Below are 57,302 nucleotides of genomic sequence, written 5' to 3'. Positions count from 1 at the left end.
CCTGACGGCGCATCAGAGCGACCGCCGCCGGATCATGCCCGGGATCGCCCGGCTTGACGCCCCCCGGCCCGTCACCGCAACCGCCGTCGGTACACGTCACGAGCACCGTGCGGACGCCTTCCGCCGCGTACCGCGCGAGGACCCCTCCGGTTCCGGTGGCCTCGTCGTCGGGGTGGGCGTGTACTGCCATGAGCGTCAAGGGCCGGTCAGTCATCAAGCAGTCCTCCTGCGGAAACACGTCTTGGTCCGAGTGCGCGGCGGGCGTACCGCGACCCGGGGCCCGGATCCTGACGGCGCGGACGACCTCGTGGTCTCCGTGTTCCCCGCCCATGCGGCGCCGGTCCCCCGGTCGATGCAACCGCGCCGACCGGACCGGCTGTTCCCGGCGCGGCAGACAGGACCGGCCGGCCCGCAGGGAGACCCCGGCCCGCGCGGCGAGCAGGAACCGGCGGGACCGAACTGGCCGACCGGCTACAGCCGTACTGGATCGACGAGCCGGAGGCTGAGCGGCGCCGCCAGGTCCTCGACGAAAAGTACGCGTCCATCGGGATCACCGAGCGCGGGATGGCTACTTACCCTCCTGACCTGCGGTTGGTTCTGTGCCCCAGCAGGATTCGAACATGCGACACCTGCTTAAGGAGTTCGGTACCCCCGCCCCTGGTGCCGTCGTCGGCTGGTCCGGCGGCCGCCCAGGGGTGCTGTCGCACGCCGCCGTTCGGCCTCGTTGATGTCAGCCGTGGATGTCAGACAGAGCGGGGAACGATGCTCACCGCCCGGTAGTCGTATCCGTCCTGCTTGAAGCCGGGCGCTTCCCAGGTGAGAACGACCTGCTGCCCTGGCGACAGCGTGCGGAAGCCGGGCGCCTGAATGTCGGAGAAGTGGCCGAAGCACCCTCCGGGAGTCTCGGGCGAGTCGAGGACACCCCAGCCCTCCTCGTCGCTCCACTCACGCACCGTCGCGGTCACGGCTGCGGTGTCCCCACGGTTTCCTCTGCGGCGCCCCATCGGCTTCTCCCTTCGCGCTGTCCCCGGTTGACCGGGAACTCGTAGACGATCTCGCAGTGTGCCGCGGGCATCACGATGTCCGCTGTCCCGGCGCGGGTCGACCGCCGTCGCTGTAGTACGTCCGCCGGATGTGCGTGACCAGGCATCTTTCCCAGCTCGTCGACAACTGCACCGGCCTGCCGTCCGCCAGGAACTCGTACGTCGTCCGCATGCACAGCTCGCCCTCGACGATCCCGACTCGCGCGGCGATGTCTGCGGGGGCCGGCACCTTGGCGCCTGTCAGGCTCTCCCAGTCTCCTTGCCTGCCGACGGCCTTCATGTCGGCCCGGAAGGGTGACCGTTCGGCTGCTCGCACGCTGATCACCGCACCACGCGTGCCCGCTGTCGGGGCTCGGCGACATAGGCACCCGACCCGGCGCGGCCCTCCCACACACCTTGGGATCCGCAGCTCCTGAACTCTGCGGACCACGTTCTCGCCCACTCCGCACTCCTGGGTGATCTGAGCGCGGGAGGGCAGGCGGTCTTCCGGCCCCCACACATGCTCCGCGATCCGCCGCTGGAGTTCATCGGCGATGCGGAGACAGGACGGCTGCTCAGGCATATGGAAAATCTAGTCCCCTAGCCCTAAGCGAGTCGCGCCTCGCGTCGTGACGGGGTTCCCCGGACACTCACAGATCAGCATCACCATGGACGTCCACACGCACGTCGTGCGGGACACGCAGCGTGAAGCCATGGGCCACATGGACCGGCTGCTCAGGAAGCGGTGCCCTGATCGTGGGTGACCGCCCGCGTTGATGTCAGAAGTGGATGTCAAAGGCCACATAGGAACGTTCCTAGGTGGCCTTCTCCCTTGTGCCCCCGGCAGGATTCGAACCTGCGACACCCGCTTTAGGATTCTGCATATTGCACTCGTCTGACCACTGTGGACGGTCAGAACCTCTTCCTCATCCGTGCGGTGCGGCGCGTGGAAACGGGAGACGATGTCCACGATGTGCCTCGCGCGGAGGCGCCGGCGGACATCGAGAACCGATCACCTGTACAACCCCGACTGCGGGGCGCGTACTTGCCTGTCACCGACATCGGCCGCGTGAACGAAGCCCTCACAGCTCTGGGGATGACCACGTCCCGCCGCGGCAAGGACTGGGTCTCCTACGAGAACCTGGTCATCAGGCAGTGGTACCGCAAGGAGCGGGCCACGGATGTTCCAGGAGCCCAACTCCGCGTCGCGATCACCGACGTCCTTGCGGCATGGAAGCGGCTGCGCGGTATGGGATTCGACGGAGCGGTCCAACGGGACGGCGGTGCCTTCTGGTTGCAGATCGACCCGTATCTGATCGTCTCCGTCAATAATGCTGAGCCGCCTGCGGGGTGACGGCGCGACCGACCGTCCACGATCATCGGTGAGGCCGGTGACGGTTGGTTCTGGGCCGATGTCCTCGTACCTCCGCAACTTGTAGAGCGCGCTTGGGCTTTTCCGTCCCGGCGGTCGGCTTGACACCCGTAACGGAGGGTGCCTGTCGGTGTACGGCCAGCGGGCAGTCGGGGGAGCCGGCGAGTCGTCGGAGTGAAGTGTGGGCGGCGTCTCGTCAGACCTTCTCGACTCGCACGGAGTGTCCGGCGAGGAGCTGATTCATGTCGTCGGTGTCGGAGGTGAAGACGGTTGCCTCAGCTCCCTGCGCGGCTTCCTGCCCGGCCACGGCCGCCAGAATTGCGTCGATGGCGTACTTGTGCCCATGCAGGCGGGCTGTCTTCAGCATGTCGCGCGCCATGGCGATCACCTGGTCGTCCGTGTGCACGACGCGGATCCGGGACAGCGTCCAGTTCCACAGCGCCTGCCTCGACGCTTCGCGAGGGTCCCATGCCTCCAAGGTCGTGAGCGCCGAGGTGACGATCGGGATGTCGAGCCGTGGAGCCGTCTTGATCAGCGCTGCCATCTCCCGATCGCCCTGAACCGCCTTGGAGAGAGCCTCGGAGTCGAACACGAAGACGCGCTGTCGCGGCCGATGCAGCCTCGCCCGGGCGGTGCGGCTCACGCGGCCTCGTCCGAATGTGATCGCTGCTCGTCATGCCAGCCGTCAATGGCGGCGATGCGGTCCAGCGCTGCCTGCTGCTCGTCGTCCGTCACGGCGCCGTGCTCTTCCTCGAGGCGCCCGGCCAGCTCGCGCAGTCGGTCCATGGCGTCCTGATGAGCGGCGGCGGCCGCGATATAGCCGGACACTCCGCGTGCGTCGACGCGCTCCTTGATCGATTCCACCAGCTCTTCCGGCACGGTGATGGTGATCTTCCGGGTTGCCATACTTCAAGTATGCCACGTTCGCCCACTCTCCGTCCGCTCACGCAAAACGGCCCCGGACGAGGAGCTTGGGTTCTGACGGTCCTCGCAACACCCGCGATCTGTGGGAGTTGCGAGGACCGTGGTCGTTGGACGAGGCCGAGTAGGGGCCCTCCCTGGGGAAGAAACCCCCAGGTCAGAGCGGTAACGCGTTGTGCCCCCGGCAGGATTCGAACCTGCGACACCCGCTTTAGGAGAGCGGTGCTCTATCCCCTGAGCTACGAAGGCCGGTCGTGGTGCGGTGGCGGTGGTGCTGGGTGTGGGTGTGCCACCGCCGACAGTGTAGCGGGTGGGCCGGTGGGCGTCGGTCGGTCAGGTGAGGGGGACGCTGCGGAAGCGGCCCGCCACTCGTAGGTCCGCCTCGATGCGTCCCGCTGTTTCCTTGAGCTCCGGCAGGAGGTCCGTCACGCAGGCCGCCGCCGTTCGGCGGGCGGCGTGCATGGCCACGTTCACCGCCGCCACCGCCCGGCCCGTGCGGTCGCGTACCGGGACCGCGAGGGAGCGCAGGCCGGCCTCCAGTTCCTGGTCGACCAGGGCGTAGCCCTGGGTCCGGACCTCGGAGCGGGAGTCGGCGGTCGGGAGGTCGGCCAGCAGGACGCGGCCCAGTGACGTCGCGTGCGCCGGGAGGCGGGTGCCGACCGCGACGTGGGCGCTCATCACCCGGCTCGTGGCCGCCCGGGCCGTGTACTGGATCTCTTCGCCCGAGTCCGCCAGGACGGCCAGCGAGGCCGACTCGTGGACGCGGTCGGCGAGGGCGGTCAGGTGGGGTTGGGCGATCTGGGGGAGGGAGGTGCGGGAGAGGGGTGGGAAGCCGAGGGAGAGGACGCGGGGGGTGAGGGTGAAGGCGTGGCGGTCGGGGGTCGGGGTCACCAGGCCCGCGTGTTCGTGGGTGATCAGGGCGCGGCGTGCCGTGGCGCGGGCCAGGCCCGTCGCCTTCGCGACCTCCGTGAGGGTCAGTGGTGAACGGCCCTCGCCGAAGGCGGTCAGTACCGTCAGGCCGCGGGCCAGGGACTCGATGAACTCCCGGCCGAGTTCCTGCTTCGACGCGCCCGTCCACGTGGCCAGGCCGGCGGGGGGTGCGCCCGGTTCCGGGGGCGGGGCGGTGCGCAGGTCGTCCTCCATCGACCGCACCGCCGAGCGGAGGCGGGGGAGCAGGGTCGTGCACAGGTCCTCGGCCGTGTGGCGGCTGGTGTGGCTCACCACGCTCGCCACGCAGGCCACGCGGCCGGTGCGGGGATCCCGTACGGGAGCCGAGATCGCGATCAGGCCCGGTTCGATCAGCTGGTCGTCCAGCGCCCAGCCGTCCGCCGCGGCTCGGGCCGTGCGGAGTTCGAAGTCCGTGTCCGGGGCGGCGTGTTCGCGTGGGGGCACGGCGGGGAAGGCCCGGTCCTGCGGGTCCGACGCCCTGCGGTCGTGCCAGCGCTGCCAGTCGGTCTCCGTCCACTCCGTGGCGAACAGCGGGCCCGGCGCCGTGCGTTCGGCGGGGAGCAGGTCGCCGATGCGGAAGCTCAGGGACATCGCGCGGCGGCGGGTGGCCTGGTGGATGAAGCGGATGCCGTCGCGGTCGCCGACCGCGAGGGAGACCGACTCGTCCAGTTCGTCGGCCAGGGCGTCGGCTCGGGCGGACAGCAGCGCGGGGAGGCGGAGGGCGGCGAGGTAGGCGTTGCCCAGTTCCATCAGTCGGGGGGCGAGGGTCACGTCGCGGCCGTCCAGGCGGACGTAGTCCATGCGGGCGAGGGTCGCCGTGACGCGGTCGACCGTGGAGCGGGCCAGGCCGGTGGCCTTCTCCAGCGCGCTGAGGCTGAGGGTGCCGCCGTCCGCCTCGGTCAGCCGCCGCAGTACGGCGATTCCGCGCAGTAGCGGTGCGACCGCCTCGGCCGGGGCGGTCGCCTCCGCCGGTGCGGGCGGGGTGGTCGGGGCTGCCGGCTGTGGTGTGTTTCCGGCCTGTGTGCCCGGTACGGCGGCGGCCTCGTCGCGGGCGGCGTCGTTCGTGGTGTTGGCGGGCATCGGCTCTCCGGTACGGCGGTCGCGGCAGGCCTACCGTAATGCCGGTTGAGCCCTTGGAGCCTGTGGAGCCTGTGGAGCCTGTGGAGGCGGCCTGGTGGCCAGTAGTACCAGTGGGACCGGTGGAGCGGTGGAGCGGTGGGGCCGTGGAGGGTGGAGTGGCTGGAGCGGCCCGCGTCGTTCCCCGTACGCGTCTCAGCCGCGCGTGATCCGCACCCGGTGGTCGCCCTTCCGGTTGGCCCCCGACACCGCGATCGTGATGCGCCGGCGCGGGTCCTTGAAGGTCTCGCCCGGTGTGAAGGCGGCGTCCGACAGTTCGGCGTGGACGTTGGGGCTGCGGGTGCAGCCTCCGCTGTCGCGGTGGGAGTCGTAGACCCTCACCGGGCCCATTCCCGTGTCCACGTCCGCGTCGATCTTGTAGATCAGCACGCCCGGTTGGCACACGACCTCGTCGTTGCCCTCGCGGGTGCGCAGTTCGACGGCGTACCCGGACCTGGCGTCCAGCGGGACGACCACGAGCTTGTCACCGCCCTTGCGGGCCAGCGGTGTCAGCGTGTACTCCGTCGTCCCGGACGCCGACGCGCAGTGCACCTGGGTGCGGTCCAGCCAGCCCAGTTTCCACTTGTGCCAACCGAGCAGGTCGTTGTTGGCTCCCCAGTCCTCGCTCATGATGTCCCAGTGGCCGACCGCGCCCCCGCCCTCCTGGGTGTAGAGGTCGGGCAGGCCGAAGACGTGGCCGTTCTCGTGGGGGAGGACGCGGTAGCCGGTCTTGTCGTAGGAGCCGGAGCCGTCGTCCTGGCGGGAGTAGACGAAGGAGGCGTTCGCCACCGGGACGCCGTCGGCGACCGGGGCCTCGGCGTTGCCGGCGAAGGTCACGGACAGGACCGTGTCCAGGGCGGACGGGCCGGCGTTCGGGGTGACCAGGACGTTCAGGAGGTCGTAGGACCGGAAGTCCACCTTCTCGTCGGCCTCCGCCACCAGGTCCTGGACCAGTTGCCGGTAGCCGGGGTCGAAGGGGGCGCCGCGCTCTATGCCGTACTCGGCGAGGGACTTCGGCATCCGCAGCCAGTCGCGGATCGGGGTCGCGGGGCGGTAGTCGAGGCGGCCGTAGGAGCTGGTCCGGAACCACTTCTGGGTCTGCGGGAAGAACTCGGCGAAACGGTCGAGCGCCTTGCCCTCTCCGGGCGCGTCGGAGAAGTCGATCATCAGGGTGAGGGCGCGGACGGTGCCGGTGGAGCGGGCGTAGCCGGTGGTGGTGGGGACGCCCTCGGACATCTGGATCTCGGGGCCTGCGCTGATCAAGCAGGGGCCGTGCGCGGAGGAGTGGGAGAGGGTGGCCGGGCCCGGGCCCGCCGCGGTCGTGTCCGGCGTGAGGTGCCCGTTGACCGCCGAGGTGCTGACCGCGAGGGTCAGGACGGTGACGGTGGCGAGCGCGGCCAGCCGGCGCGGGCGTATCCGACAGCTCGGCGCCTGCGCCTGCGGCTGCGGCTGCATGCAGACCTCCCGGACCCCGGCAGCCGCCGGACACCGGCTGCACCCTTGACATCACCCTGTGTCGAGGGGTGCGCGGGCGCGCGCTGGAGCGGCCGATCGTGGGTTTCTCGTCGGTAGCCGCCGATCGGCAACCGCCGACCGGGGGCCGCCGATCGGTGAGGGACCGGCGGGAGGCCGACGAGAGATCCGCGGAAGACCCGCGGAAGACCCACATAAGACCCACGAAAGACCAGCGGAAGACCAGCGGAACACCGGGGCACCCCCGAGGCGGTCGATGCGGCTGGAGGCACCTTCCGGCATGTGACGCAGGTCACGACGAATGGGTGCGGGTGCGGGAAATAACCGGGGATCGTTTCCCCGTTTAGACCTGTGTCCGCGCGAAACGGGGATTCCCTCCCCGGATCGCTCGCCGTGGTCGTGACCGCGGTCATGACCCAGACATCATTCCGTCATCATCCAGTCATCACCCCCGTCATCGAGGAGTACGCCGTGCAGACCGCAGCCCCCGAGCAGCGCAAGGTGACCCGGCCCCGCGCCGACGCCCTGCGCAATCGGGAGCGGATCGTCACCGCCGCCCGCGAGATGTTCGTCGAGCACGGCCCCGACGTGCCGCTCGACGACGTCGCCCGCCGGGCCGGTGTCGGCAACGCCACGGTGTACCGCAACTTCCCCGACCGTGACGCCCTCGTCCGCGAGGTCGTCTGCTCGGTCATGGACCGTACGGCACGGGCGGCCGAACTCGCGCTCGCGGAGAGCGGCGACGCCTTCGAGGCGCTGGAGCGCTTCGTGCACGTCTCCGTCGACGAGCGGATCAGCGCCCTGTGTCCCATGGTGTCCAGCACCTTCGACCAGTACCACCCCGACCTGGTAGCGGCGCGCGAACGGGTCGAGCGGCTCGTCGCCGAGGTCATGGACCGGGCGAAGGCGGCCGGTCAGCTCCGTGCGGACGTGGGCGTGGGCGACGTGATGATCGTCGCGGCCCAGCTGAGCCGGCCCCCGGCCGGTACCGGGTGTCTGAGCGCCGACCGGTTCGTCCACCGCCACCTGCAGTTGTTCCTGGACGGGTTGCGGGCTCCGGCCCCCTCCGAGCTGCCGGGGACCCCCGTGACCATGGAGGACCTGCGCCGGCCCTGCGACTAGTCACGCAACGCCCCGCCGTCCGCGTCCCGACGCGTGACACTGCTCCGACCTCTGCCGACCACCGCCCCGACCTCTGCTGACACCGGCCGTCGCCGTGGACGAGCCGTTCCTTTGCTCACGTTTTTTCCGTCACGAAGTCCCGAAGTGGGTACCCCCATGTCTGAAACAGCCGTCAAGGCTCCCGGCGTCCCGGACGCCGGCCGCTGGAAAGCGCTCGTGTTCATCGCGCTCGCCCAGCTGATGGTCGTCCTCGACGCCACCATCGTGAACATCGCCCTTCCCTCCGCCCAGCAGGACCTCGGCATCTCCGACGGCAACCGGCAGTGGGTCGTCACGGCATACGCCCTCGCCTTCGGTGGTCTGCTGCTGTTCGGCGGCCGCATAGCCGACCTGTGGGGACGCAAGCGCACCTTCGTCCTCGGTCTGGCCGGCTTCGCCGTCGCCTCGGCGCTCGGCGGCGCGGCCACCAACGAGGCGATGATGTTCGGCTCCCGCGCCCTCCAGGGCGTCTTCGGCGCGCTGCTCGCGCCCGCCGCGCTCTCCCTGCTGGCCGTGATGTTCACGGACGCCAAGGAGCGCGCCAAGGCGTTCGGCATCTACGGTGCGATCGCCGGTGGCGGTGGCGCCGTCGGTCTGATCCTCGGCGGCTTCCTCACCGAGTACCTGAACTGGCGCTGGACGTTCTTCGTCAACATCCCGTTCGCGGTCGTCGCCGCGGCCGGTGCCTACTTCGTCATCCGTGAGCCGCAGGGCGGCCGCAACCGTTCGCCGCTCGACATCCCCGGTGTGTTCCTGTCCACCCTCGGCCTGGTCGCGCTCGTCTACGGCTTCACCCGCGCCGAGTCCGAGGGCTGGAGCGACGCGACGACGGTCGGCATGTTCGTCGGTGCCGCCGTGCTGCTCCTCTCCTTCGTGCTCGTCGAGGCGAAGGTCAAGGCGCCGCTGCTGCCGCTGCGCGTGATCACCGAGCGCAACCGGGGCGGGGTCTACCTCTCCCTGGGCCTGGCGATCATCGCCATGTTCGGCCTGTTCCTCTTCCTGACCTACTACCTGCAGATCGTGAAGGGCTACACGCCGGTGAAGACCGGCTTCGCCTTCCTGCCGATGATCGCGGGCATGATCACGGGTTCGACGCAGATCGGCACCCGGCTGATGACCCGGGTCGCGCCCCGGCTGCTGATGGGCCCCGGCTTCCTGGTCGCCGCCGTGGGCATGCTGTTCCTGACCCAGCTGGAGGTCGACACCTCCTACGCCGCCGTGCTGCTGCCCGGCATGCTGCTGCTCGGTCTCGGCATGGGTACGGCGTTCATGCCGGCCATGTCCATGGCCACGCAGGGTGTGGAGCCGCGGGACTCCGGTGTCGCCTCCGCGATGGTCAACACCTCGCAGCAGGTGGGCGGCGCGATCGGTACGGCGCTGCTGAACACGATCGCCGCCTCGGCCACCACGTCCTACATCGCCGACCACATCGGCGGCGCGACCTCCCGGTCCCAGCAGCAGCTGGTCCAGCTGGAGGGCCAGGTGCAGGGCTACACCAGCGCGATCTGGCTCGCCGTCGGCATCCTGGCCGTGGCGGCCGTGATCGCCCTGACCTTCGTCAACGCCGGCCGCCCGGGCGGCACCGCCGTCACGGGCTCCGGCTCGGCCGACGGGGTCGAGGACGAGCTGCCGGTGCCGGTCATCGCCCACTGACCCACGCACCCGCCGGTTCCATCCGCGCGTACGGGGAGGGGACGCCCCGTACGCGCGGTTCCCCGGACCTGCCCCCTACCGCGCGCCCGGCGCCGGTGGGGCCGCGGGTCCCCGGACCTGCCCCGGCCGCGCTCAGCGCAGCCAGGGCAGGTCCGCACCCGCTTCGCTCGGCTGGAGTCCCTCGGCGACGATCCGCATGATCTCGCCGAGGGACTTCTGCTGTTCGGGGGTGAGCCGGTCGAAGACGGCCTGGCGTACGGCGTTCACGTGGCCCGGAGCGGTCCGGCGCAGTACCTCGTACCCCTCGTCCGTGAGGATGGCGAACTGGCCGCGCTTGTCGGAGGGGCAGTCCTCGCGGCGCACCCAGCCGTTCTTCTCCAGGCGGGCGACCGCGTGCGAGAGCCGGGAGCGCGTGATCTTCGCGTACCGGGCCAGCTCCGTCATGCGCATCCGCCGTCGCGGGGACTCGGCGAGCTTGACCAGCAGGCCGTAGTAGACGTGCGGCATGCCCGCGTCGCGCTGGAGCTGTCGGTCGAGGTGGTCCTCGAGGAGGGTGGCGGCCTCGATGTAGGAGCGCCAGACGAGCTGTTCGTCGGCGCTGAGCCAGCGAGGTCCGTCGGCGGGTGCGGGGGTGGATGCCGTGTTCATGTATCCCACTGTACGAAACGACTTCTTGAACATTAAACAAAATCCGGGTACATTTCGCGTGGATACGTGAGGTTGATACTTCAAGTAATGCTTGGAATGACTTCGCGTGACACTTCGAGCAGATCGGGAGCCGCCCCATGTCCGCCGCCACCCAGGAGCGCATGCCCGCCCTCTACCTCAGCCACGGCGCCCCGCCGCTCGCGGACGACCCGGTCTGGCCCGGCGAACTCGCCGCGTGGGCCGCCGCCCTGCCGCGCCCCAGGGCCGTCCTCGTCGTCTCCGCCCACTGGGAGGAGGCGCCGCTCGCCCTCGGTGCCACCCGGACCGTCCCCCTCGTCCACGACTTCTGGGGCTTCCCGGAGCACTACTACCGGGTGCGCTACGAGGCTCCCGGCGCCCCCGAGCTCGCCGAGTCCGTACGCAAGCTGCTGCGCGCCCCCGGTACGCCGGTGCAGGACGTCCCCGACCGAGGCCTCGACCACGGTGCGTACGTGCCGCTGGTCGAGATGTACCCCGACGCCGACATCCCGGTCCTCCAGGTCTCCATGCCGACCCTCGACCCGGCGCGGCTCATGGAGGTCGGCCGTCGGCTCGCGCCGCTGCGCGACGAGGGTGTGCTGATCGTCGGCTCCGGGTTCTTCACCCACAACCTGGCCGCCCTGCGGCAGGCGGGCGTCCCCTCCTGGTCCGCGGAGTTCGACGACTGGGGCCGGCGCGCGCTGGAGGCCGGTGACGTGGACGGGCTGCTGGACTTCGCCCGCAAGTCCCCGGCGGGGCTGCTCGCCCACCCGCGCACCGAGCACTTCGCGCCCCTGTTCGTGACGATGGGGGCGGCGGACGCGGCCGGTGAACTGGACCTGCGGAAGTCGGTGATCGACGGGTTCTGGATGGGGTTGGCGAAGCGGTCGGTGCAGTTCGGCTGAGCTCGCGCCGGGCCACCGCGGGCCTACGGCGTGGCCGCGGGCGTGACCGCGGCAGGGCTACAGCGGTTTCTCGTACCAGGCCACGTCCCAGTACCGGCCGAACTTGCGGCCCACCTCCCGGTAGGTGCCGACGTACCGGAAGCCCAAGCGCTCGTGCAGCCGGGTGGACGCCTCGTTGGGCTGCGCGATGCCCGCGTAGGCGCGGTGGAGGTCCTCGCCGGCCAGGGCCTCGAACAGGGACGTGTAGAGCAGCGTGCCGATGCCGCGGCCGCCGGCGTGCGGGGCGACGTAGACGGTGGTCTCCACCGAGGTCCCGTAGGCGGGCTTCGCGCGGTACGGGCCGGATGTGGCGTAGCCCAGAATCTCCTGTGAGTCCGCGTCCGTGGCAACCCTCAGCCGGTGCGGGCCGTCTTCAGGGTGGGAGAGCAGCCAACGACGGCGCTCTTGCGGGGTGAAGGGTTCGGTGTCGAACGTGATGGGCGTCTCACGTACGTAGTGGTTGTAGAGGTCGGTGAGGGCCTCGAGGTCCTCCTCGGTTCCCGGCCTGACCTGGACCTCTGTACGTGCCGACGGCATCGCGCCTCCTCGTGTGGCGGCACAGGGTACTGCATGATCAGAAAAATCGGGGGGCGGGTTGGGAATTCTGTCCGGATTCCAGTCGTTGTTTCCATCGGATGCAGGGCACCCGAGGAGAGTCCGGAGAGACCGGAGAGAGTCCGGAGGCGGGACCCGAGCCCCGAGACGGGGGAGCGGTGACCGGAGACCGAGGACAACCCACACGGTGGCCGTACGCGTCCGCAGGACCGCCCGCTGAACCACTCATCGCAAGGGAGCACGCATGGCAACCCGTGCCGTCGCCCGTCGTAAGTCCGCCACCGGCGAGACGGCCGACGCGGCAACCAGCGTCCGCGCCAGCGGCGGCGAGCTCGCCGACCGTGATCTGGTCGGCATGTACCTCGACGAGATCGCGCGGACTCCGCTGCTCGACGCCGCCAAGGAGGTCGAGCTGTCCCAGACCATCGAGGCGGGTGTCTTCGCGCGGCAGGTCCTCGAAGGCTACGAGGAGACCGGCGCCGACGCCACTCGTGAGGAGCTGCAGGCCCTGATCGACGAGGGTGAGCGGGCCAAGGACGTCTTCATCCGTTCCAACCTCCGCCTGGTCGTGGCGGTCGCCCGCCGCTACCCCCGCAGCGGGCTGCCGCTCCTCGACCTGATCCAGGAGGGCAACGCCGGCCTGGTCCGCGCGGTCGAGAAGTTCGACTACCGCAAGGGCTTCAAGTTCTCGACGTACGCGACCTGGTGGATCCGTCAGGCGATCACCCGGTCGATCGCCGACCAGTCGCGCACCATCCGCCTGCCCGTCCACCTCGTGGAGGAGCTGGGCCGGATCCGGCGCGTGCAGCGCGAGTTCAACCGCGAGCACGGCCGCGAGCCGGAGCCCGCCGAGATCGCCGCCGAGCTGGGTTCGACGCCGGAGCGCGTGGTCGACGTGCTCGACTGGGCCCGCGACCCGGTTTCGCTGAACATGTCGGTGGACGACGAGGGCGAGACCCAGTTCGGCGACCTGCTGGAGGACACCTCCGCCGTGTCGCCCGAGCAGTCGGTGATGACGCTGCTGCGCAGCGAGGAGCTGGACGACCTCATCGGCCGCCTCGACCCGCGCACGGCCTCCATCATCAAGATGCGGTACGGCATCGACGACGGCCGCGAGCGTACGCTGACCGAGGTCGGCAAGGAGCACGGGCTCACCCGTGAGCGCATCCGGCAGATCGAGAAGCACGCGCTGCTGGAGCTGAAGAAGCTGGCGCGTGACACCGGCTTCGAGGCGGCGGCGTAGGCGGTCGTGAGGTGGGGGGCGTGAGGTGACGCGTGGGGCGTACGCCGGTGGCCGAACCCCGCGCAAACATGGCCGTGTAACGCTGCTTCAACTGGCGGGGGCCCGGGAACAAGAACTCCGGGCCCAGCAGTCGGCGCCCGGGGCCACGGGCCTCGGACCGCCGCTTTGAACCACGTCCCGTCGCACTTCCCCCCGGCGCCGGGACCTTCCCGAGCCGGGCTTGGCGCCTCTCCCCCCGGGGCGCCGGCCCGGCTCCTTCCGTACGCGGAGGGCGGGGCGGCTGCACGTGGCCGTGCGCCGGCGGATCGGAGAGGCGGGGCACCCCGAACCTGAACCCCGGGGTGGCCCGCCGAATGGCAGATTCTGCCACAGCGGCATAGCCTGCCGAAGTGAGCAGCACCATCCCAGCATCCTCCGCCCAGGGTCCGTCTCTTGCCCAGGGTCCGTCTCCCGCACAGGGTCCGTCTCCTGCTCAAGGTCAGGGTCCGTCTCCGGCACAGGGTCCGTCTCCGGCACAGGGTCCGTGTCCTGCCCAAGGTCCGTCTCCCACGCAGGGCTTGTCTCCCGCGCAGGGGCCGTCCCCGGCCAACGGGCCGTCCCGTGTCTCCGGTCGCGGTGCGGGGTCGGCGTCCCTGACCGAGCGGCGCAAGGCCGAGACCCGGATGGAGATCGCCCGTGCGGCGGCCCGTCTCTTCGTGCGGCAGGGACTGCGGGCCACCCGGGCCGAGGACATCGCCCGGGCCGCCGGTATCGCCCCGCGCACCTTCTACCGCTACTTCGCGACCAAGGAAGAGGCCGTCGCCCCGCTCTACGCCCTGGGCGCCGAGCGCTGGACGGAGGCCGTCCGCGAGGCCCCGGCCGAGCTGTCCCCGCCCGAGGCGCTGGAACACGCCGTACGGCGCACGCTGACGCCGGGTGCCGGAGTCTCGGCCGCCTCCTGGGAATGGGCCCGCTCCCTCATCCGCCTGGCCGAGACCAGTCCGGCCCTGCGGAAGGTGTGGGCGGAGGTCTGCCACACGACGGAGCGGGCGCTCACGGAGGTTCTGGCCACTCGGCTGGCCCGCGGGAACGACAACGTCGCCGCGCGGCTCGCGGCCTCCTCCGACCTCCACTTCGCGGCCGCCGTGGCGAGTACGGCCGTCCGCGTGGCGGTGGAGCACTGGGCGTCGTCCTCCCCGGAGGGCCCGCCGTCGGGGGAGGGGCGGAGTCCCTTGGAGTCGGCGTTGCGGAACCTCGAGGTGGTGCGGGGATTCGCTTGGGAGGGCGGTCCCGGTCTCATGCAGTTGGGGCAGTAGAGGCAGTAGAGGCAGCAGTAGGGGCAGTAGAGGCAGTAGGGGCAGCAGGGGCGTCCGTGGGGCGGAGGACGTGGGCCGGGTCCTCACGTCCGCCTGCGCGCCCCAGCCTCGCTCCCAGTTCCCGTACGCACTCCACCAGTTCCGCCGGTTCCCGCACCCGGAACTCCACCCCCAGCGTCGCGAGCCGCACCGCCAACCACTCCACCGATTCCGACACGGTCGCCCGCAGGACACACGACGAACCGCCGGCCGGCGCCTCCGGCACTCCCATCCACTGCGGTACCCGTGCCGCGACGGCCTCGGCAGGCGCGTCGAACTCGACCACGATCCCGTAGGAGTCGCCCCGCCGCTGCATCGAGCGCCGTAGGTACTCCGCGGCGCTCCCGGTCGGCAGCTCCCGCGGAGCGAACCGCGCCCCGGTCGCGAACGGCTCGCTCACCCGGTCCACCCGGAAGGTCCGCCAGTCGTCCCGGTCGAGGTCGTAGGCGACCAGGTACCAGCGGCGCCCCGTCGACACCAGCCGGTACGGCTCCGTCACGCGTCGCGTCTCGGCGCCGTCGCCCGCGCGGTAGGCGAACCGCAGCCGCTCCCGTCCGGCCACCGTCGAGGCCATGACGGTCAGCGTCTCGGGGGCGATGCTCGCACCGTCCCCGCTGGTCAGCGGCGTCGTGGCGGCCTGGAGCGTGGCCACCCGGTGCCGCAGCCGCGCCGGCAGCACCTGTTCCAGCTTGGCCAGCGCCCGTACCGACGCCTCGTCCACGCCCTCGAGGGCGTGCCCGGCCCCGGCGCGCAGTCCGACCGCGATGGCCACCGCCTCCTCGTCGTCCAGCACGAGCGGCGGCATCGCCTTGCCGGCCACCAGCCGGTAGCCGCCGTCGGCACCCATGGACGCCTGCACGGGATAGCCCAGCTCGCGCAGCCGGTCGATGTCCCGCCGGACCGTGCGGCGGGAGACCCCGAGCCGGTCGGCGAGCTCGCCGCCCGGCCATTCGCGGGGCGTCTGGAGGAGGGAGAGGAGCGTCAGGAGCCGGGCCGGAGTGTCCGTCGTCATGCCTCCGAGGATGCCGCATATCTAGGACGCCATCTGACCTACTGGTCCCCTAGCTTCCTCCCATGACCTTCACGCACACCCCGGACCAACCCTCACCAGCCCGGCCCGACGCGAGCGATCGCCGTCGGTGGTTCGCCCTCGCGATCGTGATGACCGCGGCGTTCATGGACCTGGTCGACGTCACCATCGTGAACATCGCCATCCCCTCGATCCGGCGGGACGAGGGCGCCTCCTTCAGCCAGATCCAGTGGATCACCGCCGGTTACGCCCTCGCCTTCGCCGCCGGCCTGATCACCGGCGGACGGCTCGGCGACATCCACGGCCGCAAACGGGTCTTCCTCGTCGGCATCGGCGGCTTCACCGTCGCGTCCGCGTTCTGCGGCCTCGCCGTGAACCCGGAGATGCTGGTCGCCTCCCGCATCCTCCAGGGGGCCATGGCGGCGCTGATGGTGCCGCAGGTGCTGTCGATCGTGCACGCCACCTTCCCGGCGCACGAACGCGGCAAGGTGTTCGGACTGTTCGGTGCGATCGTCGGACTGGGGGCCGTCTCCGGGCCGCTGCTGGGCGCCCTGCTGACCGAGTGGAACCTCTTCGGGCTCGAGTGGCGGCCCATCTTCCTCATCAACCTGCCGGTCGGCATCGCCGGCCTGATCCTCGGCAGCCGCTTCATCAGCGAGTCCAGGGCACCGCGCGCCCTGAAGCTGGACCTGGTGGGCGTCGCACTCGTCACCCTCGGCCTGCTGATGCTGATCTACCCGCTCACCCGGGGCCGTGAGCTGGGCTGGCCGCTGTGGGGGTACCTCTCGATGGCCGGGGCGTTCGTCGTGCTCGCGGTGCTGGTGGCGTACGAGCGGCGCAAGAGCGCGCGAGACGGTTCGCCGCTGGTCGAGCTGTCGCTGTTCAGGGTGAAGAGCTTCGCCGCGGGCATCGCCGTGCAGACGGTCTTCGGGGTCGCGCTCGGCATCTTCTTCCTGGTGTGGACGCTGTACATGCAGGAGGGGCTGGGCTGGACCCCGCTGCGGGCCGGTCTGACCGGCGTACCGTTCTCGATCGCAGTCTCCGTGGCGGCCGGCGTGTCGGTGCAGAAGCTGGTGCCGCGCTTCGGGCGCAAGGTGCTTCAGGCGGGCGCGCTGGTGATGGCGGCCGGAGTGCTGCTCTACATCTGGGAGTCCGAGCGGTACGGGCTCGGCATCACGTCCTGGCAGATGGCGCTCCCGCTCCTCGTCATGGGCGTCGGCATGGGCCTGATCGTCGCCCCGCTGACGGACGCGGTGCTGTCCCAGGTGCCGCGCGAGCACGCCGGGGCGGCGTCCGGGCTCATCAACACCGTGCAGCAGATGGGCAACGCGCTGGGGCTGGGGCTGGTGTCCGTGGTCTTCTTCGGGACGATGAGCGACCGACTGACCCCCGCCCGCATCGGCCCGGCCTACGCGGACGCCTTCCAGAACGCGCTGGGCTGGGTGGCCGCGGTGTTGGCCGCCATCTTCCTGCTGATGTTCGCGCTGCCCAAGCGGCCGGCCCAGCACGTGGAAGGGGCCCAGGAGGAGGACCGCGTGGAGGAGAAGGAGTCCGCGCTGGTCTAGCGGGTCCAGGGGGACCGCGCCGCGTGAGGCAGGGCGGGGTGGGTCCGGTACTTCGGTGCCGGACCCACCCCGCTCCCTTGCGTCCGCGTCCACGCCCCGCCCGGAGCTCTCCGGTACCCCGGTCATGCCCGGTCGTGCCCGTTTGGGTCCGGTCGTTTCTGCTTCTCGGTTTACTTTCCGGAAAACCGGGCGTAGCCTCCGGCTGAAACCACAGGTTCGGGCACGAAGCGGAGATGAACGGTCATGTACGCACCGGAGCGGCAGCAGGAGATCCTCCGGCTCGCCCGGGACGGCGGGCGGGTGGACGTGGTGTCGCTGGCCGAGGAGTTCCAGGTGACGGCGGAGACCATCCGCCGCGACCTCAAGGCCCTCGACCGTGCCGGCCTGCTCCGCCGGGTGCACGGGGGCGCGATCCCGGCCGGGCGGCTCGACTTCGAGCCGGACCTCGCCGAGCGCGAGTCCACGGCGGCCGACGAGAAGGACCGGATCGCCAAGGCCGCCCTGGCGGAACTGCCGACCGAGGGCACCCTGATCCTCGACGCCGGATCGACGGTGGCCCGCATGGCCGCCGCCCTCCCGCCGGAGACGTCCCTCACCGTCGTCACCCACAGCCTGCCCGTCGCGGCCCGCCTCGCCGACCACCCCGGCATCCAGCTCCACCTGGTCGGCGGGCGCGTGCGCCACCGTACGCGTGCCGCGGTGGACGCCTGGGCGCTGCGCGCGTACGGGGAGATCCGCGCCGACGTGCTGATGGTGGCGGCCAACGGCTTCTCCGTCGAGCACGGCCTGACCACCCCCGACCTCGCCGAGGCCGCGGTCAAGCGGGCCGCCGTCGCCGCCGCCCGCCGCGTGGTGCTGCTCGCCGACTCCTCCAAGCACGGCCAGGAGCACTTCGCCCGCTTCGGCGCCCTGAGCGACGTGGACCTGCTGATCACCGACAGCGGGCTGAGCCCCGAAGACGCCACCGCCATCGAGCGCGACGGCACGGAAGTAGTACGCGCATGATCCTCACCGTCACCCCCAACCCGTCGCTGGACCGCACCTACGAGGTTCCACGCCTCGACCGCGGCGAGGTCGTCCGCGCCGACGGCGAGCGCGTGGACCCGGGCGGCAAGGGAGTGAACGTCTCGCGCGCGGTGACGGCGGCCGGACGGCGCACGGTCGCGGTACTGCCGCTCGGCGGCGCGCCGGGCGCACTCGTCGCCGATCTGCTGGACGCACAGGGCATCGAGGTCGCCTCGGTGCCGATCGCCGGGGCGACCCGCTCCAACATCGCGCTGGCCGAGGCCGACGGGGTCCTGACCAAGATCAACGCGCCCGGCCCCGAACTGTCGGCGGCCGAGCGGGAACTGCTCCTGGAGACCGTACGGCGGCAGTCGCGCGGCGCGGACTGGATCGCCTGCGGCGGCAGCCTGCCCCGCGGACTCGCGCCCTCCTGGTACGCCGACCTGGTCGTCCGGGCGCACGCGGCCGGCGTCCGCATCGCCCTGGACACCTCCGGGCCCGCGCTGCTCCAGGCGCTGCGCGAGGGACCGGACGTGGTCAAACCGAACGCGGAGGAGCTCGCCGAAGCCGTCGGCCGCCCCCTGGCCACGGTCGGTGACGCCGTGAAGGCCGCCGAGGAACTGCGCGAGCTGGGCGCCCGGTCCGTGCTCGCCAGCCTGGGCGCCGACGGCCAGCTGCTCGTGGACGACGCGGGCACCTGGTACGGCAGCGCCCGCGTGGACGCCGTACGCAGCAACGTCGGCGCCGGCGACTCCTCGCTCGCCGGGTTCCTCGTCGCCGGGGGAGCGGGGCCCGGGGCCCTGGCTTCCGCCGTCGCGCACGGTGCCGCCGCCGTCCAGCTGCCCGGCAGTGTGATGCCGACACCGGCCGACCTGCACCCGGCGGCGGTGACGGTCACGGCGCAGGTGCCGGTGGACCGGGCGCTGACGGAGCCGACGTCGTGACCCCCGACCGCGTCCTGGGGCGTCTTCCCGGCTGCGCCTTCCGGTCCCGTCCTGGCTGCGCCCCCGGCCTGGCCCCTGCCATGCCGCCGGTCCTCGTCCCGGAGCTCGCTCCGTCCCCGGACCCGGCTCCGTCCCCGGACCCGACGCCGGCCGCGGTGTGTCCGTCCCCGGCCGCGTCCACAGTGCCTCCGCCGCCCCCGCGGTAACCCCCGTCCCCGACCGCAGTACCCCAGTCCCCGTCCCCGTCCCTGTCCCGTCCCCGCCTGTCACCCCACGTACCGGGCGATACGCGAGCTAAGGAGCCCGCGATGAGCGACATGATCACCGCGGATCTGGTCGACCTCGACCTGTCCGCCGACACCAAGGAAGCGGCGGCGCGCGCCCTCGCCGAGCGGTTGGTGGCCCACGGCCGGGTGACCGACCTGGAGGGCTTCCTCGCCGACGTGGCCGCCCGAGAGGCGCAGATGCCGACCGGTCTCGACGGCGGCATCGGCATCCCGCACTGCCGCAGTGAGCACGTCACCGAGCCGTCGCTCGCGTTCGGGCGCAGTGCGCTCGGCGTCGACTTCGGCGCGGCGGACGGCCCGGCCGATCTGATCTTCCTGATCGCCGCTCCGGCGGGCGCCGACGACGCCCACCTGACGATCCTCTCGTCCCTGGCCCGGCAGTTGATGAACGCCGAGTTCACCGCCGCGCTGCGGTCGGTGGACGACGCTACGGCCGCCGCGGCGCTGATCCACGGGGAGGACCCGGCAGGTTCCGGAGCCGGTTCCGGAGCCGGCTCCGGAGCAGATCCCGAAGCCGGCTCCGCAGGTGACGAGGACTCCGTGGCGGTCCCGGCGGCGGCCTCCGCCGGGGCCGCCACGGGCAGCACCGACGAGCGGGAAAAGGCGGCGGGGCCCGCGCAACCCGCACAACCCGCGCGTCCCTTCCGTATCGTCGCGGTCACCTCCTGCCCCACCGGCATCGCGCACACCTACATGGCGGCCGAGTCACTGGAGAACGCAGGCCGTGAGCAGGGCGTCGAAGTCGTCGTCGAGACCCAGGGATCGGCCGGTTTCACCCGGCTCGACCCGGCGGTGATCGAGGCGGCGGACGGCGTGATCTTCGCCCACGACGTGCCCGTACGCGACAAGGACCGCTTCGCCGGCAAGCCCACCGTCGACACCGGCGTGAAGGCGGCCATCAACCGGCCCGGCGAACTGATCGGCGAGGTCCGCGGGAAGGCGGCCCGCGGTGAGGTCACGGCGGCCGGCCCCGCCGGTGCGACGCCCGTCGAGCGCGGCGGCGAGTCCGGCGAGGGGTACGGCACCAAGCTCCGCACCTGGCTGATGTCCGGCGTCAGTTACATGGTCCCGTTCGTCGCCGCGGGCGGTCTGCTCATCGCCCTGGGCTTCGCGATCGGCGGCTACGAGATCAACAAGGCGCCGTCGGTGATGGACCACTTCGTGTGGTCCCAGGCGGACAGCTGGGCGGCGCTGCTGTTCCAGATCGGCGGCGTGGCCTTCGCCTTCCTCGTCCCGGTGCTGGCCGGCTACATCGCCTACGGTATGGCCGACCGTCCCGGCCTGGTCCCCGGCTTCGTCGGCGGCTCGATCGCGCTGAGCATCAATGCCGGCTTCCTCGGTGGTCTGGCGGCCGGGCTCATCTCCGGTGCCGTGGTGATGGCGATCCAGCGGATACCCATCCCGGCGGCCCTGCGCGGCATCATGCCCGTGGTGGTGATCCCGCTGATCTCCGCGGCGATCATCGGCTTCCTGATGTTCGTGGTGATCGGCAAGCCCATCGCGTCCGCACAGGAGGCGATGACCGACTGGCTCAACGGCCTGTCCGGCGCCAACGCGGTCCTGCTCGGCGCGCTGCTCGGCCTGATGATGTGCGCCGACCTCGGCGGCCCGGTCAACAAGGTCGCCTACACCTTCGCCACCGCCGGCATCGCGGTCTCGGACCCCAGTGACTCGGCGATGAAGATCATGGCGGCGGTCATGGCGGCCGGCATGGTCCCGCCGCTGGCGATGGCCCTGGCCACCACCGTGCGCGGCAGGCTCTTCAACGCCGCCGAGCGCGAGAACGGCAAGGCCGCCTGGGTACTGGGCGCCTCCTTCATCTCCGAGGGCGCCATCCCGTTCGCCGCGGCCGACCCGCTCCGGGTGATCCCGTCCTCGATCGTGGGCGGCGCGATCACCGGCGCCCTGTCGATGGCCTTCGGCGCGACGCTGCGCGCCCCGCACGGAGGCGTCTTCGTGGTCCCGCTGATCGGCAACCCGCTGCTCTACCTGGTCGCCATCGCGGCGGGTGTCTGCGTCACCACGGCCCTGGTGCTCCTCCTCAAGAGCCTGCGCAAGCGGGCGCCGGGCGCGGCGGCACAGGGACCCGACGGCGCCGACCCGTCGTCCTCCACGCCCGGGGCGAAGCAGCCGGTGGCCGCGTAAGGGGGCGTCGGGCGTCCGCGGTCTCCGGGCCGGGTTCCGTCGGGGACCCGGCCCGGAGCCGTACCCCGGCCCGCCCGCTCAGGTGACCTGCGCGGCGCGCCGCTCCATCGCCCGGCGGGCCGCGGCCTCGCTCTCGTAGACCTCGCACATGTGCCGCCCGTCGGGTGTGGCCGTGTGCTCGACCTCCCAGAGGGAGATCTCCACCCCGTCACCCGCCAGGAACGCGTGTTCGTAGAGCGAGAAGCCGACTCCGGTGCGGCCCGCGCGGCCCGGGCCGCCGAAGGCCTGGGTGATCTGGTGCGCGGACGCCGTCGTCAGCAGGGCGGCGACGTCGGCACCGGGCCGGTCCGTGTTCTCCGCGCGGCGCAGCAGCCGTCGGGCGTGGTCCGCCGAACCGTCGACGACGTAGGTGTGCCGCGGCGCGGGGACCGAGGACAAGTGCACCTGCACCGGCAGTTCGAACTCCGGCGTCTCCGGCGGCAGGGCCAGCCGGCCGGTGGCGGTACGCACCTCCTCCTCGTCGACGTACACCTCGTGCTGCGGTTCACTGCCCGGGGCCGTGTTGTGGACGAGCTCCCAGAGCGTGAGCGCCGTGCCGTCGGCGAGCAGCCAGGTGTGCCGGTACGTCTCGCGGTGCAGCCCCGCGCTGTGGTGCGCGGAGTGCAGTGAACCGTCGTGCGCCAGCGCGCAGTCCAGTTGCCGTATCGTCTCGTCGGGCAGCTCGAACGAGTTCAGGGCGCGACCGAGCAGTCGCATGAGGTGCTCCTCCGGAGACTCGGGCGACTCGGGTGGTTCGTACGCTGCCGTCTCGTACGGAACGCTCAAGGTTTCTCCCGGCGTTGCTGCATGTCACCTTGTGGGTGCATACCGTAGCCCCTCGGTCGGACATCATGTCCGGGAACCGAGAAAACGTACGCACGAAAAACGCGCGGGCCGCGCGGAAGGTTCCCGCGCTACCCGACGGCTCGTCAAAAGCCGCTGTTCAGAGGCGGCTTCACCCCCCCCACGGACCGTACGAATCCCTGCCCGGCCCGGGTGCGCCCCTGCTCGTCCGCTGCTGGTCCCCTTCGCGTCCCTCTTCTCGTCTCCGTTCGCGTCCTGCCTCGCGCTACTCCTGGTGCCGCTCCCCGTACGACTGCTCACGCGCCTCCCCGTACAACTCCCCGTACGACGGCCACGCCCCGCCCGGTCCGTCCACCGGGTCGGCGGCCCGTACGGCGCGCACGATCGCGCGCGTCACCACGTCCGCGCCCGCCGCCAGCACCTCGTTCAGCGCGAGCGGCTGCGCCGCGTCGAGCGGGCGCCGTCCGGTCGCCAGGGCGAACACCGTGTCCCCGTCGCTGAGCAGGTGCACCGGCCGTACCGCACGCGCGATGCCGTCGTGCGCCGTGCCGGCCAGCTTCTGCGCCTGCGCCCTGGACAGGTCGGCGTCGGCGGCGACCACGGCGAGCGTGGTGTTGAGCGGGGGCGGCGCGTTCCTCGCCGCGACCTCGGCGAGGCGCAGTCCCGCGGCCTCGTGGACACCCGCCTTCGGATACTCCACCCGCCCGCCCCGGAACAACTCCCCGTACAGCACCCCCGTCGCCGGGTCCATCACCGCCCCCGCCGCATTCGCCACCACCAGCGCCGCCACCGTGATGCCCGAGTCCAGCACGGTGCTCGCGGTGCCGACCCCGCCCTTGAGCGTGCCGACCACGGCTCCCGTACCCGCTCCGACACATCCCTCGGCCACCCGCGCACCCGGCGTGCTCGCGTGGGCCGCCTCGACCGCCGCCCGTCCGGTGGCAGCGTCCGGCCTGGCCCGGAAGTCGCCCCCGCGCCCCAGGTCGAAGACGCAGGCGGCCGGCACCACCGGCACGACGTGCGCGGGATCCGGCCCGACGCGCACCCCGCGTCCCCGCTCCTCCAGCCAGGCCATCACCCCGGACGCCGCGTCGAGCCCGTACGCGCTGCCGCCGGTCAGCACCACCGCCTCGACCTTCTGCACCAGGTTGCGCGGATCGAGCGCGTCGGTCTCCTTGGTGCCGGGACCGCCGCCGCGCACGTCCACGGCGGCGACCGCCCCGCCCTGCGGCGCGAGCACCACCGTCGTGCCCGTGAGCCACCCGTCGCCGGTGCGTGTCGCATGCCCGATCAGCACGCCGGCGACGTCCGTCAATGCGTCAACTGTCATGGCGCCAGTGTCGTCCAGCCGTGGGCGCCTTCGGTGGCAGCAGGCGCCGGCCGTGGCGGCCGCAGGAGGAGCCGGGCGGGCGGAACGCCGTCCGCAGCGCGGGCCGTACCCTGGAACCATGAGTAGCACGCCCGCACCCGAGCCCCGCGCGCCCAAGCCCGCGCTGGTCTTCGACGACCCGCTGGACCAGCAGTCCGCGGACGACACCGACCGCGGCTGGGGTGAGCGGCCCGCCGGCGACGGCGCGGCCGACCTGAAGCGCTTCCTCGACGAGAAGCCGCCCCACCACCTCTGAGCCGGGCGAACGCCCGCCCGCCGTCGAACCGCGCCGGCTACGAACGAGGCACCTGACGGGCTCACCACAGCGTCACCGCCAGTCGCGACAGGGCTCCCGCGCCGACCAGCCGGTGTGCGGTGGTGCGCGGCACCGAGACCACGACCAGCGCACCGTCCGCCGAGCTGCCGTCCATGGGCTCCGGCACCTTCGTCACCCGCGCTCCGCGGGCGACCACCGAGGCATCGCCCGTGCCGCCGCCTCCGGCCGCGACGACGTCGACCCGGTCGCCCGGCCTGAGCAGTCGCACCGCGGCCGCGTCGGCGATCCGTACCGGCGCCGCCACCAGATCCGCCCCGTGCCGCTTGCGCACCGGCTCGGTCACCGGATGTCCGCGCGCCCGCTGGGCGTCCTGCCCGCCGGCCCCCGGGTGGGGGCCCGCCGCGACCAGGGCCGCGGCGGTGACGGCGAGCCCCGCGGCCATGGCCCGCCGCCGGTGCCGTACGAGCCGGTGCAGCTGTTGCCGGCCGCCGCGCACCCGCACCGGGGCGAAGTGCGGCACCTCGCAGGTGGGCGGTGCGTCCGTACCGAGCGGGAGTGGGAAGGGAACAGCGGGACGGGACACCGGGACCACCACCTGTGACGAGGGATCGGCTTGCGCGTCCACGATGAGGCATGTCGCCGTCGCTCGCCGGAGCCCGTGGACCACCGGCCGATTGTGGACAACTCCCTCACCCGAACAGGACATTCCGGCTGCCCGCCCAGCCGACTGCCCCCGCCCGGTCCGTCCCCGGCCAGTCCCCGGTCAGTCCCCGTTCAGTCCCCGGTCAGTCCCCTCCCATCCCACCACCCGGTCGGTCCCCTTCTACCGCCCGACTCTCCGACGTGCCGACCTGCCGCCCGGCCGGCCGCCGCGCCCCGCCCGGCCGCCGCTACGGCAGAGTGATCCCCGGGTCCATCCCGCCCAGCGCCTTCCCGCACGGGCAGTCCCGCTCCCCGGCCGCCGGCAGCGCGGCCACCGCGTCGAACAGGACGCCCCGCAGCCGGTCCACGTTCGCCGCGAACACCCGCAGCACCTCCTCGTGCGAGACCCCCTCACCGCTCTCCGCACCGGCGTCGAGGTCGGTGACGAGGGTCAGCGAGGTGTAGCAGAGCTCCAGCTCACGGGCGAGCGCCGCCTCCGGGTGACCGGTCATGCCCACCACGGACCAGCCCTGCGCCCGGTGCCACAGCGACTCCGCACGGGTCCCGAAGCGCGGCCCCTCGACCACCACCAGGGTGCCGCCGTCCACCGGCTCCCAGTCCCGCCCCCGCGCCGCCTTCAGCGCGGCGGCCCGCCCGGCGGGGCAGTACGGGTCGGCCAGCGACACGTGCACCACGTTGGGCACCGTGCCGTCGGGCATCGGCAGCCCGTCGAAGTACGTCGACGGCCGGGACTTCGTACGGTCGACGAACTGGTCCGGCACCAGCAGCGTGCCCGGCCCGTACTCGGGGCGCAGCCCGCCCACCGCGCACGGGCCGAGGACCTGGCGCACGCCGACCGAGCGCAGCGCCCACAGGTTGGCCCGGTAGTTGATCCGGTGCGGCGGCAGATGGTGGCCGCGGCCGTGCCGGGGGAGGAAGGCGACCCGTCGGCCGGCGACCTCGCCGAGGAAGAGGGAGTCGCTGGGCGGCCCGTACGGGGTCTCGACCTGGACCTCGGTCACGTCGTCGAGGAACGAGTAGAAACCGGAGCCGCCGATCACGCCGATCTCGGCATTCACCTTGTTCGCCATGCCCGCACCCTAGAGCCTGTCCGACCACCCCGTCGTCCCCCGGAGGGCGGGCCTCGGGAATGGCCGGACAGGCCCTGGCCGCCCCGCGAAACACCGACGACCCCGTCGTCGGGTGACGACGGGGTTCGGCAGGAAGTCCTGAGATGCCTTACGCGGCGGTGGTGCCGGCGGAGCTCGACGAGGAACCCGAGCCCGAGGACGAGCCGGAGCCCGACGACGACCCCGAGTCCGAGGACGACGAGGAAGAGGACGTCGAGGAGGACGACGCGGACTTCGCGGACGACGCCGGCGAGCTGCTGGACGAGCTGCCGCGGCTGTCGTTGCGGTAGAAGCCGGAGCCCTTGAAGACGATGCCGACCGCCGAGAAGACCTTCTTCAGGCGCCCCTGGCAGTTCGGGCACTCGGTGAGGGCGTCGTCGGTGAACTTCTGCACCGCCTCGAGGCCCTCGCCGCACTCGGTGCACTGGTACTGGTACGTCGGCACTTGTCTTCCTCCTGGCACTCTCACTCGATGAGTGCTAACGACGGTCCATAGTGACGTATTCCTGGGAATCAGTCCACTGCGGCGGGCGCGCGGTGACCGACGCCACGTGCGTCCGTCCGCTCGTGGGGCCGGGACGCCAGCCGCGACCGCAGCGCCACCAGTGTCGCCAGCGCGAGCACCGTGCCGCCCATCGGCGCCAGGAATCCGGCGCCGTCCCAGAACCGGTCCTCCAGCTGTCCGGAGACGGTCACGGCCGCCGCCTGGCCGAGCGCCACCGCGCCGGTCAGCCAGGTGAAGGCCTCGGTACGGGCACCCGCCGGGACCAGGTCCTCGACCAGTGTGTAGCCGGTGACGAGGGCGGGCGCGATGCACATGCCGACGAGCAGGCCGAGGCCGGCCAGCACGAGCACGGAGTGCGCGGCCCACAGTCCGGACGCGGTCAGCGCGAGGGCGGTGTACCCGACGAGGAGGCGCCGCTGCGGGGCGACCTTCCAGGCGATGGCGCCGCAGGCGAGCCCGGAGAGCATGTTGCCCGCGGCGAAGACGCCGTACAGGACGCCGTTGAGTCCCGGTTCGCCGATCGACTCGGTGAACGCGGCCAGTGAGACCTGCATGCCGCCGAAGACGGAACCGATGCCCAGGAAGGCGACGATCAGGACGCGCACCCCGGGGACGCGCAGCGCTGAAACGTGCTCCACGCGCGCGTGGTCCCCGTCGACGGCGCCGACCGCCGGCTGGGTGCTCTTCTGGGCGGCGAAGAGCAGTCCGCCCACCAGGGTGAGCGCGGCCTCCGTCAGGAGGCCCGCGGCCGGGGCCACGGCCGTGCACAGGGCGGTCGCCACCAGGGGGCCGAGGACGAAGGTCAGCTCGTCGGTGACGGACTCGAAGGCGGCCGCCGTGCTCGCCAGGGGGGAGTCCTTGAGTTTCACGCCCCAGCGGGCCCGCACCATGGGCCCGACCTGCGGGACCGAGGCTCCGGTGGGCACGGCCGCCGCGAACAGCGCCCACAGGGGGGCGTCCGCGAGCGCGAGGGCGGTCAGGGTCAGACCGGACGCCGCGTGGACGAGTACGCCGGGGAGCAGGACGGCGCGCTGCCCGTAGCGGTCGGCGAGCCGGCCGCTGTAGGGGGCGAACAGGGCCATGGAGACGCCGGTGACGGCCGCGGCGGCGCCCGCGACGCCGTAGGAGCCGGTGGTGTGCTGCACCAGCAGCACGATGGAGATCGTCAGCATCGCGAACGGCTGGCGTGCCGCGAAGCCGGGGAGCAGGAACGTCCAGGCGCCGCGGGTGCGCAGCAGCTGCCCGTATCCCGGGCGGCCGGAGGTGGGCGCGGTGTGCCGCGACTCCTGCGGTGACTTCTTCGACGGGGTGACCGTGGATGCCACGGCCCGTGCCTTTCTGCCGCCTGGTAGCGCGGTCCGCCTCGTGGCTGTCGCCGTGCGGGAGCGCCGAGAGCTGTCCTCTTGCGCGGACTGCGGTAGATGCCGGGCCCGTGCGGTAGCAGGCGTTCCGGCCGCCATACGGTCGCGCCAGCTCTGCGTCAGGCAGAGTTGGTTCGATCAGGTGCCGCCTTCATCGTACAGGGATCAAGGGGGACGCAACCTGTGAAAGGGAGCACCCCTCAGAGGCTCACCTGCGATTGCCGCCGTTGGCCGGGGTACCCAGCCAGCCGGCCAGCTTGCCGCCGTGACCGACGGCGCGCAGCCGGGCCTCGGCCGCGTCCCGGACCGGGTCGGTGGCGACCACGAGGAGTTCGTCCCCGCGCCGCAGCCCCGTCGTCGGCAACGGCACGAACGACGTCCCGTCGCGGACGATCAGCGTCACGGCGGACCCGGCCGGCAGCCGCAGTTCGCTGATCTCGACCCCGTGCATCCTCGAGCCCTCGGGGATGGTGACCGACAGTAGATGTCCGCGCAGCCGCTCCAGGGGCGCCGACTCGATGCCGAGGTCGGCGGCCTCGTCCCCCTTGCCCAGGCGCAGCTTGCGGGCCAGCCAGGGCAGCGTCGGTCCCTGGACCAGGGTGTAGACGACGACGAGGACGAAGACGACGTTGAAGATCCGGCGGCTGTCCGCGACACCCTCCACCATGGGGATCGTGGCCAGGATGATGGGCACGGCGCCGCGCAGTCCGGCCCAGGACATCAGGGCCTGCTCCTGCCACGGCACCCGGAACGGCACCAGGCACAGCACGACGCTCAGCGGGCGCGCCACCATGGTGAGCACCAGTCCGATGAGCAGGGCGGGCAGGATGTCGTCGCCCAGCTCGTGCGGGGTGACCAGCAGGCCGAGCAGCACGAACATGCCGATCTGGGCGAGCCAGCCGAGCCCGTCGGCGAAGCCGCGGGTGGCGGGCCAGTGCGGCAGCCGGGAATTGCCCATGACCATGGCGGCCAGGTAGACGGCCAGGAAGCCGCTGCCGTGGGCCATGGCGCCGGCCGCGTAGGCCGCGACGGCGATGGCCATGACGGCGATGGGATAGAGGCCGGAGGCGGGCAGCGCCACGTGCCGCAGTCCCCACGACCCCAGCCAGCCCACCGCGAGTCCGATGGCGGCGCCGATGGCCAGCTCCAGGGCGATCTCGCCCACCAGCAGGTACCAGTGCTCGATCGGGCCGGCCGCGGAGAAGGCGACCACGAGGATGACCACGGGGGCGTCGTTGAAGCCCGACTCGGCCTCGAGCGTGCCCGTTATGCGTGCGGGCAGGGGGATCCTGCGCAGCACGGAGAAGACCGCCGCCGCGTCCGTGGAGGACACCACCGCCCCGACGATCAGCGCCTGCCGCCATTCCAGCCCGGTCAGGTAGTGCGCGCCGGCCGCGGTCACGCCGACGCTCACCGCGACTCCGGCCAGGGCGAGTGCGGAGGCGGCCGGCAGGGCCGGCCTGGCCTCCTTCCACTTCGTGCCGAGACCGCCCTCGGCCAGGATCACGACCAGGGCCGCGTAGCCGATGACCTGGACCAGTTCGGCGTTGTCGAACTGGATGTCGCCGATGCCGTCCTGGCCCATGGCGACGCCGATGGCCAGGTAGATGAGCAGGCTGGGGAGCCCGGTGCGCGAGGAGATCCGGACCGCCGCCACGGCGATGAGCAGGACGAGCGCGCAGACGAGCAGGAGCTGGTTGAGATGGTGGACAGTCAGCGGCCGGTTCCCTTCCCTGGCGCCGGTACGGACACGGCGGAGACGAGTGCGCCGCACGGCACGTGACGGCGCACCTCCATGGCACACGAAGCCGCGGGCCTTCGCGGACAACTACTTCGTTACCTTACCTAACTCTTGACGCTTTCTTGACGCTTGTCTTGGCAAGATCGAACGCTCGTACGTGCCCGTACCCGACTCCGCGTCAAGGGGGCGTGGGCCCTGCGCCTACAGTTGCTCCAGCGTTCAGTACAAAGCACAGCCCGCCCCTGCCGCTCGTGTTAGGACAGCAAGGACAGCGATGCCCCCCACCAACACCGCCTCTTCGGGTCAGCAGCCCGGCAAGTCCGGCAGGAAGAAGGGGCGCAAAGCGCGCCTGTTCGTCCTCGTGCTGGTCCTGGCCGTCATCGGCGGCCTCGTCTACGGGGCGTACTGGTCCATCAGCACCGTCCGCGCGTCCTTCCCGCAGACCGAGGGCTCGATCACGCTGGAGGGCCTGTCGGGGCCGGTCGACGTCAAGCGCGACGGCTACGGCATCCCGCAGGTCTACGCCTCCTCCGAGGAGGACCTGTTCATGGCGCAGGGCTACGTCCAGGCGCAGGACCGGTTCTACGAGATGGACGTGCGCCGCCACATGACCGCCGGGCGCCTGTCGGAGATGTTCGGCAAGAGCCAGGTCGACAACGACGAGTTCCTGCGCACCCTGGGCTGGCACCGGGTGGCGAAGGAGGAGTACGACGAGAAGCTGTCGGACTCCACGAAGAAGTACCTCCAGGCGTACGCCAAGGGAGTCAACGCCTACCTGAAGGGCAAGGACGGCGCGGACATCTCCCTGGAGTACGCCGCCCTCGGCTTCACCAACGACTACAAGCCCCAGGAGTGGACCCCGGTCGACTCGGTGGCCTGGTTGAAGGCGATGGCGTGGGACCTGCGCGGCAACATGCAGGACGAGGTCGACCGCGCCCTGATGACCAGCCGCCTCGGCCCCAAGCAGATCGCCGACCTGTACCCGGCGTACCCGTACGACCGGAACAAGGCGATCGTCCAGGAGGGCCAGTACGACGAGCTCAACGAGACGTTCGAGGGTGGGGCCGCCGACGACGGCGACTCCGACTCCGGGTCCGGCACGGGGACGGGCTCCTCCGGCTCCGGCTCCGGAACCGGCACGGGCACGGGCACGGGAACGGGCAGCGCCCTGCAGAGCCAACTGGCGGGCCTCCAGGACGTCCTGGACGACCTGCCCACCGCCGTCGGCGTCAACGGCAACGGCATCGGCTCCAACTCCTGGGTCGTCTCCGGCGAGCACACCATCACCGGCAAGCCGCTGCTGGCCAACGACCCGCACCTGTCGCCGTCGCTGCCGTCCGTCTGGTACCAGATGGGCCTGCACTGCCGCACCGTCTCCGAGAAGTGCCGGTACGACGTCGCCGGCTACACCTTCGCGGGCATGCCCGGCGTGGTCATCGGCCACAACCAGGAGGTCGCCTGGGGCCTGACCAACTCCGGCGTCGACGTCACCGACCTCTACCTGGAGAAGATCACCGGCGAGGGCTACCAGTACGACGGCAAGGTGGTCCCCTTCGAGACGCGCGAGGAGACCATCAAGGTCGCCGGCGGCGAGCCCAAGAAGATCGTCGTCCGGGAGACCAACAACGGCCCCCTGCTCTCCGACCGCGACGACGAGCTGGTGAAGGTCGGCAAGAAGGCCACCGTCGACACCGCCGCCCCCGACCGCGGCGACGGCTACGGCGTCGCACTGCGCTGGACCGCCCTGGAGGCGGGCACCACCATGGACGCCGTCTTCGCGATGGACCGGGCGAAGAACTGGGACGACTTCCGCGAGGCCGCCGCCCTGTTCGACGTGCCCTCGCAGAACCTGGTCTACGCCGATGGCGAGGACCACATCGGCTACACGCTGCCCGGCAAGATCCCGGTGCGCGCCAAGGGCCACGACGGCTCGGTCCCGGCACCGGGCTGGAGCTCCAAGTACCGCTGGACCGGCGAGTACATCGACCCGGACGAGCTGCCGTACGAGTACGACCCGGACCGCGGCTACATCGTCACCGCCAACCAGGCCGTGGTCGACGAGGACGCGTACCCGTACACGCTGACCACGGACTGGGGCTACGGCACCCGCAGCCAGCGGATCACCTCCCTGATCGAGCAGAAGATCAAGGACGGCGGCAAGATCTCCACCGACGACATGCGCCAGATGCAGCTGGACAACAGCAGCGAGATGGCCAAACTGCTCGTGCCCCAGCTGCTGAAGATCGACGTCGCCGACAAGGACGTCCGCGAGGCGCAGAAGCTGCTGGAGGGCTGGGACTACACCCAGGACGCCGACTCGGCCGCCGCCGCCTACTTCAACGCCGTCTGGCGCAACATCCTCAAGCTGGCCTTCGGCAACAAGCTGCCCAAGGAGCTGCGGGTCGAGGGACAGTGCCTGTGGGTCGACCCGGTCAACACCACCGGGCCCGCGGACGAGACGAACAAGGTCCGCGAGTGCGGCCAGCGCGACGCCGACCAGGCCCAGCCGGACGGCGGCGACCGCTGGTTCGAGGTCGTCCGCACCCTGATGGACAACCCGAAGAGCGCCTGGTGGACGACGCCGGAGTCCGGCACCCGCAAGGGCGCCGACAACCGCGACGACCTGTTCAAGCGCGCCATGACCGACGCCCGCTGGGAGCTGACCGCCAAGCTCGGCAAGGACATCGACACCTGGAACTGGGGTCGGCTGCACCGCCTGTTCCTGAAGAACCAGACCCTCGGCACCGAGGGCCCCGGCTTCCTGAAGTACGCCCTCAACCGCGGCCCCTGGAAGCTCAGCGGCGGCGAGGCCGCCGTCAACGCCTCCGGCTGGAACGCGGCCGGCGGCTACGGGGTGGTGTGGGTGCCGTCCATGCGGATGGTGGTCAACCTCGGCGATCTCGACAAGTCACGGTGGATCAACCTCACCGGCGCCTCCGGACACGCCTACAGCGCCCACTACACCGACCAGACGGACAAGTGGGCCGACGGAGAGCTGCTGCCGTGGTCCTTCTCGAAGAAGGCGGTCGACGACAGTACGAGCGACACGCTGGTGCTCAAGCCTTGAGCACGCGTCCTTGACGAGAACGGCCTCCACGCACGCGTGGAGGCCGTTCTCGTCAAGGAGCCGTCGGGGAGCCCGTGTCAGCGGAACCGCCGCACTCCCGACGGCGTCACGACCGCGTCCACCGGCCGGTCGTGCGGCTCCTCGGGGACGCGCGCGACGACCTCGAAGTCGTAGAGCAGCACCAGCAGCGCGGGCCGCGCGCCCGCCCGCTCCAGACGCGCGAGGACCCGGTCGTACGAGCCGCCGCCGCGTCCCAGCCGCATGCCGCGCGCGTCGACCGCCAGCCCCGGCAGCAGCACGACGTCCGCCTCGGTCACCGCGTCCGGCCCCAGGCGCTCACCGGCGGGCTCGAACAGGGCCATCCGCCCGCCACCGTGCCGCACGCGCGTGAGGGAGCCCTCCCCGGTGTAGGCGCCCCAGTCCAGGTCGTTGTCGGGCAGCAGGGCCGGCAGCAGGACCCGCACCCCCCGCGCGCGCAGCGCGTCCAGCAGCGCGAGGGTGCCCGGTTCGGCGCCCACGGAGACGTATGCCGCCACAGCGTGCGCCCGCGCGACCTCCGGCATCGCGAGCGCCCGCTCGGCCAGCGACATCGCCGCTTCCGACACGTCATCCGCCGTCAATCCGTTCCTCACCGCGAGGAACTCCCGCCGCAACGAGCGTTTGTCAGACTCGGCCGCAGGTCCCTTGTGACTCAATGCTCACTCCCGTACCGCTCTCATGCGCTCATATGAGCGCCAGTGATCCGGAGTCACAGTTTCTCCCCAAAGGCACCGGATATGGTGGCGCGCATGACTCAGTCCCCCCCCAGGATCAGCAAGGCTGTCATCCCAGCGGCCGGGCTCGGTACCCGGTTCCTGCCGGCCACCAAAGCCACTCCCAAGGAGATGCTGCCGGTCGTCGACAAGCCGGCGATCCAGTACGTGGTCGAAGAGGCCGTGGCCGCGGGCCTCGGTGACGTCCTCATGGTCACGGGCCGCAACAAGCGCCCCCTGGAGGACCATTTCGACCGCAACTACGAACTCGAGTCCGCGCTCCAGAAGAAGGGCGACGCCGGCCGGCTGGCCAAGGTCCAGGAGTCGAGCGACCTCGCCATGATCCACTACGTCCGCCAGGGCGACCCCAAGGGCCTCGGCCACGCCGTGCTCTGCGCCGCTCCCCACGTCGGCAACGAGCCCTTCGCGGTCCTGCTCGGCGACGACCTGATCGACCCGCGCGACCCGCTGCTGCAGCGCATGATCGACGTCCAGGAACAGTACGGCGGCAGCGTGATCGCCCTCATGGAGGTCGCGCCCGAGCAGATCCACCTCTACGGCTGCGCCTCCGTCGAGGGGACCGGCGAAGGCGACGTCGTCAAGGTCAGCGGCCTGGTCGAGAAGCCCGACCCGGCCGACGCCCCCTCCAACTACGCCGTCATCGGCCGCTACGTCCTCGACCCGCACATCTTCGACATACTGCGCAAGACCGAGCCCGGCCGCGGCGGCGAGATCCAGATCACCGACGCCCTGCAGCAGCTCGCCGAGGACGAGAAGGTCGGCGGCCCCGTGCACGGCGTCGTCTTCGAGGGCCGCCGCTATGACACCGGCGACCGGGGCGACTACCTGCGTGCCATTGTCAGACTCGCGTGCGAACGTGAAGACCTGGGCCCGGACTTCCGGACCTGGCTTCGCAGTTACGTAGCCGAGGAGATGTAAGGACGTTGAGCAGCGCCGCGCACCGTGCCACCGGCCACGACCACTCCGGGACGGACCACCACGCCGGGACAGGCCACCACACAGGGACGGGCCACCACGCCGGGACGGACCACCTGTGGTCGGTGCAGGACCACCTGGACGACATCCTCGCCGCCGTCCGCCCCCTGGACCCCATCGAGCTGAACCTGCTCGACGCCCAGGGCTGCGTCCTGGTCGACGACATCACGGTGCCGCTCTCCCTGCCGCCGTTCGACAACAGCTCCATGGACGGGTACGCGGTGCGGGTCACCGACGTCGCGGGCGCGAGCGAGGAGTTCCCCGCCGTCCTGGAGGTCGTCGGGGACGTCGCGGCCGGCCAGGCCGACCCGCTGTCCGTGGGCCCCGGGCAGGCCGCCCGCATCATGACCGGTGCCCCGCTGCCGCCCGGCGCCGAGACCGTCGTCCCCGTCGAGTGGACCGACGGCGGACTCGGCGAGGGCCCGGTGGCCGGAATGCGGGCCCGCAGCCTGGCTCCCGAGGGCGCCGAGGGGCAGGTGCACGTGTACCGCCCGGCCGAGGCGGGCGCGCATGTCCGCGCGCAGGGCAGCGACGTCAGGTCCGGCGACCGCGCCCTGGAGGCCGGCACGGTGCTCGGCCCGCCGCAGATCGCGCTGCTCGCCGCGATCGGCCGGGGAAAGGTCCGGGTGCGCCCGCGCCCACGCGTGGTGGTGCTGTCCACCGGCAGCGAACTCGTCCAGCCCGACGAGGAACTGGGCCCCGGTCAGATCTACGACTCCAACAGCTTCGCCCTCACCGCCGCCGCCCGGGACGCCGGCGCGATCGCCTACCGCGTGGGCGCCGTCGCCGACGACGCCGAGACCCTGCGGTCCACCATCGAGGACCAGCTGGTCCGCGCCGACCTCATGGTCACCACTGGCGGCGTGAGCGTCGGGGCGTACGACGTGGTCAAGGAGGCGCTGGCGCACGTCGCCGACGAGGACGAGCCGGGCAGCGGCGTGGACTTCCGCAAGCTCGCCATGCAGCCCGGCAAGCCCCAGGGCTTCGGCTCCATCGGGCCCGACCACACCCCGCTGCTCGCGCTGCCCGGCAACCCGGTGTCGTCGTACGTCTCCTTCGAGCTGTTCGTCCGCCCCGCGATCCGCACCCTCATGGGCCTGCCGGACGTCCACCGCCCGACGGTCACCGCCGTCCTGGCCGCGCAGAGGCCGCTGAGCTCGCCCAAGGGCCGTCGGCAGTTCCTGCGCGGCACGTACTCCGACGGCTCGGTCACCCCGGTGGGCGGCTCCGGCTCCCACCTCGTGGCCGCCCTCGCACACGCCGACGCGCTGATCGTCGTCCCCGAGGACACCGAGTCCGTCGAGCCCGGCACCGAGGTCGAGGTGGTCCTGCTCGGCTGACCCCGCCCGATTGGCGGTACCGTGTCGCGCACAGCAGGCCCACGCGCCGCACCGCGCCGGGCCCGGACCGGGAGCGCCACACGAGCATGAGTACGCAGGACCGAACCCCGCAGGACGGCCAGACCCCGCAGGACGGCCAGGACCGGCAGGACGGCCAGGCCCCGCAGGACCGGCTGACGCACATCGACGAGGCCGGCGCCGCCCGGATGGTCGACGTGTCCGGAAAGGACGTGACCGCACGCACCGCGCGCGCGAGCGGGCGCGTCCTCGTCGCGCCGCGCGTGGTCGAGCTGCTGCGCGGCGAGGGGGTCCCCAAGGGCGACGCCCTGGCCACCGCGCGTATCGCGGGCATCATGGGCGCCAAACGCACCCCGGATCTGATCCCGTTGTGTCACCCGTTGTCGGTCTCCGGTGTGAAACTTGACCTGTCGGTCACGGACGACGCCGTGGAGATCACCGCCACGGTGCGGACGACGGATCGCACGGGTGTCGAGATGGAGGCGCTCACCGCGGTCTCCGTCGCCGCGCTCACCGTGATCGACATGGTCAAGGCGGTCGACAAGGGAGCGGTGATCACGGACGTGCGGGTGGAGGAGAAGACGGGCGGCAAGTCGGGCGACTGGAGCCGGGGATGACACGGGACGCGTCGGTCGGGGGCGCCCTCCTCGCGCGGTACAGCGCGCTCGTCGTCACCGCCTCCAACCGGGCCGCCGCCGGGGTCTACGAGGACAGGGGCGGCCCGCTGATCGTCGAGGGCCTGCGTCGCTTGGGCTTCGCCGTCGACGGCCCGCAGGTCGTCCCCGACGGCGACCCGGTCGAGGCCGCCCTGCGCGCGGGCGCCGAGGCGGGCTACGACGTGATCGTCACCACCGGCGGCACCGGCATCTCGCCCACCGACCGCACCCCCGAGGCGACGCGGGCGGTCATCGACCACGAGGTCCCGGGCATCGCGGAGGCCGTCCGGGCGTACGGCCGGGACAAGGTGCCGACCGCGGTGCTCTCCCGGGGCCTGGCCGGTGTGGCGGGAGGCACGCTCATCGTCAACCTGCCGGGTTCGACCGGCGGAGTGAAGGACGGCCTCGCGGTCCTGGAGCCCCTGCTGACGCACGCCGTGGACCAGATCCGCGGCGGTGACCACCCCAGACCCGGCAACAGCGGGGGTGCGAGCTGAACAGCCCATCCTGGCCCGCGGAGCTGGTGGACGGCGACGTCGTCCTCAGGCCGATAAAGCTGCGCGACCAGCGGGCCTGGCGCGAGGTCAACCGGCGCAACCGCGACTGGCTGCGGCCCTGGGAGGCGACCATTCCGCCGCCCGCGCCCGGCGTTCCGGCCGCGCACCGGCCGACCTACCGCCAGATGGTGCGCCATCTGCGTTCCGAGGCGCACGCGGGCCGGATGCTGCCGTTCGTCATCGAGTACCAGGGTCGGCTGGTCGGGCAGTTGACGGTGGCCGGGATCACCTGGGGCTCGATGTGCTCGGGGCACATCGGCTACTGGGTGGACGAGGCGGTGGCCGGCCGCGGGGTGATGCCGACGGCCGTGGCGATGGCGGTGGACCACTGTTTCCGCACCGTCGGACTGCATCGCGTCGAGGTCTGTATTCGCCCCGAGAACGGGCCGAGTCGCCGGGTCGTGGAAAAACTGGGATTCCGTGAGGAGGGGCTGAGGCCGCGCTATCTCCACATCGACGGAGGCTGGCGCGACCATCTCGTCTTCGCGCTCACCGCGGAAGAGGTACCGGAAGGGCTGCTGCGGCGCTGGCACGGCTCCCGCGAGCGCTCCCAGGACCGGGACGCGCGGAAGGCCCCGGGGAATCCCGCTCGTCCGAGCCGTGGAATTGAATAAACGTTCGAAAATTGACCGAGCGGCGACCGCTCCGAAACGGATAATTTCCCGACTCTGGCGGTCGGCTGATCGCATCGGTCGCAAAAAAAGTTCGAAATATGAGCCAGATCGTGCGACACACCGGCCCAATTGGCGGATGGCCTCACGCAAACCCCTCTACCGTGTGAGGCGTGAGCAGCAGCGGCCTCATCTACGCAGTCATCGTCGGGGCCTGGGCCGCCTACTTGGTGCCGATGTGGCTCCGTAGGCAGGACGAGCTGAACGAAGCCCGTCCGACGGAACGCTTCAGCACCGCCATCCGGCTGCTGTCCGGACGGGCGGGCATGGAGCGCCGGTACGCCAAGGACCTGCGGTCGCGCCCCGCCGACGAGGCGGAGTTCGACGCCGACGGCCCGGACGTCATCACCGACTCGGTGGACGTCCGGGCGTTCGCCGTGTCCAGAACCCGTCGATACACCCGGCCGGCCGTACCGCAGTCGCCCGCGGAGCGGCCGGAACCGGACCGCCCGGAGGCGGGTGGGTACCCGCGCGGCGCCAGACCCGGACCGTCGCCCGAATCCGAGGCGGCACCGGCGCGCGAGCGGGTGCCGCAGGCCCGGCGCGCGTCCGTCTCACCGGCGGCCGCGGCCCGTGCCCGGCGCACCAAGGTGCTCGCACGCCGCCGACGTACCACCGTGATGCTGTTCCTGGCGTTCACGCTCGGCTCGGTCGTCGCGGCGGTCGGCGGACTCGCGTTCCTGTGGGCGCCCGGGGTGCCCGCGGTGCTGCTCAGCGCCTACATCGCCTACCTGCGCTCCCAGGAGCGCCGCCGGTTCGCCTTCCAGATGGACCGCCGCCAGGCCGAGGTCGCCGCGCAGCGGCTGCGGGAGCGCGACCGCCAGCCCCGCCGGCGTACGCCCGCCGACACGGCCGGCGACCCCGACGCCGAGGAGCCGGACGAGGGACCCGAGGCGGAACCCGACCCCGGCCTGTCCGCGCTCGCCGCGGACCGGCGGGCGCTGGTGGAGCAGACCGACCACGCCGAGTGGGTCGACCAGCAGCGCGAACGGCAGCGGCGACCGCAGGGCGACAGCTGGGACCCGGTGCCGGTACCCCTGCCCACCTACGTGACCGCGCCGGTCGCCCCCCGCGCCACGCCCGACGTGGACCTCGCGGCGCCGGACGCGTGGAGCTCCGCACGCTCCAGCGCCGTCGCCCCGGAGCGGCAGGAGGAGGCGGCGGCCGACCCCGTGCCGGACCGCCCCGCCGCCCACGCCGAGGACCGGACCGAGAACCCCGGCCGCAGCGACGCCCGCCGTGCCGCGTCCGCCCGCCGGGCCCGGGAGCGCGGCCGGACGCCCCTGTTCGACCAGTACGAGGACGGCGACCGCCCCCGCGCGGCCAACGAGTAGGCCGCGCGGGGGCCGTCTCCCTCGGGTCGCGGGAAGCGATTTTTGAGCAGGCCGGTCGGGGTGCTAAAGTTTCACTCGTTGCAAGGGCCTGTGGCGCAGTCCGGTAGCGCACCTCGTTCGCATCGAGGGGGCCAGGGGTTCAAATCCCCTCAGGTCCACGCAAGATCTGTTCCCGACCCGGTTCGGGAGCGGATCAGGAAATCCCGTCCAACTCGTCGAGTTGGACGGGATTTCTTCGTTTCCAGGCTCGGTTCGGCAGGCGCGGCGGGCACGGCGGGCAGGCGCCGGGCTGCACGGGGGCGCACCACCGGGTTCGGGCGGTCGGAGGCCGCGGAGACGCGGGGTGCTCGCCGGCATGGGGGGAACATAGACGCGGTGCGAAGGGTGAGCGGGCAGGTACTCACCACTTCGATGGGATGACATGAAGCTCCAGAGACATGCCCTTGTGCCCTTCGCCGCCACGTTCCTCGCCGCTTCCGCCGTGACCGTGATCGCACCGACCGCCCAGGCCGGCCCGCAGTCGGCCGCCCAGGCGTGCGCGTACACCGCCTCCCTCCTCGCGGTGCCGTCGGGTGCCGAGGCCGGAGCGGTGACGGCGGAGGGCGGGGCCGGGGTGTACGCGGGGGAGATCGAGTTCCCCGAGGAGGGCGCGCTGCAGCATGCCGGCCTGTGGAAGGACGGTCGGTTCACGGACCTGGGACCCGCGGCGGGTGCCGACGGAGACCTCTACATCAGCGACGTGAACGGCAAGGGCACCGTGGTCGGGCACGGCGCCGAGCTCCGCGGCGGATCGGACGGTTTTCCGCAGTACTCCTGGTTCCCCGTCGTCTCCCGCGACGGCAAGCTGGAGCGACTGCCGGTGCTCCCCGGCACCTACAACGTCCAGACCCGTGCGATCACGGAGAACGGGGACATCTACGGCGACGGCTACGGTGACGACCCGAACTACACCGAGGTCTACAAGTGGCCGGCGGATCAGCCCGGCACGGTGGTCAAGCTGTCCGGACTTCCCCGCGGCAGCCACGTCGAGGGCGTCGACACCGACGGCACGGTCGCGGTCACGGCCGTGGACAACCCCAAGGGCACCTGGCTGCCGTACCTGTGGAAGGACGGTGTCGCGAAGCGGCTGCCGATCCCGGCCGGTGCCGCACATGCGCAGATCAACGGGATCGCGAACGGCTATGTCGTCGGTGACGCGCTGGCCTCCGACTTCTCCCGGTCCGCCGTCCTGTGGAACAAGAACGGCCAGGCACTCGCCCTGCCGAACGGATCGGGCGCCGACCTCGTCAACAGCAGCGGCCTGATCCTCGGCAGCAACAAGAAGCTGGCCGCCGGCCTGTGGCAGCTGACCACCAGCCTGGGGGCCGCTCCGAGCGACGGTGAGCTGAACACGCTCGGCGAGGACGGGACGCTGGCGGGTGCGAAGGCTCGCGCCGGCACCACCTACCCGCGGTTCCCGGCGGTGTGGCGCTGCGGCTGATCCGTACCGCCGCCGCCCGGCGCAGGGCGCACGGTCAGAAGGGCGTCCGCCGACGGCGGGCGCCCTTCGCCCTTCCGGCCGGCCCCGCCGCCTCGTTCATGCCGGTATGGCCACGGCAGAGACCGCCCTGCCACAGTCCCCCCGGCCTGGTGCCGGTGCCGGTGCCGGTGCCGGTGTCCGTATCTGCTCGCTGACCTGCCACGACAGTGCCGTATAGGGCTGGTATGGCACCCGTTCCCACACTGCGGCCATGTCTGAATCCGGCCACAGACCCATGGTCCTGCTCGCGGGGGACATCAGCCCGCCCATCGACCAACACCTCGGACACGGCGTGGAGGCCGTCGCTGCCCCGGCGGAGAACGCGCCCGGTTGCCCGGCGAACTCGCCGGTGCCGATGCCGTGGTCGTCGGGGACGGCGTCGTCCCCGACCGGGTGGCGCTCGACGCCGCTCCCGTGCTCGGGACCATCGCGCGGGCCGGGACCGGCGCGGGGTACGTGGACCTGGACGCAGCCACCGAGCGCGGCATCCAGGTCACGCGGGCCCCGGACGCCGCCGCGCTGAGCACCGCGACCGTGAGGGTCGCCGCCGTCCGCAGTCAGCGGGCGCCCGCGGCTCGCCAGCAGACTTCCGGCCGGCTCGTGCCGGCCGGCGTCGGGTAACCCCCGAGCTGCCCAAGGGCCCGCTGCGGCCCGCCTTTGCGAAAGGACCCACTTCATGCACGACCGTGACTGGTCGCCTCTTGAGATCACGCCGCAGAGCGCCGGCGCACCGGCGACACCTCAGGGCCTGATCGGCCACCTCGATCAGCTGGCCGACGGACTCGCCGAGCTGCTGGCCCGTGAGAAGGCCCTGGTCTTCCGGGGCTTCGGGGTCGCGGCCGGCGAGCTCGACCCGGTACTCGACCGGCTGCTCCCGCGCCGCCTCGCCTACGTCAACGGCAACTCGCCGCGCACCAAGGTCGGCTCCAACGTCTACACCTCGACCGAGTACCCGGCCGAGTTCACCATCTCCATGCACAACGAGCTGTCGTACGCCTCGAGTTGGCCGACACGGCTCGCCTTCTACTGCGAGATCGCCGCCGAGACCGGGGGCGCCACCCCGGTCGTGGACGCCGCGCTCTGGCTGCGGTCCCTCGACCCCGGGATCCGTGAGGCATACCGGGGCGGTGTGCGCTACACGCAGAACCTGCACGCGGGGGCGGGCCTCGGCAAGAGCTGGCAGGACACCTTCGAGACCGACGACCGCGCCCTGGTCGACGCGTACCTGAAGGAGGCGGGCTCGGACTGGGAATGGCGCGCGGACGGCAGCCTGTACGTCAGCACGCTGCGGCCGTCCACCACCACGCACCCGGTCACGGGTGCCGAGGTCTGGTTCAACCAGTCCGACCAGTGGCACCCGGCGGCGCTCGGCGACGACACCGCGAAGGCGCTGGCCCAGATCATGCCGGTGAACGAGCTGCCGCAGTACGTCACCTTCGCCGACGGCAGCCCCATCCCCGACGAGTACGTCATCCAGGTCCGTGACCGCGGTCTCGAGCACGCCGTCGACGTCGACTGGCGTCGCGGCGACGTGCTGCTCATCGACAACCTGCTGGTCGCCCACGGCCGGCGCCCGTTCACCGGGAAGCGCCGCGTCCTCGTGGCGATGACCGACTGACCCACCGGTCCACGACGGGCGGATCCCGCCGTATAGGCCTGATATGGCCCCTGGCCGGAAGCTGACCGGGCTGTAACCGAAACCCTGCACACCCACAGGAGTAATCGTGTCCGACACGCAAACCGCCCCCACCCACCGCGTCGTGCTCAACGACGAGGAGCAGTACTCGATCTGGTGGGCCGACCGCGACCTCCCCGCCGGCTGGCGCGCCGAGGGCACCGAGGGCACCCGCGAGGAGTGCCTCGCCCACATCGAGCAGGTCTGGACGGACATGCGCCCGGCGAGCCTGCGCCGACGCATGGAAGCCCAGGCCGCCTGACCGGACACCGGCCCCCGTAGACATCCGCGCCTCATCGCACAAGGAGTGCACCTCGCATGATCCCTGCACCACGGACGGAAGCTCCGGCCGAGACTGTGCTCGTCCCCGAGCTCGTCGCACGCCAGGCGGCGGGTACGCCCGAGGCCACCGCCGTCCTGGCGGACGGCGCGCGGATGTCCTACGGGGAGCTGGACCACAGGTCGGCCCGGCTCGCCGGCCGGCTTCGTGAACTGGGCGCAGGCCCCGAAGCGCCCGTCGGAATCCTCCTCGGCCGCGGCGGCGACCTCGTGGTCGCACTGCTCGCCGTGCTCCGGGCCGGCGCGCCCTATCTCGCGCTGGACGCCGGGGCCCCGCAGTCCCGGCTCGACGCCCTCGTGGCGGGCTCCGGAACCCGCCTGGTCCTGTGCGACCCGGCGACCGCGGAACGGGGCGCGGCCACCGGAGCCGACGTGGTCGGCCCCGCGGAAGCGGGCGAACCGGTCGGCGACTTCGGCGGCCCGGACCCGCAGGACGCCGCGTACATCCTGCACACCTCGGGGACCACCGGCACCCCCAAGGGCGTGGTCGTCCCCCACCAGGGCCTCGCCAACATGGTCACCGCCACCGCGGACCAGCTGCGCCTGACGGCCGCGGACCGGGTGCTGCACCGCACCCCCCTCGTCTTCGACGCCCACGTCTGGGAGATCTTCGCCCCGCTGGTCCGCGGAGCCGCCGTCGTGATGGCGCCCGACGCGGACCGCGACCCGGCGACCGTCCTGCGCACCATCGCCGAACAACAGGTCAGCGTGGTCCAGGCGGTTCCCACCATCTGGCGTCAGATGGTCCTGGAGGACGGCTGGCACCGGTGCACCGCGCTGCGTGCCCTGGTCTCCGGCGGCGAGCAGCTGCGATCCGAACTCGCGCAGCGGATGGCCGAGGCGAGCGGCGCGGAGGTGTGGAACGTCTACGGGCCCACCGAGTGCACCGTCAATGCCACCGCGTACCGCTTCACCCCGGGTGCGACCGCCGGCGCGGTCCCGATCGGCCGCCCGCTGCCGCGCACCCGTGTGCTCGTGGTGGACACGGCCGGCACCCCCGTCGGTGTCGGCGTCCCCGGCGAACTCCTCATCGGCGGCGTCCAGGTGGCCCGCGGATACCTCCACCGGCCCGGCCAGACCGCGGAGCGTTTCGTACCCGACCCGATCGCCCAGGACGGCAGCCGGCTCTACCGCACCGGCGACCAGGTGCGCTGGCGCCAGGACGGGCAGCTCGAATACCTGGGCCGGATCGACGAGCAGCTCAAGGTCAACGGAGTCCGCCTCGAACCCGTCGAGGTCGAGGCCGCCCTGCTCGCCCACCCCGCGGTCGCCGCCGCGGCGGTCGCCCCCTACACCGCCGCCGACGACACGCAGCAGCTCGCCGCCTACGTCGTCCGCACCCCCGGTGCGGGTCACGGCGAACCGCTCGACGCCCTGCTGCGCGGCCATCTGATCGACCGGCTGCCGAGCACGCATCTGCCCGCCCTCTTCGTGGAACTCGACGACCTCCCGCGCACCGCGGGCGGCAAGACCGACCGTCGCGCACTGCCGCACCCGCTCACCGCCCCCGCCGCCGGCCCGGCCACCGCCCCCCCCGGGGGCGACCGCACAGCGCCGAGCACCCCGGCACAGCTGCTCATCGCCGAGGCCTGGCGCGATCTGCTCCGGCCCACCGGAGAACTCGCGGCGCAGGACGACTTCTTCCGGCTCGGCGGCACCTCGCTGCAGCTCACCCGGCTCGTCACCCGGCTGCGGGCCGTCACCGGACGCGAGATCACCCTGCAGTCACTGCTCGGCGCGACCACCCTGGCCGGCCAGGCGGCACTGCTCGACGAGGCAACGGCCGCCACGCACGCGGCCATCGCGCGCGCGGACCGAAGCCGCGGCCTCCCCCTGTCGTACGAGCAGCGCCGACTGTGGTTCATGGACAAGCTGAACCCGGCGAGCCCCGAGTGGGTCGCCGGACTGCTCCTCAAGCTCCCCGCGGGGGCCACCAGGGAGCACGCCGAGACCGCGCTGAACGCTCTCGTCGCCCGGCACGAGGTACTGCGCACCGCGTACGCCGAAGAGGCGGGGGAACCGCTGCAGCACATCCTGCCCGCGCTGCGCATCGAGCTGCCCGAGACCGCGGCCGGCCGGGACGCTCTCCCCGGGCACCTGGTGGCGCTGCTCGGCCGGGGGTTCGCACTGGACGGCGGTCAACCGCTGCTGCGGGCCGAGCTGTTCGACCTCGGTGACGGGGTGCGGATCGTCGCGGTCGCCATGCACCACATCACGACGGACGGCTGGTCGACCGCCGTACTGGAACGGGAGTTCGCCGAGCTGGTCGGCGCCGCCGCGCGCGGCACCGAGCCGCTTCTGCCGCAGCTCGCGGTGCAGTACGCCGACTACGCCGTCTGGCAGCGGGAGCGGCTCACCGACGCGGCCGTCGCGGACGAGCTCGCGCACTGGCGGGAGACCCTCGACGGGCTGCGGCCGCTGGAACTCCCCACGGACCGGCCGCGACCCGCGGTGCGCGACGGCCGCGGATCGATCGTGCCCTTCACGGTGCCGGCCGGTACGGCACGGCGCCTCGACGAGCTGGCACGGCAGTCGGGGACGACGCGGTTCGCGGTCGTGCTCGCCGCCTTCGCCACGGTCCTCGGGCGGCACACCGGGCAGTGGGACATCCCCGTCGGCACCCCGGTGGCGGGGCGCGGACGGCCTGAACTCGACGGTGTCGTCGGGTTCTTCCTCAACAACGTGGTGCTGCGGTGCCGCCTCGACCCGTCGCAGGGCTTCGCCCAGGCGGTGGCCCGTGCCGGTGAGGTGGCGCAGGACGCCTTCGCGCACCAGGAGCTGCCCTTCGACCTGCTGGTGGACGCCCTGGTGCCGGACCGCGACCTGTCGCGTACACCGCTCTTCCAGGTGGCGGTGGACCTGCACGACGAGGACTTCAACGGGGCCGTCGACGAGGACTTCGAGACGATCCGGCAGCTGTGGCGGATCACGCACACGGATCTCACGCTGCTGCTGCGCCCGGACCGCGACGGCGGACTGACCGGAGGCCTCGAGTTCGCCACCTCGCTCTTCGACGAGGCGACGGCACAGCGGCTCGCGGACCACCTCGGCCGCCTGCTGACCGCGGCGGTGGACAGCCCGGCCACGGCGCTCGAGAACCTCGCCATGGTGCCGGCGCGGGAGCTGGAGCGGCTCACGGAGTGGGGCTCCGGGGGACAGCCGGTGGCCGGTGATGTGCCGGTGCCGGTGGTGTTCGCCGGGCGTGTGGCGTTGGTTCCGGATGCGGTCGCGGTCGAGGGTGCTGGTTTCTCGTTGTCGTTCGGTGAGCTGGACGCGGTGGCGAACCGGTGGGCCTCGTATCTGGGTTCGGTGGGTGTGGGCCGTGGTTCGGTGGTGGGTGTGCTGCTGGGGCGGGGGGTGGATCTGCATGCGGTGATGCTGGGTGTGTGGAAGGCGGGTGCGGCGTTCGTGCCGTTGGATCCGTCGTTCCCGTCGGCCCGGGTGGCCGGGATGCTCGCGGATGCCGGAGCCGGGGTGCTGGTGACGGAGCTGGCGTTTGCTCCTGAGGGGTTCGCGGGCCGGCTGGTGTCTGTGGACGATCCCGAGATCGTGGACGCGGTCGCGGCTGTCTCCGACGCGGCTCCTGAGGGGGTTCCGGATCCGGATGAGCTGGCGTATGTGATCTATACGTCGGGTTCGACGGGGCGTCCGAAGGGGGTGGCGGTCACGCATCGGGGTCTGGCCAATCATCTGGGCTGGGCGGTGCGGGATCTGCTGGGTGCTGGTGCTGGTGCTGGTGCTGGTGCTGGTGCTGGTGGTGGTGCGGTGTTCTCGTCGGTGGCGTTCGATCTGGTGGTGCCGAATGTGTGGGCGCCGTTGCTGGCGGGCCGGCGTGTGTATCTGCTGCCGCAGGATCTGGATCTCTCGGAGCTGGGCGGGCGTCTGGTGGAGGCGGGTCCGTTCGGTTTCCTGAAGCTGACTCCGGGTCATCTGGAGGTTTTGGGGCAGCAGCTGGATGACGAGGAGATCGCCGGCTTGGCGTCGGTGGTTGTGGTGGCGGGTGAGGCGCTTCAGGGGTCGCTGGCGTCGCGGTTCGCGCGGGTGCTGGGTGAGGGGCGTCTGGTCAATGAGTACGGGCCGACGGAGGCGTCGGTGGGTACGTGTGTGTATCCGGTGCCGGTGGATGCGGGGCCGGGTGTGGTGCCGATCGGTGTGCCGTTGCCGGGCATGGTGATGCGGGTGCTGGATTCCTCGTTCCGGCGGGTTCCGGTCGGTGCGGTGGGTGAGCTGTTCGTGTCGGGTGTGGGGGTGGCGCGGGGGTATCTGGGTCGTCCTGGGCTGACGGGTGAGCGGTTCGTGCCGGATCCGTATGGTGCGGCGGGGTCGCGGATGTATCGCACCGGGGACCTGGCGCGCTGGGTGGAGCCGGGTGTGGTGGAGTTCCTGGGCCGTACCGATCATCAGGTGAAGGTCCGTGGCTACCGGATCGAGACCGGGGAGATCGAAGCGGTCCTCCACGACCACACCCACATCGCCGAAGCGCTCGTCATTCCCCGCGGTGAGGGCTCCCAGGTGAGTCTCGCCGCCTACGTGGTGGCCCGGCCCGGAGCCGATGTGCTCGACACCGCCGGGCTGACGGCGTACTGCCGTGACCACCTGCCCGACTACATGATCCCGGGCAGCTTCACCCAGCTGCCGGCCCTGCCGCTCAACGCCAACGGCAAGATCGACCGGGCCCAGCTCCCCGACCCCGCCGCCCGGTCAGGACCACAGCAGGACGACGAGCCCATCAGCCCGGTGGCCGAGCTCGTCCAGGAGATCTGGCGAGAGGTCGGCGGTATCGAGGCCGGCCCCCGCGACAACTTCTTCCACTCCGGCGGCAATTCGATCCTCGCCATCCGGCTGATCGCCGCCATCCAGGACGAGTTCGGGGTCACCCTCTCCGTCCGTGCACTCTTCGAGGGCCCGACCGTCCTGGAGATGGCCCAGCAGATCGAGAACGAGATCCGCTCCGAGATCGACACCATGTCCGACGCCGAGGTGCTGTCGGGCTCCGAGACGAAGGAAGCCAGCGCATGATCCGCCAGGACGCCCAGACCGCCGAAGACTTGCGCAAGGAGCTCCTGCGTAAGCGCCTCGCCGGCCGTCGAGGCGGCGCCGCCGCCCGCCGGAACGGCATCCCGCGGGCCGACCGCTCGCAGCCGCTGGTGCTCAGCCACGGCCAGGAGCAGATGTGGTTCCTCAGCCGGCTCGAGCCGGACAGCACCGAGTACCTGGTGCCGCTGGTCCTGCGGATGCGCGGCACCCTGGACACCGAGGCACTGCGCCGGGCCTGGGAGCAGGTGTGCGCCCGGCACGAGGTGCTGCGCACCCGGTACGACATGACCGATGGCACGGCCGTGCAGATCGTCGACGAGCCGGGTCCCGTGGCCCTGCGTGTCGTCGAGGTCACCGACGTGCAGGCGGCCCAGGACGAACTGCACCGCGAGATGGCCTCGCCGTTCGACCTCGCCACCCAGTGGCCGGTACGCGGCACCCTGATGCGGCTGGCCGACGACGACCACGTGTTCGCCGTCGTCTTCCACCACATCGCCTGTGACGCCTGGTCCACCCGCCTCTTCGGCAGCGAGCTGAGCACCTGCTACACGGCACAGCTCACGGGCACCGCCCCGGACCTTGCCCAGCTGCCCGTGCAGTACGCCGACTTCGCCGCCTGGCAGCGCGCCGAGCAGCAGGGGCCGCGCGCGGCCGCGCAGCTGGCGTACTGGCGTGAAGAGCTCGCGGGCCTCGCCCCGCTGGAGCTGCCCACCGACCGTCCGCGGCCCGCGGTGCGCAGCTACGCCGGCGACGACGTTCTCTTCGACCTCGACCTGGACCTCGCCGAACTGGTCCGCGCCGCCGCCAAGGAGCACGGCACCACCGCGTTCGCCGTCCTGCTCGCCTCCTACCAGGCTTTCCTCGGCCGTTACGCGGGTACCCAGGACGTCGCCGTCGGCACCGTCGTATCGGGCCGTACCCACCCGGACCTGCAAGGCGTCTTCGGCTACGGCATCAACACCCTGGTGCTGCGCGGTGGCTGGCAGGACGACACGACGTTCGCGGAGCTGCTCGACGGCTGCCGGCAGAAGGTGCTCGCCGCCTTCGACCACCAGGACGTGCCCTTCGCCCGGTTGGTCGACGAACTGCAGCCGGAGCGCGACCAGTCCCGTACGCCGCTCTACCAGGCGGCCTTCACGCTGCACGAGTGGCGGCTCGACGCGTTCAGCATGCCCGGTCTGACGGCGGAGCCGTTCGGCGGCAGTGACGGGATGGCGAAGTGCGACCTCACCCTGCAGGTGCAGGAGCGGCCGGACGGCACCTTCCACGCCCGGCTGCAGTACGCCACGTCGCTCTTCGAGCGTGAGACCGCCGAGCGGATGGCGGCGCACTACGTCCGCCTGCTGCGGACGGCCCTGACCCGGCCCGGCACACGCATCGCGCGTGCGGAGCTGCTCAGTGAGGAGGAGCGGGCCGCGGTGGTCGCGGCGCCGCGTGAGCTGCCGCAGTCGCAGGCGCTGGCGCACGAGCTGTTCGAGGCGCGGGTGGCGGAGGCTCCGGATGCGGTGGCCGTGGTGGCCGGCGGTCAGGAGCTGTCGTACGGGCAGGTCAATGCGCGGGCGAATCGGCTGGCCCGGTATCTGCGGGCGTTGGGTGTCGGTGCGGAGGACCTGGTCGGCGTCCATCTGGAGCGTGGTGGGGAACTGGTTCCCGCTCTGCTCGGTGTGGTCAAGTCGGGGGCGGCGTATCTGCCGCTGGACCCGGCGAACCCGGCGGAGCGGCTCGGGTATGTGCTGTCCGATGCCGGGGCGCGGATCGTGGTGACGACCGGGGAGCTGGCCGCGGGTCTGGCGGAGGTCTATGACGGTGCTCTGGTGGTGCTCGACGATCCGGATGTCGCCGCCGCGCTGGAGGAGCTCGCGGCGGACGACCTCGCGTCGGTGGCGGGTCCGGATCATGCGGTCTACACGATCTACACGTCGGGTTCGACGGGGCGTCCGAAGGGTGCGGTGCTGACGCATCGCAATGTGGTGCGGTTGCTGGACGCCTGTCATGCGGACATGGCGTACACGGCGGACGACGTGTGGTCGATGATGCATTCGTACGCGTTCGACTTCTCGGTGTTCGAGATGTGGGGTGCTCTCGCCTTCGGTGGGCGGGTCGTCGTGGTGCCGAAGCACGTCGCGCAGTCGCCGGACGAGTTCCTTGATCTTCTGGTCGGGGAGCGGGTCACCGTTCTGAGTCAGACGCCGACGGCGTTCCGTTCTTTGGTCGCTGCGGCGGCTTCGGGGGACGAGCGGATCGACGCGCTCGGTCTGCGGGCCGTGGTCTTCGGCGGTGAGAAGCTGGAGGTGGCCGAACTCGCCCCCTGGACCGAGCGGGTCGGGCTCGACGACGTGGCCCTGATCAACATGTACGGCATCACCGAGACCACCGTCCACGTCACGTACTACGAGGTGCAGTCCGCCGATCTGCGGATGCCCGGGGTGAGCCCGGTGGGGCGTCCGCTGGGGGATCTGGCGGTGTATCTGCTGGATGCTCAGGGTCAGCCGGTGCCGGTGGGTGTGCCGGGTGAGATGTATGTCGCGGGTCCGGGTGTGGCGCGTGGCTACCTCGGCCGTCCCGCGTTGACGGCGGAGCGGTTCGTGCCGGATCCGTTCGGTGCGGCGGGCAGTCGTATGTACCGCAGTGGTGATGTGGCGCGTCGTCGTGCCGATGGTGGTCTTGAGGTTCTGGGCCGTATCGACGACCAGGTGAAGATCCGTGGTTTCCGGATCGAGCTGGGTGAGATCACCGCGGCGTTGCTGAAGGACGCCGCGGTGCGGCAGGCCGTCACCGTGGTGCGTGAGGACGCCCCGGGGGACAAGCGGCTGGTGGCGTACGTGGTGCCGGCCGAGGGTGCGGTGGTCGAGCCGCGTGCCCTGCGGGCGGCCCTCGCGCAGGACCTGCCGGACTACATGATCCCGGCGGCGTTCGTCGAGCTCGGGGCGATTCCGCTGACCACCAACGGCAAGCTCGACAAGAAGAACCTCCCCGCCCCCGAGGCCGGACAGCTGCGCAGCGCCGGCGAGTTCACCGCCCCGCGCACCCCGCTGGAGGCGCATGTCGCCGAGATCTGGCAGCAGGTGCTCGGCGTAGACAAGGTCGGCGTCCACGACAGCTTCTTCGAACTCGGCGGCGACTCGATGCGCGCCGTCGCCCTGGTCGGCGCCCTGCGTGACGCCGGCTACGAGGTCGCCGTCCGTGACGTGTTCGACCGTCGCACGGTGGCCCGGCTGAGTGAGCTGATGGGCGAGGCCCGCGGCGACCTCGTGCAGCGGCGCGTGGAGCCGTTCGAGCTGATCTCCGACGAAGACCGGGCGATGCTGCCCCTCGACGTCATCGACGCCTACCCGCTGGGCATGAACCAGCTGGGCATGGTCATCGAGATGCTCTCGGACAGTGAGCAGAACAACTACCACAACGTCTCCTCGTACCTGATCCACGATCCCGTCCCGTTCGACCGCGAGGCCTACGTCGAGGCGGCGCGGATCGTCGTCGCGCGGCACGAGATCCTGCGCACCTCCATCGAGCTGTCCGCCTACTCGCGTCCCCTGCAGCTCGTGCACGCCCACGCGGAGCTGAAGAACCTCGTCTTCGACCTCAGCGGTCTGGACCGGGACGCGGTACGTGCCGAGCTCGAGGCGTTCACCGTCGAGGAGCGCAAGAACGTCTTCGACATGTCCAAGCCGGGTCTGATGCGCTTCCACGCGCACCTGACCGACCACGGCGGCTGGTGGATCTCCGTCGTCGAGTGCCACCCGATCCTCGAGGGCTGGAGCTACCACTCGCTCCTGATGGAGTTCGTCACCACCTATCTCGCCGTACGGGACGGCTCCCTCACCGAACCCGAGGACACCCCGACGATCCGTTTCGCCGACGCCGTCGCCGCCGAACTCACCGCACTGGAATCGGTGGAGGACCGGACCTACTGGGAGAACGTGGTCACCGACCACGCCACCCTGCCCATGCCCGCCGGCTGGGGGGATCCGGACGCCGGCACCTTCGACCTGTACAAGTGCGGCTTCTCATGGCGGGACATCGAGCCCGGTCTGCGGGCGCTCGCGGCGGCCACCGACACGTCGATGAAGGCCGTCATGCTCGCCACCCACCTGAAGGTGATGAGCCAGCTCACCGACGAGGAGGCGTTCCACACCGGACTCGTCTGCGACACCAGGCCGGAGGCCGCCGGCGCCGACCGGGTGTACGGCATGTACCTCAACACGCTGCCGTTCCCCTACCGGCGCCAGGCGGCCACCTGGGGCGACCTGGTCAGGCAGGTCTTCGAGACCGAGGTCGACCTGTGGAGCCACCGGCGCTACCCGCTGCCCGCGGTGCTGCGCCAATGGGGCGGCACCGGCCGCCTGATGGACATCTACTTCAACTACCAGGACTTCCGGCAGCTCGACACCGACCTGGTCGACGCGATGTCCGGGATGGACGACAGCCCCACCGAGTTCCCGCTCACCGTGGCCTCCCGGGCCGGGCACGTCATCCTCACCGCCAACTGCCGCTGGATCTCGCAGGTGAACGCCGACCGGCTGGCCGGGATGTACCGGGCGGTCCTGGAGAGCATGGCGGCCGAGGGTGCCGCCGGCGACGCGCGGGCTTCGTACCTGCCGGAGGAGGAGCGGGCCGCGGTGGTCGCGGCGCCGCGTGAGCTGCCGCAGTCGCAGGCGCTGGCGCACGAGCTGTTCGAGGCGCGGGTGGCGGAGGCTCCGGATGCGGTGGCCGTGGTGGCCGGCGGTGCCGAGTTCACGTATGCGGAGGTCAATGCGCGGGCGAATCGGCTGGCCCGGTATCTGCGGGCGTTGGGTGTCGGTGCGGAGGACCTGGTCGGCGTCCACCTGGAGCGCGGCGCCGAACTGATCCCCACCCTGCTCGGTGTGCTCAAGTCGGGCGCCGGCTATCTGCCGCTCGACCCGGCCAACCCCACCGAGCGGCTCGGCTACGTGCTGTCCGACGCCAAGGCGCGGATCGTGGTCACCACCGGCGAGCTGGCCGCGGCCCTCACGGAGGTCTACGACGGCATCCTCATCGTTCTCGACGACCCGGGCACGGCCGCTGAGCTGGCACAGCTGCCCACGGAGAACCTGCCGCGGGCCGCCGATCCGGACAACGTCATCTACACGATCTACACCTCCGGCTCGACCGGGCGTCCCAAGGGCGTGGCGCTGACCCACCGCAACGTGGTCCGGCTCCTGGAGACCGCGCAGGAGCACTACGCCTTCGACGGCACCGACGTGTGGTCCATGGCCCACTCGTACGCCTTCGACGTCTCGGTGTTCGAGATGTGGGGCGCCCTGGCCCACGGCGGCCGGCTCGTCGTCGTGCCCCGGGCCGTCACCCGCTCCCCGGAGGAGTTCCTCGGCCTGCTGGTCGAGCAGCGTGTGACCGTTCTGAGCCAGACCCCGACGGCCTTCCGCTCCCTCGTCGCCCTGACCGCCGACGGCGACGCGCGGATCGACGCGCTGACGCTGCGCGCGGTGATCTTCGCGGGCGAGAAGCTGGAGGTCGGCGACCTCGAACCGTGGACGACCCGGATGGGCCTCGACGGTGTGGCGCTGGTGAACATGTACGGCATCACCGAGACCACCGTGCACACCACCTACCACCGGATCGATGCCGAGGACGTGGCCAATCCGCTGGTCAGCCGCGTCGGTTTCCCGCTGGGAGACCTGGCGGTGTATCTGCTGGATGCTCAGGGTCAGCCGGTGCCGGTGGGTGTGCCGGGTGAGATGTATGTCGCGGGTCCGGGTGTGGCGCGTGGCTACCTCGGCCGTCCCGCGTTGACGGCGGAGCGGTTCGTGCCGGATCCGTTCGGTGCGGCGGGCAGTCGTATGTACCGCAGTGGTGATGTGGCGCGTCGTCGTGCCGATGGTGGTCTTGAGGTTCTGGGCCGTATCGACGACCAGGTGAAGATCCGTGGTTTCCGGATCGAGCTGGGTGAGATCGCCGCGGCGTTGCTGAAGGAGGCCGCGGTGCGGCAGGCCGTCACCGTGGTGCGTGAGGACGCCCCGGGGGACAAGCGGCTGGTGGCGTACGTCGTGCCGGCCGAGGGTGCGGTGGTCGAGCCGCGTGCCCTGCGGGCGGCCCTCGCGCAGGACCTGCCGGACTACATGATCCCGGCGGCGTTCGTCGAACTCGGGGCGATTCCGCTGACCACCAACGGCAAGCTCGACAAGAAGAACCTCCCCGCCCCCGACGTCCAGTCCGTGGACGTCGATTCCTACGTGGCACCCCGCACCCCCGACGAGGAGCGCATGGCGGCCGTCTGGGCCGTGGCGCTCGGTCTGGAACGCGTGGGTGTCGAGGACGACTTCTTCCAGCTCGGCGGTGACTCGATCCGCGCCGTGGGCCTGGTCGGGGCGCTGCGCTCCGCCGGCTTCGAGGTCGGTGTGCTCGACGTCTTCTCGCACACCACCATCGCCGCGCTCTGCGCCTCGGCCACCGGCCGGGAGGTGCCGGACGCCGTCCGCCGGGTCGAGCCGTTCGAGCTGATATCCGACGCGGACCGGGCGATACTGCCCGCCGGTCTGGACGACGCCTACCCGCTCACCCAGGTGCAGACCGGCATGCTCGTGGAGACCCTCGCCTCGGGCGAGCGCGGCAACTACCACGACTTCGTGTCGTTCCTCGTCAACGACGACGCCCCGTTCGACCTCGAGTCGTTCACCGAGGCGGTACGGATCGTCGGCCGGCGCCACGACATCCTGCGCACCTCGGCCGACCTCACGACGTACAGCGTCCCGATGCAGCTCGTCCACCACGCCGTCGCCATTCCGGTCAGCTGCTGCGACGTGCGCGGCACCGACCCCGAGCAGCTGCAGGCCGACCTGAGGGCCTTCGCCGCCGCCGAGCGGGCCGACGTCTTCGACCTGGCCTCGTCCGACCCGCTGATCCGGATCACCGTCCATGTGCAGAGCGACAGCACCTGGCGGGTCTCGTTCACCAAGAACCACGCCCTCCTCGAGGGCTGGAGCTACCACGAGCTGCTCAAGGAACTCATCGCCGCCTTCCGCGACCTGCGCGACGGCCGCGAGCCCGCGTACGAGGCACTGCCGGTCAGGTTCGCCGACAGCGTCGCCGCGGAGCTCGACTCGCTGGCCTCGGACGAGGACCGCGGGTTCTGGCAGACGATGGTCGACAACCACACCCGGTTCACCCTCCCCGAGGGCTGGCACGGTGACCTCGACGCACCCGCCGAGCGGGTGGACGCCGGGTTCTCCTACCGCGACCTCGAGCCGCGGCTCAAGGCACTGGCGGCGGAGGCGGGCGTGCCGTTCAAGGCGGTCCTGCACGGCGCCCATCTGAAGGTGCTCAGCCAGCTCACCGACGCCGACGCCTTCCTCAGCGGCCTCGTCGGCCACACCCGGCCCGAGGTCGCGGGCTCCGACCGGCTGATGGGGATGTACATCACCACGCTGCCGCACGGACACACCCGCACCGCCTCGACGTGGGGCGAGCTGGTGCGCGAGGTCTTCGACCGCGAGGTGGAGGCCTGGCCGCACCGCTGCTACCCGCTGGCCGCCATCCAGTCCGGCGGCCGGCGCCTGATCGACGTCTTCTTCACCTATCTCGACTTCCACATCCTGGAAGAGGGCGAGATCGTCGACGAGGGCAACGGCATCAACAAGACCGCCACCGAGTTCGGCCTCGCGGTCAGCTCCATCGGTGGCTTCCTGGGGCTGCGCAGCGATACGCACCTGCTGTCGCAGGTGAACGCCGACCGGCTGGCCGGGATGTACCGGGCGGTCCTGGAGAGCATGGCGGCCGAGGGTGCCGCCGGCGACGCGCGGGCTTCGTACCTGCCGGAGGAGGAGCGGGCCGCGGTGGTCGCGGCGCCGCGTGAGCTGCCGCAGTCGCAGGCGCTGGCGCACGAGCTGTTCGAGGCGCGGGTGGCGGAGGCTCCGGATGCGGTGGCCGTGGTGGCCGGCGGTCAGGAGCTGTCGTACGGGCAGGTCAATGCGCGGGCGAACCGGCTGGCCCGGTATCTGCGGGCGTTGGGTGTCGGTGCGGAGGACCTGGTTGGTGTGCATCTGGAGCGTGGTGGGGAACTGGTTCCCGCTCTGCTCGGTGTGGTCAAGTCGGGGGCGGCGTATCTGCCGCTGGATCCGGCGAACCCGGCGGAGCGGCTCGGTTATGTGTTGTCCGATGCCGGGGCGCGGATCGTGGTGACGACCGGGGAGCTGGCCGCGGGTCTGGCGGAGGTCTATGACGGTGCTCTGGTGGTGCTCGACGCTCCGGATGTCGCCGCCGCGCTGGAGGAGCTCGCGGCGGACGACCTCGCGCCGGTGGCGGGTCCGGATCATGCGGTCTACACGATCTACACGTCGGGTTCGACGGGGCGTCCGAAGGGTGCGGTGCTGACGCATCGCAATGTGGTGCGGTTGCTGGACGCCTGTCATGCGGACATGGCGTACACGGCGGACGACGTGTGGTCGATGATGCATTCGTATGCGTTCGACTTCTCGGTGTTCGAGATGTGGGGTGCGCTCGCCTTCGGTGGGCGGGTCGTGGTGGTGCCGAAGCACGTCGCGCAGTCGCCGGACGAGTTCCTCGATCTTCTGGTCGGGGAGCGGGTCACCGTTCTGAGTCAGACGCCGACGGCGTTCCGTTCTTTGGTCGCTGCGGCGGCTTCGGGGGACGAGCGGATCGACGCGCTCGGTCTGCGGGCCGTGGTCTTCGGCGGTGAGAAGCTGGAGGTGGCCGAACTCGCCCCCTGGACCGAGCGGGTCGGGCTCGACGATGTGGCCCTGATCAACATGTACGGCATCACCGAGACGACGGTGCATGTGACCTACCACCCGGTGCGGCCGGAGGACCTGACACGGCCGGGCGTCAGCCCGGTGGGGCGTCCGCTGGGGGATCTGGCGGTGTATCTGCTGGATGCTCAGGGTCAGCCGGTGCCGGTGGGTGTGCCGGGTGAGATGTATGTCGCGGGTCCGGGTGTGGCGCGTGGTTATCTGGGGCGTCCGGGTCTGACGGCGGAGCGGTTCGTGCCGGATCCGTTCGGTGCGGCGGGCAGTCGTATGTACCGCAGTGGTGATGTGGCGCGTCGTCGTGCCGATGGTGGTCTTGAGGTTCTGGGCCGTATCGACGACCAGGTGAAGATCCGTGGTTTCCGGATCGAGCTGGGTGAGATCACCGCGGCGTTGCTGAAGGACGCCGCGGTGCGGCAGGCCGTCACCGTGGTGCGTGAGGACGCCCCGGGGGACAAGCGGCTGGTGGCGTACGTCGTGCCGGCCGAGGGTGCGGTGGTCGAGCCGCGTGCCCTGCGGGCGGCCCTCGCGCAGGACCTGCCGGACTACATGATCCCGGCGGCGTTCGTCGAGCTCGGGGCGATTCCGCTGACCACCAACGGCAAGCTCGACAAGAAGAACCTCCCCGCCCCCGACACCTCCGCGCTCGCCGCGGACGCCGGCTCACTTGCTCCGCGCAACCCGCTGGAGCAGCAGCTCTGCCTGGTCTGGGGCGAGGTGCTCGGCCTGGAGAGCGTCGGCATCGAGGACTCGTTCTTCGACCTCGGCGGCGACTCCATCCGCGCCGTCGCCCTCGTCGGCGCACTCCGGTCGGCCGGCCACGACATCACCGTGCGGGACGTCTTCGAACAGCGCAGCGTCGCCGCTCTCGCCGCCCTGATCGGCACCCGTGGCGCACCCGCCGCCGAGTACCGGCCCGTCCGGCCGTTCGAGCTGATCTCCGAGGAGGACCGGGCCCTGCTGCCCGCCGGCCTGGACGACGCCTACCCGCTCACCCAGGTGCAGACCGGCATGCTCTACGAGCTGCAGGCCGACTCCTCGGCGCACTACCACAGCACCGGCGGCTACAAGGTCCGCGACGACAAGCCGTTCGACGAGGAGGCGCTGCGCGCCGCGATCCGCGAGGTCACCGCACGCCACGAGGCGCTGCGTACGTCCTTCGACCTGTCCACGTGCTCGCTGCCGCTGCAGCTCGTCCACTCCCGAGTGGACGTACCGCTTCAGGTGCATGATCTGCGCGGCCTGGACGAGCAGGCGGTGGACCGGGCGATACACGCCCACGTCGACGCCGAGCAGGCGCGCCCGATCGACCCGGCCACGGCGCCGCAACTGCGTATGAGCGCGCATC

Annotated in this window: 41 protein-coding genes, 2 tRNA genes and 2 pseudogenes (1 of these 45 running past the window's edge); 26 read left to right on the top strand and 19 right to left on the bottom strand. The window is 71.6% G+C overall.

Annotated elements, in window-relative coordinates:
- From RM812_RS07565 to RM812_RS07555, 3 genes and pseudogenes are all read right to left on the bottom strand, one after another.
- A partial coding sequence (locus RM812_RS07565; protein ID WP_311571618.1) for a PIG-L family deacetylase occupies nucleotides 1–214 on the bottom strand: 214 nt, incomplete at its 3' end.
- Between the two features lie 529 nt (nucleotides 215–743).
- Entirely contained in the window at nucleotides 744–1,004 is a 261-nt protein-coding gene (locus tag RM812_RS07560) for a cold-shock protein (protein ID WP_311571617.1), read from the bottom strand.
- Between the two features lie 23 nt (nucleotides 1,005–1,027).
- A pseudogene (locus RM812_RS07555) lies at nucleotides 1,028–1,605 on the bottom strand (GntR family transcriptional regulator); the annotation flags it as partial.
- Nucleotides 1,606–1,636: 31 nt separating this feature from the next.
- On the opposite strand from RM812_RS07555, the pseudogene RM812_RS07550 reads away from it, so the two are divergent.
- Nucleotides 1,637–1,786, top strand: a pseudogene (locus RM812_RS07550) (site-specific integrase); the annotation flags it as partial.
- A gap of 332 nt (nucleotides 1,787–2,118) precedes the next feature.
- Entirely contained in the window at nucleotides 2,119–2,376 is a 258-nt protein-coding gene (locus RM812_RS07545; protein ID WP_311571616.1) for a hypothetical protein, read from the top strand.
- 214 nt (nucleotides 2,377–2,590) lie between these two features.
- Here the strand turns inward: RM812_RS07545 and RM812_RS07540 are convergent, their stop codons facing one another.
- From RM812_RS07540 to RM812_RS07520, 5 genes are all read right to left on the bottom strand, one after another.
- Entirely contained in the window at nucleotides 2,591–3,037 is a 447-nt protein-coding gene (locus RM812_RS07540) for a hypothetical protein (RefSeq protein WP_311571615.1), read from the bottom strand.
- Entirely contained in the window at nucleotides 3,034–3,300 is a 267-nt protein-coding gene (locus RM812_RS07535; RefSeq protein ID WP_062698815.1) for a hypothetical protein, read from the bottom strand. Before RM812_RS07535 ends, RM812_RS07540 begins: the two co-directional genes overlap by 4 nt.
- A gap of 191 nt (nucleotides 3,301–3,491) precedes the next feature.
- A tRNA-Arg gene (locus RM812_RS07530) sits at nucleotides 3,492–3,564 on the bottom strand.
- 84 nt (nucleotides 3,565–3,648) lie between these two features.
- Nucleotides 3,649–5,343 carry an IclR family transcriptional regulator domain-containing protein gene (locus RM812_RS07525; protein WP_311571614.1) on the bottom strand — a complete coding sequence of 565 codons (1,695 nt, stop codon included), beginning with the start codon at nucleotides 5,341–5,343 and terminating at the stop codon, nucleotides 3,649–3,651.
- A 192-nt stretch (nucleotides 5,344–5,535) separates the two neighbouring features.
- Nucleotides 5,536–6,834, bottom strand: coding sequence for a M6 family metalloprotease domain-containing protein (locus tag RM812_RS07520; protein ID WP_311571613.1), 1,299 nt, complete (start codon nucleotides 6,832–6,834; stop codon nucleotides 5,536–5,538).
- A 489-nt stretch (nucleotides 6,835–7,323) separates the two neighbouring features.
- Between RM812_RS07520 and RM812_RS07515 the strand changes: the two genes are divergently transcribed.
- Together RM812_RS07515 and RM812_RS07510 are read left to right on the top strand one after the other, a co-directional pair.
- The gene (locus RM812_RS07515; protein WP_311571630.1) at nucleotides 7,324–7,974 is read left to right on the top strand and encodes a TetR/AcrR family transcriptional regulator; all 651 of its coding nucleotides are present in this window, start codon (nucleotides 7,324–7,326) and stop codon (nucleotides 7,972–7,974) included.
- A 156-nt stretch (nucleotides 7,975–8,130) separates the two neighbouring features.
- Nucleotides 8,131–9,666: an MFS transporter gene (locus tag RM812_RS07510; RefSeq protein WP_311571612.1), complete on the top strand. Its 1,536-nt coding sequence runs from the start codon at nucleotides 8,131–8,133 to the stop codon at nucleotides 9,664–9,666.
- Between the two features lie 132 nt (nucleotides 9,667–9,798).
- Here the strand turns inward: RM812_RS07510 and RM812_RS07505 are convergent, their stop codons facing one another.
- A complete protein-coding gene (locus RM812_RS07505; RefSeq protein ID WP_311571611.1) occupies nucleotides 9,799–10,314 on the bottom strand; it encodes a MarR family winged helix-turn-helix transcriptional regulator in 516 nt (171 codons plus the stop codon).
- 137 nt (nucleotides 10,315–10,451) lie between these two features.
- Here RM812_RS07505 and RM812_RS07500 point away from each other — a divergent pair, with 137 nt between their 5' ends.
- A complete protein-coding gene (locus tag RM812_RS07500; RefSeq protein WP_311571610.1) occupies nucleotides 10,452–11,237 on the top strand; it encodes a dioxygenase family protein in 786 nt (261 codons plus the stop codon).
- 57 nt (nucleotides 11,238–11,294) lie between these two features.
- Here the strand turns inward: RM812_RS07500 and RM812_RS07495 are convergent, their stop codons facing one another.
- Nucleotides 11,295–11,813, bottom strand: a complete 519-nt coding sequence (locus RM812_RS07495) for a GNAT family N-acetyltransferase (protein WP_311571609.1) — start codon at nucleotides 11,811–11,813, stop codon at nucleotides 11,295–11,297.
- Between the two features lie 262 nt (nucleotides 11,814–12,075).
- On the opposite strand from RM812_RS07495, the gene RM812_RS07490 reads away from it, so the two are divergent.
- Both RM812_RS07490 and RM812_RS07485 read left to right on the top strand, forming a co-directional pair.
- Nucleotides 12,076–13,074, top strand: a complete 999-nt coding sequence (locus RM812_RS07490; protein WP_311571608.1) for a sigma-70 family RNA polymerase sigma factor — start codon at nucleotides 12,076–12,078, stop codon at nucleotides 13,072–13,074.
- A gap of 662 nt (nucleotides 13,075–13,736) precedes the next feature.
- Complete coding sequence (locus tag RM812_RS07485) at nucleotides 13,737–14,369, top strand: TetR/AcrR family transcriptional regulator (RefSeq protein WP_394816429.1); 633 nt, start codon at nucleotides 13,737–13,739, stop codon at nucleotides 14,367–14,369.
- On the opposite strand, the gene RM812_RS07480 is transcribed toward RM812_RS07485, so the two are convergent.
- A complete protein-coding gene (locus RM812_RS07480) occupies nucleotides 14,350–15,420 on the bottom strand; it encodes a helix-turn-helix transcriptional regulator (protein ID WP_311571607.1) in 1,071 nt (356 codons plus the stop codon). The genes RM812_RS07485 and RM812_RS07480 overlap by 20 nt on opposite strands.
- Before the next feature lie 62 nt (nucleotides 15,421–15,482).
- Between RM812_RS07480 and RM812_RS07475 the strand changes: the two genes are divergently transcribed.
- From RM812_RS07475 to RM812_RS07460, 4 genes are all read left to right on the top strand, one after another.
- Complete coding sequence (locus RM812_RS07475; protein WP_311571606.1) at nucleotides 15,483–17,003, top strand: MFS transporter; 1,521 nt, start codon at nucleotides 15,483–15,485, stop codon at nucleotides 17,001–17,003.
- 243 nt (nucleotides 17,004–17,246) lie between these two features.
- Nucleotides 17,247–18,008 carry a DeoR/GlpR family DNA-binding transcription regulator gene (locus tag RM812_RS07470; protein WP_311571605.1) on the top strand — a complete coding sequence of 254 codons (762 nt, stop codon included), beginning with the start codon at nucleotides 17,247–17,249 and terminating at the stop codon, nucleotides 18,006–18,008.
- Nucleotides 18,005–18,952: a 1-phosphofructokinase gene (pfkB, locus tag RM812_RS07465; RefSeq protein ID WP_311571604.1), complete on the top strand. Its 948-nt coding sequence runs from the start codon at nucleotides 18,005–18,007 to the stop codon at nucleotides 18,950–18,952. Before RM812_RS07470 ends, pfkB begins: the two co-directional genes overlap by 4 nt.
- Before the next feature lie 308 nt (nucleotides 18,953–19,260).
- Entirely contained in the window at nucleotides 19,261–21,384 is a 2,124-nt protein-coding gene (locus RM812_RS07460) for a PTS fructose transporter subunit IIABC (protein ID WP_311571603.1), read from the top strand.
- A gap of 78 nt (nucleotides 21,385–21,462) precedes the next feature.
- Here the strand turns inward: RM812_RS07460 and RM812_RS07455 are convergent, their stop codons facing one another.
- Both RM812_RS07455 and RM812_RS07450 read right to left on the bottom strand, forming a co-directional pair.
- Complete coding sequence (locus RM812_RS07455) at nucleotides 21,463–22,209, bottom strand: DUF6227 family protein (RefSeq protein WP_311571602.1); 747 nt, start codon at nucleotides 22,207–22,209, stop codon at nucleotides 21,463–21,465.
- 283 nt (nucleotides 22,210–22,492) lie between these two features.
- On the bottom strand, nucleotides 22,493–23,557 hold the full coding sequence (locus tag RM812_RS07450; RefSeq protein ID WP_311571601.1) for a P1 family peptidase: 1,065 nt from the start codon (nucleotides 23,555–23,557) through the stop codon (nucleotides 22,493–22,495).
- A 118-nt stretch (nucleotides 23,558–23,675) separates the two neighbouring features.
- Between RM812_RS07450 and RM812_RS07445 the strand changes: the two genes are divergently transcribed.
- Nucleotides 23,676–23,852, top strand: coding sequence for a hypothetical protein (locus RM812_RS07445; protein ID WP_311571600.1), 177 nt, complete (start codon nucleotides 23,676–23,678; stop codon nucleotides 23,850–23,852).
- Between the two features lie 61 nt (nucleotides 23,853–23,913).
- On the opposite strand, the gene RM812_RS07440 is transcribed toward RM812_RS07445, so the two are convergent.
- The 5 genes from RM812_RS07440 to RM812_RS07420 form a co-directional block, all read right to left on the bottom strand.
- Nucleotides 23,914–24,393, bottom strand: coding sequence for a hypothetical protein (locus tag RM812_RS07440; RefSeq protein WP_311571628.1), 480 nt, complete (start codon nucleotides 24,391–24,393; stop codon nucleotides 23,914–23,916).
- Nucleotides 24,394–24,763: 370 nt separating this feature from the next.
- Nucleotides 24,764–25,606 (bottom strand): S-methyl-5'-thioadenosine phosphorylase, encoded by an 843-nt coding sequence (locus tag RM812_RS07435; protein ID WP_311571599.1) that lies wholly within the window; start codon nucleotides 25,604–25,606, stop codon nucleotides 24,764–24,766.
- 148 nt (nucleotides 25,607–25,754) lie between these two features.
- Entirely contained in the window at nucleotides 25,755–26,090 is a 336-nt protein-coding gene (locus tag RM812_RS07430; protein ID WP_311571598.1) for an FmdB family zinc ribbon protein, read from the bottom strand.
- A gap of 68 nt (nucleotides 26,091–26,158) precedes the next feature.
- Nucleotides 26,159–27,475, bottom strand: coding sequence for an MFS transporter (locus tag RM812_RS07425; protein ID WP_311571597.1), 1,317 nt, complete (start codon nucleotides 27,473–27,475; stop codon nucleotides 26,159–26,161).
- A gap of 244 nt (nucleotides 27,476–27,719) precedes the next feature.
- Nucleotides 27,720–29,285, bottom strand: coding sequence for a potassium/proton antiporter (locus RM812_RS07420; RefSeq protein ID WP_311571596.1), 1,566 nt, complete (start codon nucleotides 29,283–29,285; stop codon nucleotides 27,720–27,722).
- Nucleotides 29,286–29,526: 241 nt separating this feature from the next.
- Here RM812_RS07420 and RM812_RS07415 point away from each other — a divergent pair, with 241 nt between their 5' ends.
- Nucleotides 29,527–32,319 carry a penicillin acylase family protein gene (locus RM812_RS07415; protein ID WP_311571595.1) on the top strand — a complete coding sequence of 931 codons (2,793 nt, stop codon included), beginning with the start codon at nucleotides 29,527–29,529 and terminating at the stop codon, nucleotides 32,317–32,319.
- Nucleotides 32,320–32,396: 77 nt separating this feature from the next.
- Here the strand turns inward: RM812_RS07415 and RM812_RS07410 are convergent, their stop codons facing one another.
- Nucleotides 32,397–33,014, bottom strand: coding sequence for a 5-formyltetrahydrofolate cyclo-ligase (locus RM812_RS07410; RefSeq protein WP_311571594.1), 618 nt, complete (start codon nucleotides 33,012–33,014; stop codon nucleotides 32,397–32,399).
- A gap of 93 nt (nucleotides 33,015–33,107) precedes the next feature.
- On the opposite strand from RM812_RS07410, the gene galU reads away from it, so the two are divergent.
- The 13 genes from galU to RM812_RS07345 form a co-directional block, all read left to right on the top strand.
- Nucleotides 33,108–34,010 carry a UTP--glucose-1-phosphate uridylyltransferase GalU gene (gene galU / locus RM812_RS07405; protein ID WP_311571593.1) on the top strand — a complete coding sequence of 301 codons (903 nt, stop codon included), beginning with the start codon at nucleotides 33,108–33,110 and terminating at the stop codon, nucleotides 34,008–34,010.
- Between the two features lie 122 nt (nucleotides 34,011–34,132).
- Nucleotides 34,133–35,407, top strand: a complete 1,275-nt coding sequence (gene glp, locus RM812_RS07400; RefSeq protein ID WP_394816428.1) for a molybdotransferase-like divisome protein Glp — start codon at nucleotides 34,133–34,135, stop codon at nucleotides 35,405–35,407.
- 86 nt (nucleotides 35,408–35,493) lie between these two features.
- Entirely contained in the window at nucleotides 35,494–36,042 is a 549-nt protein-coding gene (moaC, locus tag RM812_RS07395; RefSeq protein WP_311571592.1) for a cyclic pyranopterin monophosphate synthase MoaC, read from the top strand.
- Nucleotides 36,039–36,578, top strand: coding sequence for a MogA/MoaB family molybdenum cofactor biosynthesis protein (locus RM812_RS07390; RefSeq protein ID WP_311571591.1), 540 nt, complete (start codon nucleotides 36,039–36,041; stop codon nucleotides 36,576–36,578). The genes moaC and RM812_RS07390 overlap by 4 nt, the downstream gene beginning before the upstream one ends.
- 23 nt (nucleotides 36,579–36,601) lie before the next feature.
- Nucleotides 36,602–37,252 (top strand): GNAT family N-acetyltransferase, encoded by a 651-nt coding sequence (locus tag RM812_RS07385; RefSeq protein WP_311571626.1) that lies wholly within the window; start codon nucleotides 36,602–36,604, stop codon nucleotides 37,250–37,252.
- Between the two features lie 170 nt (nucleotides 37,253–37,422).
- A complete protein-coding gene (gene sepX / locus RM812_RS07380; RefSeq protein WP_311571590.1) occupies nucleotides 37,423–38,643 on the top strand; it encodes a divisome protein SepX/GlpR in 1,221 nt (406 codons plus the stop codon).
- Nucleotides 38,644–38,727: 84 nt separating this feature from the next.
- Nucleotides 38,728–38,801, top strand: a tRNA-Ala gene (locus RM812_RS07375).
- A gap of 263 nt (nucleotides 38,802–39,064) precedes the next feature.
- Nucleotides 39,065–40,123, top strand: a complete 1,059-nt coding sequence (locus tag RM812_RS07370) for a hypothetical protein (RefSeq protein WP_311571589.1) — start codon at nucleotides 39,065–39,067, stop codon at nucleotides 40,121–40,123.
- A 369-nt stretch (nucleotides 40,124–40,492) separates the two neighbouring features.
- Nucleotides 40,493–40,783, top strand: coding sequence for a Rossmann-fold NAD(P)-binding domain-containing protein (locus RM812_RS07365; protein ID WP_311571588.1), 291 nt, complete (start codon nucleotides 40,493–40,495; stop codon nucleotides 40,781–40,783).
- 55 nt (nucleotides 40,784–40,838) lie between these two features.
- Nucleotides 40,839–41,780 (top strand): TauD/TfdA family dioxygenase, encoded by a 942-nt coding sequence (locus RM812_RS07360; protein WP_311571587.1) that lies wholly within the window; start codon nucleotides 40,839–40,841, stop codon nucleotides 41,778–41,780.
- A 106-nt stretch (nucleotides 41,781–41,886) separates the two neighbouring features.
- Complete coding sequence (locus RM812_RS07355; protein ID WP_311571586.1) at nucleotides 41,887–42,099, top strand: MbtH family protein; 213 nt, start codon at nucleotides 41,887–41,889, stop codon at nucleotides 42,097–42,099.
- Between the two features lie 56 nt (nucleotides 42,100–42,155).
- Complete coding sequence (locus RM812_RS07350) at nucleotides 42,156–47,195, top strand: non-ribosomal peptide synthetase (RefSeq protein ID WP_311571585.1); 5,040 nt, start codon at nucleotides 42,156–42,158, stop codon at nucleotides 47,193–47,195.
- Nucleotides 47,192–57,302 carry the 5' end (the start) of a non-ribosomal peptide synthetase gene (locus RM812_RS07345; RefSeq protein WP_311571584.1) on the top strand. 10,241 nt of this gene lie beyond the right edge of the window, so only the first 10,111 of its 20,352 coding nucleotides appear in the window; the start codon lies at nucleotides 47,192–47,194; its stop codon lies off the right edge, out of view. The genes RM812_RS07350 and RM812_RS07345 overlap by 4 nt, the downstream gene beginning before the upstream one ends.

The organism is Streptomyces lancefieldiae (assembly GCF_031845825.1).
In the GTDB taxonomy this organism is placed as follows: domain Bacteria; phylum Actinomycetota; class Actinomycetes; order Streptomycetales; family Streptomycetaceae; genus Streptomyces; species Streptomyces lancefieldiae.
The sequence above is the reverse complement of the archived record's forward strand: the minus strand, read 5'-3'. Positions and strand labels throughout refer to the sequence as shown.

Bases quoted from the DNA above. Each gene is read 5' to 3' on its own strand.
- RM812_RS07415 (WP_311571595.1), top strand. From the start codon at position 29,527: ATGCCCCCCACCAACACCGCCTCTTCGGGTCAGCAGCCCGGCAAGTCC.
- galU (WP_311571593.1), top strand. From the start codon at position 33,108: ATGACTCAGTCCCCCCCCAGGATCAGCAAGGCTGTCATCCCAGCGGCC.
- RM812_RS07460 (WP_311571603.1), top strand. From the start codon at position 19,261: ATGAGCGACATGATCACCGCGGATCTGGTCGACCTCGACCTGTCCGCC.
- moaC (WP_311571592.1), top strand. From the start codon at position 35,494: ATGAGTACGCAGGACCGAACCCCGCAGGACGGCCAGACCCCGCAGGAC.
- RM812_RS07535 (WP_062698815.1), bottom strand. From the start codon at position 3,300: ATGGCAACCCGGAAGATCACCATCACCGTGCCGGAAGAGCTGGTGGAA.
- RM812_RS07485 (WP_394816429.1), top strand. From the start codon at position 13,737: ATGGAGATCGCCCGTGCGGCGGCCCGTCTCTTCGTGCGGCAGGGACTG.
- RM812_RS07450 (WP_311571601.1), bottom strand. From the start codon at position 23,557: ATGACAGTTGACGCATTGACGGACGTCGCCGGCGTGCTGATCGGGCAT.
- RM812_RS07505 (WP_311571611.1), bottom strand. From the start codon at position 10,314: ATGAACACGGCATCCACCCCCGCACCCGCCGACGGACCTCGCTGGCTC.
- RM812_RS07545 (WP_311571616.1), top strand. From the start codon at position 2,119: ATGACCACGTCCCGCCGCGGCAAGGACTGGGTCTCCTACGAGAACCTG.
- RM812_RS07510 (WP_311571612.1), top strand. From the start codon at position 8,131: ATGTCTGAAACAGCCGTCAAGGCTCCCGGCGTCCCGGACGCCGGCCGC.
- RM812_RS07560 (WP_311571617.1), bottom strand. From the start codon at position 1,004: ATGGGGCGCCGCAGAGGAAACCGTGGGGACACCGCAGCCGTGACCGCG.
- RM812_RS07475 (WP_311571606.1), top strand. From the start codon at position 15,483: ATGACCTTCACGCACACCCCGGACCAACCCTCACCAGCCCGGCCCGAC.
- RM812_RS07500 (WP_311571610.1), top strand. From the start codon at position 10,452: ATGTCCGCCGCCACCCAGGAGCGCATGCCCGCCCTCTACCTCAGCCAC.
- RM812_RS07350 (WP_311571585.1), top strand. From the start codon at position 42,156: ATGATCCCTGCACCACGGACGGAAGCTCCGGCCGAGACTGTGCTCGTC.
- RM812_RS07480 (WP_311571607.1), bottom strand. From the start codon at position 15,420: ATGACGACGGACACTCCGGCCCGGCTCCTGACGCTCCTCTCCCTCCTC.
- RM812_RS07525 (WP_311571614.1), bottom strand. From the start codon at position 5,343: ATGCCCGCCAACACCACGAACGACGCCGCCCGCGACGAGGCCGCCGCC.
- RM812_RS07470 (WP_311571605.1), top strand. From the start codon at position 17,247: ATGTACGCACCGGAGCGGCAGCAGGAGATCCTCCGGCTCGCCCGGGAC.
- RM812_RS07435 (WP_311571599.1), bottom strand. From the start codon at position 25,606: ATGGCGAACAAGGTGAATGCCGAGATCGGCGTGATCGGCGGCTCCGGT.
- RM812_RS07490 (WP_311571608.1), top strand. From the start codon at position 12,076: ATGGCAACCCGTGCCGTCGCCCGTCGTAAGTCCGCCACCGGCGAGACG.
- pfkB (WP_311571604.1), top strand. From the start codon at position 18,005: ATGATCCTCACCGTCACCCCCAACCCGTCGCTGGACCGCACCTACGAG.
- RM812_RS07360 (WP_311571587.1), top strand. From the start codon at position 40,839: ATGCACGACCGTGACTGGTCGCCTCTTGAGATCACGCCGCAGAGCGCC.
- RM812_RS07370 (WP_311571589.1), top strand. From the start codon at position 39,065: ATGAAGCTCCAGAGACATGCCCTTGTGCCCTTCGCCGCCACGTTCCTC.
- RM812_RS07390 (WP_311571591.1), top strand. From the start codon at position 36,039: ATGACACGGGACGCGTCGGTCGGGGGCGCCCTCCTCGCGCGGTACAGC.
- RM812_RS07520 (WP_311571613.1), bottom strand. From the start codon at position 6,834: ATGCAGCCGCAGCCGCAGGCGCAGGCGCCGAGCTGTCGGATACGCCCG.
- RM812_RS07445 (WP_311571600.1), top strand. From the start codon at position 23,676: ATGAGTAGCACGCCCGCACCCGAGCCCCGCGCGCCCAAGCCCGCGCTG.
- RM812_RS07495 (WP_311571609.1), bottom strand. From the start codon at position 11,813: ATGCCGTCGGCACGTACAGAGGTCCAGGTCAGGCCGGGAACCGAGGAG.